The organism is Shewanella nanhaiensis, from assembly GCF_019457885.1.
GTDB classification, from domain to species: Bacteria; Pseudomonadota; Gammaproteobacteria; order Enterobacterales; family Shewanellaceae; genus Shewanella; species Shewanella nanhaiensis.
In genome coordinates this window covers 115,343-160,478 of record NZ_JAHZST010000012.1, presented here as the reverse complement: position 1 = coordinate 160,478, position 45,136 = coordinate 115,343, and the positions used below count along the sequence as shown (strand labels likewise).

36 protein-coding genes and 8 tRNA genes (1 of these 44 only partly in view) are annotated in these 45,136 nt (G+C 43.5%); 28 read left to right on the top strand and 16 right to left on the bottom strand.

The annotated features are described in order from the left end of the window. Positions 1 to 10: 10 nt before the first annotated feature. The 3 genes from K0625_RS16575 to gltX all read right to left on the bottom strand — a co-directional run bounded on the left by K0625_RS16575 (position 11) and on the right by gltX (position 1,756). Positions 11 to 86: transfer RNA gene (locus K0625_RS16575), tRNA-Glu, on the bottom strand. An 80-nt stretch (positions 87 to 166) separates the two neighbouring features. Beyond that, positions 167 to 242 (bottom strand) — tRNA-Ala (locus K0625_RS16570). Positions 243 to 346: 104 nt separating this feature from the next. Then, a complete protein-coding gene (gene gltX / locus K0625_RS16565) occupies positions 347 to 1,756 on the bottom strand; it encodes a glutamate--tRNA ligase (RefSeq protein ID WP_220110701.1) in 1,410 nt (469 codons plus the stop codon). 328 nt (positions 1,757 to 2,084) lie between these two features. Between gltX and K0625_RS16560 the strand changes: the two genes are divergently transcribed. The 12 genes from K0625_RS16560 (at position 2,085) to K0625_RS16505 (ending at position 9,945) form a co-directional block, all read left to right on the top strand. Continuing rightward, positions 2,085 to 2,160 (top strand) — tRNA-Val (locus K0625_RS16560). 40 nt (positions 2,161 to 2,200) lie between these two features. After that, positions 2,201 to 2,276, top strand: a tRNA-Val gene (locus tag K0625_RS16555). Between the two features lie 38 nt (positions 2,277 to 2,314). Then, a tRNA-Val gene (locus K0625_RS16550) sits at positions 2,315 to 2,390 on the top strand. Positions 2,391 to 2,427: 37 nt separating this feature from the next. Next, positions 2,428 to 2,503, top strand: a tRNA-Val gene (locus K0625_RS16545). A gap of 39 nt (positions 2,504 to 2,542) precedes the next feature. Beyond that, a tRNA-Val gene (locus tag K0625_RS16540) sits at positions 2,543 to 2,618 on the top strand. 37 nt (positions 2,619 to 2,655) lie between these two features. Beyond that, positions 2,656 to 2,731, top strand: a tRNA-Val gene (locus tag K0625_RS16535). 156 nt (positions 2,732 to 2,887) lie between these two features. Continuing rightward, complete coding sequence (locus K0625_RS16530) at positions 2,888 to 3,115, top strand: hypothetical protein (protein WP_220110700.1); 228 nt, start codon at positions 2,888 to 2,890, stop codon at positions 3,113 to 3,115. Positions 3,116 to 3,556: 441 nt separating this feature from the next. Beyond that, positions 3,557 to 4,507 (top strand): TRAP transporter substrate-binding protein, encoded by a 951-nt coding sequence (locus K0625_RS16525; RefSeq protein ID WP_220110711.1) that lies wholly within the window; start codon positions 3,557 to 3,559, stop codon positions 4,505 to 4,507. A gap of 107 nt (positions 4,508 to 4,614) precedes the next feature. Continuing rightward, positions 4,615 to 5,247, top strand: a complete 633-nt coding sequence (locus K0625_RS16520; protein WP_220110699.1) for a TRAP transporter small permease — start codon at positions 4,615 to 4,617, stop codon at positions 5,245 to 5,247. Further along, entirely contained in the window at positions 5,244 to 6,641 is a 1,398-nt protein-coding gene (locus K0625_RS16515; protein ID WP_220110698.1) for a TRAP transporter large permease, read from the top strand. Before K0625_RS16520 ends, K0625_RS16515 begins: the two co-directional genes overlap by 4 nt. Positions 6,642 to 6,754: 113 nt before the next feature. Beyond that, the gene (locus K0625_RS16510) at positions 6,755 to 8,581 is read left to right on the top strand and encodes a sensor histidine kinase (protein WP_220110697.1); all 1,827 of its coding nucleotides are present in this window, start codon (positions 6,755 to 6,757) and stop codon (positions 8,579 to 8,581) included. Beyond that, positions 8,578 to 9,945, top strand: a complete 1,368-nt coding sequence (locus K0625_RS16505; protein WP_220110696.1) for a sigma-54-dependent transcriptional regulator — start codon at positions 8,578 to 8,580, stop codon at positions 9,943 to 9,945. Before K0625_RS16510 ends, K0625_RS16505 begins: the two co-directional genes overlap by 4 nt. On the opposite strand, the gene K0625_RS16500 is transcribed toward K0625_RS16505, so the two are convergent. Then, positions 9,938 to 11,215: an MFS transporter gene (locus tag K0625_RS16500; protein WP_220110710.1), complete on the bottom strand. Its 1,278-nt coding sequence runs from the start codon at positions 11,213 to 11,215 to the stop codon at positions 9,938 to 9,940. The genes K0625_RS16505 and K0625_RS16500 overlap by 8 nt on opposite strands. Positions 11,216 to 11,340: 125 nt before the next feature. Between K0625_RS16500 and K0625_RS16495 the strand changes: the two genes are divergently transcribed. Beyond that, a complete protein-coding gene (locus K0625_RS16495) occupies positions 11,341 to 12,210 on the top strand; it encodes a LysR family transcriptional regulator (RefSeq protein WP_220110695.1) in 870 nt (289 codons plus the stop codon). Positions 12,211 to 12,308: 98 nt separating this feature from the next. Here K0625_RS16495 and maiA read toward each other — a convergent pair whose 3' ends face one another. The 5 genes from maiA to phhA form a co-directional block, all read right to left on the bottom strand. Further along, entirely contained in the window at positions 12,309 to 12,968 is a 660-nt protein-coding gene (gene maiA, locus K0625_RS16490) for a maleylacetoacetate isomerase (RefSeq protein ID WP_220110709.1), read from the bottom strand. Positions 12,969 to 13,035: 67 nt separating this feature from the next. After that, positions 13,036 to 14,022, bottom strand: a complete 987-nt coding sequence (locus K0625_RS16485; protein ID WP_220110694.1) for a fumarylacetoacetate hydrolase family protein — start codon at positions 14,020 to 14,022, stop codon at positions 13,036 to 13,038. Positions 14,023 to 14,276: 254 nt separating this feature from the next. Beyond that, a complete protein-coding gene (tyrR, locus tag K0625_RS16480; RefSeq protein ID WP_012324348.1) occupies positions 14,277 to 15,815 on the bottom strand; it encodes a transcriptional regulator TyrR in 1,539 nt (512 codons plus the stop codon). Between the two features lie 233 nt (positions 15,816 to 16,048). Next, positions 16,049 to 16,387 carry a 4a-hydroxytetrahydrobiopterin dehydratase gene (locus tag K0625_RS16475; RefSeq protein ID WP_012324347.1) on the bottom strand — a complete coding sequence of 113 codons (339 nt, stop codon included), beginning with the start codon at positions 16,385 to 16,387 and terminating at the stop codon, positions 16,049 to 16,051. 37 nt (positions 16,388 to 16,424) lie between these two features. After that, the gene (gene phhA, locus K0625_RS16470) at positions 16,425 to 17,222 is read right to left on the bottom strand and encodes a phenylalanine 4-monooxygenase (protein ID WP_220110693.1); all 798 of its coding nucleotides are present in this window, start codon (positions 17,220 to 17,222) and stop codon (positions 16,425 to 16,427) included. A gap of 293 nt (positions 17,223 to 17,515) precedes the next feature. On the opposite strand from phhA, the gene galU reads away from it, so the two are divergent. The 4 genes from galU (at position 17,516) to K0625_RS16450 (ending at position 20,520) form a co-directional block, all read left to right on the top strand. Continuing rightward, positions 17,516 to 18,433 (top strand): UTP--glucose-1-phosphate uridylyltransferase GalU, encoded by a 918-nt coding sequence (gene galU / locus K0625_RS16465; RefSeq protein WP_220110692.1) that lies wholly within the window; start codon positions 17,516 to 17,518, stop codon positions 18,431 to 18,433. Between the two features lie 2 nt (positions 18,434 to 18,435). After that, positions 18,436 to 19,452, top strand: coding sequence for a UDP-glucose 4-epimerase GalE (galE, locus tag K0625_RS16460; protein ID WP_220110691.1), 1,017 nt, complete (start codon positions 18,436 to 18,438; stop codon positions 19,450 to 19,452). A 70-nt stretch (positions 19,453 to 19,522) separates the two neighbouring features. Beyond that, entirely contained in the window at positions 19,523 to 20,014 is a 492-nt protein-coding gene (gene napF, locus K0625_RS16455) for a ferredoxin-type protein NapF (RefSeq protein WP_220110690.1), read from the top strand. Between the two features lie 98 nt (positions 20,015 to 20,112). Then, complete coding sequence (locus K0625_RS16450; RefSeq protein WP_220110689.1) at positions 20,113 to 20,520, top strand: bactofilin family protein; 408 nt, start codon at positions 20,113 to 20,115, stop codon at positions 20,518 to 20,520. A 55-nt stretch (positions 20,521 to 20,575) separates the two neighbouring features. On the opposite strand, the gene K0625_RS16445 is transcribed toward K0625_RS16450, so the two are convergent. From K0625_RS16445 to mak, 3 genes are all read right to left on the bottom strand, one after another. Continuing rightward, positions 20,576 to 21,250, bottom strand: a complete 675-nt coding sequence (locus tag K0625_RS16445) for a DUF2982 domain-containing protein (protein ID WP_220110688.1) — start codon at positions 21,248 to 21,250, stop codon at positions 20,576 to 20,578. Positions 21,251 to 21,270: 20 nt separating this feature from the next. Next, positions 21,271 to 22,053, bottom strand: a complete 783-nt coding sequence (locus tag K0625_RS16440) for a YdcF family protein (RefSeq protein ID WP_220110687.1) — start codon at positions 22,051 to 22,053, stop codon at positions 21,271 to 21,273. A 65-nt stretch (positions 22,054 to 22,118) separates the two neighbouring features. Next, positions 22,119 to 23,009 (bottom strand): fructokinase, encoded by an 891-nt coding sequence (mak, locus tag K0625_RS16435; RefSeq protein WP_220110686.1) that lies wholly within the window; start codon positions 23,007 to 23,009, stop codon positions 22,119 to 22,121. A 389-nt stretch (positions 23,010 to 23,398) separates the two neighbouring features. Between mak and K0625_RS16430 the strand changes: the two genes are divergently transcribed. After that, entirely contained in the window at positions 23,399 to 24,865 is a 1,467-nt protein-coding gene (locus K0625_RS16430) for a capsule assembly Wzi family protein (protein WP_220110685.1), read from the top strand. Positions 24,866 to 24,939: 74 nt separating this feature from the next. Here K0625_RS16430 and K0625_RS16425 read toward each other — a convergent pair whose 3' ends face one another. The 4 genes from K0625_RS16425 to K0625_RS16410 all read right to left on the bottom strand — a co-directional run bounded on the left by K0625_RS16425 (position 24,940) and on the right by K0625_RS16410 (position 31,765). Beyond that, positions 24,940 to 25,683, bottom strand: a complete 744-nt coding sequence (locus K0625_RS16425; RefSeq protein WP_220110684.1) for a phosphatase — start codon at positions 25,681 to 25,683, stop codon at positions 24,940 to 24,942. Positions 25,684 to 25,734: 51 nt separating this feature from the next. Next, a complete protein-coding gene (locus K0625_RS16420) occupies positions 25,735 to 27,243 on the bottom strand; it encodes a sigma-54-dependent transcriptional regulator (RefSeq protein ID WP_220110683.1) in 1,509 nt (502 codons plus the stop codon). A 92-nt stretch (positions 27,244 to 27,335) separates the two neighbouring features. Then, positions 27,336 to 30,842, bottom strand: a complete 3,507-nt coding sequence (locus K0625_RS16415) for a PAS domain S-box protein (protein ID WP_220110682.1) — start codon at positions 30,840 to 30,842, stop codon at positions 27,336 to 27,338. Then, the gene (locus K0625_RS16410) at positions 30,842 to 31,765 is read right to left on the bottom strand and encodes a phosphate/phosphite/phosphonate ABC transporter substrate-binding protein (RefSeq protein WP_220110681.1); all 924 of its coding nucleotides are present in this window, start codon (positions 31,763 to 31,765) and stop codon (positions 30,842 to 30,844) included. Before K0625_RS16410 ends, K0625_RS16415 begins: the two co-directional genes overlap by 1 nt. A 368-nt stretch (positions 31,766 to 32,133) precedes the next feature. On the opposite strand from K0625_RS16410, the gene K0625_RS16405 reads away from it, so the two are divergent. The 10 genes from K0625_RS16405 to K0625_RS16360 form a co-directional block, all read left to right on the top strand. Further along, on the top strand, positions 32,134 to 33,519 hold the full coding sequence (locus K0625_RS16405; protein ID WP_220110680.1) for a SpoIIE family protein phosphatase: 1,386 nt from the start codon (positions 32,134 to 32,136) through the stop codon (positions 33,517 to 33,519). After that, positions 33,512 to 33,904 (top strand): ATP-binding protein, encoded by a 393-nt coding sequence (locus K0625_RS16400; RefSeq protein WP_220110679.1) that lies wholly within the window; start codon positions 33,512 to 33,514, stop codon positions 33,902 to 33,904. Before K0625_RS16405 ends, K0625_RS16400 begins: the two co-directional genes overlap by 8 nt. A 352-nt stretch (positions 33,905 to 34,256) precedes the next feature. After that, positions 34,257 to 34,598 (top strand): STAS domain-containing protein, encoded by a 342-nt coding sequence (locus K0625_RS16395; RefSeq protein ID WP_220110678.1) that lies wholly within the window; start codon positions 34,257 to 34,259, stop codon positions 34,596 to 34,598. A gap of 61 nt (positions 34,599 to 34,659) precedes the next feature. Beyond that, the gene (locus K0625_RS16390; RefSeq protein WP_220110677.1) at positions 34,660 to 35,922 is read left to right on the top strand and encodes a polysaccharide biosynthesis/export family protein; all 1,263 of its coding nucleotides are present in this window, start codon (positions 34,660 to 34,662) and stop codon (positions 35,920 to 35,922) included. 19 nt (positions 35,923 to 35,941) lie between these two features. Then, positions 35,942 to 37,348: a GumC family protein gene (locus K0625_RS16385; RefSeq protein ID WP_220110676.1), complete on the top strand. Its 1,407-nt coding sequence runs from the start codon at positions 35,942 to 35,944 to the stop codon at positions 37,346 to 37,348. 19 nt (positions 37,349 to 37,367) lie between these two features. Further along, positions 37,368 to 38,624, top strand: a complete 1,257-nt coding sequence (locus tag K0625_RS16380) for an O-antigen ligase domain-containing protein (RefSeq protein WP_220110675.1) — start codon at positions 37,368 to 37,370, stop codon at positions 38,622 to 38,624. Between the two features lie 227 nt (positions 38,625 to 38,851). Further along, positions 38,852 to 40,216 carry an oligosaccharide flippase family protein gene (locus K0625_RS16375; protein ID WP_220110674.1) on the top strand — a complete coding sequence of 455 codons (1,365 nt, stop codon included), beginning with the start codon at positions 38,852 to 38,854 and terminating at the stop codon, positions 40,214 to 40,216. Continuing rightward, the gene (locus K0625_RS16370; protein ID WP_220110673.1) at positions 40,206 to 41,249 is read left to right on the top strand and encodes a glycosyltransferase family 2 protein; all 1,044 of its coding nucleotides are present in this window, start codon (positions 40,206 to 40,208) and stop codon (positions 41,247 to 41,249) included. The genes K0625_RS16375 and K0625_RS16370 overlap by 11 nt, the downstream gene beginning before the upstream one ends. A gap of 816 nt (positions 41,250 to 42,065) precedes the next feature. Then, the gene (locus K0625_RS16365) at positions 42,066 to 44,165 is read left to right on the top strand and encodes a WecB/TagA/CpsF family glycosyltransferase (RefSeq protein WP_220110672.1); all 2,100 of its coding nucleotides are present in this window, start codon (positions 42,066 to 42,068) and stop codon (positions 44,163 to 44,165) included. A 54-nt stretch (positions 44,166 to 44,219) separates the two neighbouring features. Then, positions 44,220 to 45,136: the 5' portion of a sugar phosphate nucleotidyltransferase gene (locus K0625_RS16360; protein WP_220110671.1), read on the top strand. Its footprint extends 529 nt past the window's final position; only the first 917 of its 1,446 coding nucleotides appear in the window; it begins with the start codon at positions 44,220 to 44,222; its stop codon lies off the right edge, out of view.

The window sequence follows — 45,136 nt, the reverse complement described above, 5'->3', positions numbered from 1 at the left end:
TTATAAATAGTGGTATCCCCAAGGGGATTCGAACCCCTGTTACCGCCGTGAAAGGGCGGTGTCCTAGGCCTCTAGACGATGGGGACCCGGACTGCATTAGACTCTGCAAAGAGTGAATACTCATTAAGTTTTGTAGGCTAAAACTTAACGCTTACATTCAGTTAGTTGGTGGAGCCTAGCGGGATCGAACCGCTGACCTCAACACTGCCAGTGTTGCGCTCTCCCAGCTGAGCTAAGGCCCCTCACTAACTAAAACACTTTTGAGTGCACCGCGAACTATTCGTTGCCTGTGTCTCAACTGCGTGGCGCATTCTATGCAGCGCACCCAAAAGAGTCAACCCGTTTTTTACGAATTTATTCTATTTGCTACAAATTCAATCGCTTTGGAGATTCTTTGCTCTGTACGGGCCTTTCCAACCAAGAATATGGTTAAATCAACAGCAGGAGACATACCAGCGCCCGTTACGGCTACACGCAGTGGCATACCCACTTTACCCATACCGACTTCTAATTCAGCTGCAGTATCTTCAATTGCTTGATGAATTGCTTCTAAAGTCCACTCATTTAATCCAGCTAATTTAGTCTGGAACAAAGTTAATGGCTCAAGTGCAACACCTCTTAGATGCTTTTTAGCTGCAGTCTCATCAAACTCTGCAAAGTCTTCAAAGAAGTAACGGCTAGATGCTGCAAGCTCTTTTAGTGTCTTTGCACGCTCAGACAGAGCAGAAACCACTTCAGACAGTTTTGGACCATTACTTGTATCAATATCTTGATCAGCCATGTGCCACTCAAGGTGAGAAGCAACATATTCAGGATCAAGTTCTTTAATATAGTGCTGGTTTAACCAAATTAGCTTTTCGGTATTAAAAGCAGAAGCCGCTTTGTTGATATCATCAAGGCTGAAGAGTTGCTTCATCTCATCAATAGAGAATACTTCTTGATCGCCATGGGACCAACCAAGGCGAACCAGGTAGTTAAGTAGTGCTTCAGGTAAATAACCATCATCACGATATTGCATCACCCCTACCGCACCATGACGCTTAGAAAGCTTAGCGCCATCATCACCTAAGATCATCGATACGTGAGCATACTCAGGTACTGGTGCTCCTAATGCTTTAAGGATGTTGATCTGACGAGGTGTATTGTTGATATGATCTTCACCACGAACAACGCAAGTAATTCCCATATCCCAATCGTCAACAACAACACAGAAGTTATAAGTCGGTGTACCTTCAGTACGTGCGATGATCAAATCATCTAATGTGCTGTTTGCAAATTCAATGCGGCCACGTACATGATCATCAAATACTACACTGCCTTCTGTTGGGTTTTTGAAACGCACAACAAATGGCTCATCAGTATCACGTGGAGCTTTATCGCGACAGCAACCATCATACTTTTGTTGCTCACCTTTCGCAGCTTGCTCTTCACGCATTGTTTCAATGCGCTCACGGCTACAGTAACACTTATATGCAGTCCCCTGCTCTAGCATCTGTGCAATGATTTCGTTGTAACGATCAAAACGCTTGGTTTGATAGTAAGGACCTTCGTCCCAATTCAGGTTAAGCCATTCCATGCCTTCTAAAATTGCAGCGCATGCTTCAGGAGTCGAACGCTCAAGATCGGTATCTTCGATACGTAAAACAAACTCACCTTGGTTTGCGCGTGCATATAACCATGAATAAAGTGCTGTACGAGCACCACCAACGTGCAAAAAGCCGGTAGGGCTTGGAGCAAAACGCGTCTTAACTGTCATAATGGACATTGACCTATGTAGAAAGCCTAAATAATAGACTGTACTAATGAATGTGGCGCATATTCTAACAGCCAAAAGGGCTAGGGAAAATAGATCTACTACTATATGGCCAATTTTATGAGGAAAATCTGTCTTTCTTCGATTTAAAGTTTTATCTATTGTATAAGCAGCGACTAAGTGCCCTACTTTTATAAACCTTTTTTCGGTAACAACCCAGCTCTGATTAACTATGCATCAACACGCGCAAAATTGAACCGTACTCACTATTTTATCTAAAAAAGCGTTGACAGTAGATCGTTCCTCCCTATAATACGGCCCCACACAGCGAGGTCGATTAGCTCAGCTGGGAGAGCACCTCCCTTACAAGGAGGGGGTCACTGGTTCGAGCCCAGTATCGACCACCATATTCTTTTCATAAAGAATTAAAACATTGTGTAAATCCCAGGTCGATTAGCTCAGCTGGGAGAGCACCTCCCTTACAAGGAGGGGGTCACTGGTTCGAGCCCAGTATCGACCACCATTCTTTTCATAAAGAATTAAAACACTATGAAAATCCCAGGTCGATTAGCTCAGCTGGGAGAGCACCTCCCTTACAAGGAGGGGGTCACTGGTTCGAGCCCAGTATCGACCACCATTCTTTTCATGAAGAATTAAAACATTATGAGATCCCAGGTCGATTAGCTCAGCTGGGAGAGCACCTCCCTTACAAGGAGGGGGTCACTGGTTCGAGCCCAGTATCGACCACCATTCTTTTCATGAAGAATTAAAACACTATGAAAAATCCCAGGTCGATTAGCTCAGCTGGGAGAGCACCTCCCTTACAAGGAGGGGGTCACTGGTTCGAGCCCAGTATCGACCACCATTCTTTTCATGAAGAATTAAAACACTATGAAATCCCAGGTCGATTAGCTCAGCTGGGAGAGCACCTCCCTTACAAGGAGGGGGTCACTGGTTCGAGCCCAGTATCGACCACCATTCTTCTAAAGCTTCCAACGCTGAAAACATTTTCAATCAAGTTTTATCGAATAACAGCGATGAACCATAGAATATTTTCCAATATACCCAATCAAACCCAACATATCTTCCTCGCTAAACTATTCTTCAATAAGAACCCAGATTGAGAGCAGGACAATGAGCAATGTCAGCCAGTCCGCATCTTTGAGCAGCATAGCGGACTATATAAAGCTTACAAATAACTGCGATCAACAGACAGCACTTATCGAAGCTAAAGAGGTGATGAATAATCTAGTCACCATGAGACAAAAAGGCTTCATTACTGGCTGGTATTTTGATGAATATGGTCATTTAGAGCTGTTACCAAGTGACTCCATCCTTAAACACATTACCCCAAATAAATAGTGCTACTGGCAACACTGAACAACATTCTAGCCATAACACTCCCCTCCCCGCTCATCGAGCCTCTATTTGAGGTAAGGCATAGAGATACCCTTTAACGAAGCCGTAATGGGTGTAAATCCACCCATCACTCCACTTTAAGACTGTGAGATCCCACCCAAAAACTCTCGTAATGGTGATCCACTCTCAAAAGAACATTCCCGCAACATACTGACAACCAAGCGATTACCTTTATTTATTCATAATTGGCTTGCTCTTTGCTCTATGAAAAGAAGCCATAGAGGACACTTAAATAAATGGTAAGGGGATAATTTATCCCCTGTCAGTGTTAATCAAACAAATAAAATAAAGGGAATGAAGATGACTAACCGATACCTACCAGCTCAACTGCAATCACTCGCACGCTCAATAAAAGCCTTCGTTAAGCTCTCAACGATCGCGACCATGTTGATCTCTAGCAGCCAAGTATTCGCAGCCCCCGTAGAGATAAAGTTCTCTCATGTCGTGGCAGAAAATACCCCTAAAGGGCAGATGGCTCTCAAATTTAAGGAGCTAGTAGAGCAGAGATTACCGAATGAATACCAAGTTAATGTCTTTCCAAACTCACAATTATTTGGTGACAACAATGAAGTAGCCGCCCTATTACTAAACGATGTACAATTTGTTGCCCCCTCTCTGTCTAAGTTTGAACGCTATACAAAAAAATTACAGATCTTCGACCTACCTTTTCTTTTCAGTGATATGGAAGCAGTTAATCGCTTTCAACAAGGTGAGTCGGGACAAAAGTTATTGGGTTCAATGAAGCGTAAAGGCATTGTCGGACTGGGTTACCTGCATAACGGTATGAAGCAGTTATCGGCAAGCAGTCCATTATTATTACCCACAGATGCTAGCGGTAAAAAATTCCGTATTATGGCCTCTGATGTACTTGCTGCACAATTTCAAGCAGTGGATGCCATTCCAGTAAAAAAACCTTTCTCTGAAGTTTTTACCTTACTGCAAACTCGCGCTATCGATGGCCAAGAAAATACTTGGTCAAATATCTACTCTAAAAAGTTTTATGAGGTTCAAAGCTACATTACTGAGAGTAATCATGGCGTGCTTGATTACATGGTCGTGACTTCAAATACCTTTTGGAAAAGTCTTCCGGCCGATAAGCGAGCCATCATTAAAACAGCCCTAGACGAGGCCGTAGCTTACGGTAATGAGATCGCTGCCGCCAAAGTCAATAAAGATAAAGAGACAATTGTTGCCTCAAAGCGTTCTGAAATTATTCAACTCTCTCCTGAGCAGCGCCAGCAATGGGTCACCGCCATGAAGCCCGTATGGTCACAGTTTGAGGCCAAAATAGGTAAAAACCTTATTCAAGCGGCAGAAGCATCTAACAAGCAATAATAAGCAGGAATGAAGTGTACGTACCCTATTCAAAACAAGATAAAGAACAGACTAGGGTACCTCTCTTCGCCGTTTATTTTAGGAGTAAATATTTTGGGGAGTAAGCCGTGATAAATCGATTATATACTCACTTCGAAGAGGGGTTACTTAATCTCTTAATCACCTCGATGACAGTTCTGGTTTTTGTTGAAGTGATCGCTCGCTTTTTCTTTAATACCGGCTTTTTATGGATACAGGAGCTAACGCTGACATTATCAGCTTGGTTCGTGCTGTTTGGCATGTCTTACGGCGTAAAAGTCGGAGCACATATTGGTGTCGATGCATTTGTGACAAAATTACCGAAACAGGGCAGAAAAATAGCCGCATTAATGGCCACTACAATCTGTATCGGCTACTGCTTAATGTTTCTCAAGGGAAGCTGGGATTATCTCAGCAAGATGCATGAAATTGGCATCCCCATGGAGGATATTGACTTTCCCCATCTACTCGTCAATCAATTAGATCCTGATTTTGCTTGGGAGGCCCTGCGCATTGATATTGAGGAGCCCGCAGTCCCGCTTTGGCTATCTCAAAGCATATTACTTTTCGGCTTCGGCTTACTGCTATTTCGATTTATTGAACTATTCATCGCCATAGCTCGCAATAAAACTCTCGGCTTTACCTTAGCCGATGAAGCCAAAGAGAGCATGCAATTAGCCCAGGAGATCACCTCAGACAATCATAAGGATGATAAATCATGACCATCGCCACTCTGTTTATCACCTTATTTATCTGCATGATGTTAGGCATGCCGATCGCTATCGCCCTTGGTTTCTCTAGCATGTTAACCATCTTGCTATTTTCAGATGATTCGTTAGCATCAGTTGCGCTCAAGCTCTATGAAGCCACATCTGAGCATTACACACTGCTCGCAATCCCCTTCTTCATTCTGTCATCGGCCTTTCTGTCCACTGGCGGCGTCGCTAGGCGTATTATCGACTTTGCTATGGATAGCGTAGGCCATATTCGTGGAGGCCTTGCTATGGCCTCTGTGATGGCTTGTATGCTATTTGCCGCAGTTTCAGGCTCCTCTCCAGCAACCGTTGCCGCCATCGGCTCAATCGTTATTGTCGGCATGGTAAGAGCTGGATACCCAGAGAAGTTTGCTGCGGGAGTTATCACCACCTCAGGCACATTAGGCATTCTCATCCCCCCTTCAATAGTTATGCTGGTCTACTCAGCAGCAACAGAGGTCTCTGCCGCGCGTATGTTTATGGCAGGTTTAGTTCCCGGGCTAATGATGGGTCTGCTGCTGATGCTAGCTATCTATATCGTTGCCAGAGTGAAAAACCTACCATCACGCCCCTTTCCAGGTTTTAAAGCATTAAGTGTTTCCAGTGCCAAAGCAATGGGCGGGTTAGCGCTTATTCTCATCGTACTCGGTTCTATCTATGGCGGAGTGGCAAGCCCAACAGAGGCCGCTGCCGTGGCGTGTGTGTACGCTTACTTTATTGCTGTTTTTGGCTACCGGGATATAGGCCCCCTGAAAAATGTTCCATGGCAAAAACAGCAGGAGTCATTCGTTACTGCAGGTGTGAGAAACATCGGCTATATGATACTTGCGGTATTGAAAACCCCAACAGATAAAGAGGTCCGTCACGTTGTACGAGATGGAGCTAAAGTCAGCATCATGTTGCTGTTTATCATTGCAAATGCGATGTTATTTGCTCATGTTCTGACCACTGAACGTATACCCCATATCATAGCAGAAGCCATTATAGGATTAGGTCTACCAGCATGGGGGTTTCTGATCATAGTCAATATCCTACTGCTAGCGGCTGGCAACTTTATGGAGCCATCGGCTATCTTGCTCATTATGGCCCCCATTCTATTTCCGATCGCAACTCAGCTAGGTATTGATCCAATACATCTGGGCATCATTATGGTGGTAAATATGGAGATAGGCATGTTGACGCCTCCGGTAGGATTAAATCTCTTCGTCACAGCGGGGATCACAGGGAAAAGCATGGGCTGGGTGATTAAATCCTGTATTCCATGGTTAGGGCTACTATTGATTTTCCTCATCCTAATCACTTATGTACCGCAGATATCTCTATTCTTTCCCGAATATATTGATAAATTAAACGGTTACTAATGGCAACCATAAGTATCCATAAATAATACAAGGGTTTCACAGATGTCTAACCAATAGTATAGTAATGCTACTGGTTAGACTCGCTATGTTTTCACTGGGATGTGTATAGCTCTATGTCAATAAACACTAAAAAATATCTACTTACAACGTCTCTAATCATCTCAGGGCTGATTATCACTCTATTTTCGACCCACAGCTACTACCTCGATGAAGGGTACCAAGAGACAGATCACAGCTCCCAGCAACAGATGAAAGAGTTGATCAACTTCCTCGGCGCATCACTATCGAGATATGAGAGCATTCCCCATGTGCTTTCCACCAACCCCCTACTCAAAAATGTTCTGCTAAACCAGCAAGATGAAAAAAGCCTACAAGCACTCAATATCTATTTAGAGCAGATACAGAACATCACAGAGTCGTTGGATATCTACCTAGTCGATGCTCTCGGAGTCGCAATATCTGCGAGTAACTGGAGAGAAAACCACTCTTTCATTGGTAAAGACTTCTCCTTCAGACCCTATTTTCAAGAGGCGATTGCGGGAAATTTAGGGCGCTATTTTGCTGTTGGCACCACTTCAAATAAACGAGGGTATTACTTCTCATACCCCATCTATAGCCAAGCCAGTATATTGGGCGCGATTGTGGTAAAGGTCGATATCACAGATATCGAAAAACAAAGCACAGGCATTGCTCGAGCTGGCGGTTATGAGTTTGCCGTTGCCGATCCAGATAACATTATCTTTTTATCCAGTATCAACGAGTGGCAGTTAACCTCACTCACTCCCATCGATCAATCTCGTCAATATGCCATTAATGCCTCTAAGCGATATGCTAACCGTGTGATTAGTGAATTAACCCTATACCCACCCTACGAAAATGCACCTAACAAAGAACATAAAATCTATAAAATTAATGCCAACACCAACCAAGATGACTACTTGGAAACCCATAAAGCGATGAACAGAGCTGGCTGGACGGTGCATATCATGACCCCGCTAGCTCCCATATATCAGTCTTTGCCAGCTATTATGCTGCTTTACGCGACCCTTTACCTTCTGCTAGCTCTAGCCGCTCTTTTGGGGTACGAGAAGCGTAAAAACTTGCTAAGAATACAACAAGTTAATGACATGTTAGAGCAGAGAGTTAAAGACAGAACTCAAGATTTAGAGGCAAGCAATCGCATGCTAAGCGAAACCCAAGATGAGCTTATTCAAGCGGCAAAACTGACCGTTATCGGTAGCCTGTCTGCCAGTATTAATCATGAGATAAATCAGCCATTGGCTGCTATAAAAAGCTATGCACAAAATACCTTAACCCTGTTGTCCAGAAATAAGACTGAGCATGTAAAGGACAATATTCATACCATCATCTCACTCACGAACAGGCTTGCGACCATAGTCAGCCAATTTAAGAGCTTCACCCGTAAGAGCCAAGGTGACGACAGCGCGACTGATATTGAGCTATGCATTCAAGATGCCATGACCATAATTCAGCCAGAGATTGATAAACAAGGCGTGGAGCTAAAGCTGATAACAAGCACTGAGCACTATCAGGTGTGGGGAGATGACATTCGTCTTCAACAAGTATTCGTCAATTTAATGAGTAACGCCATCCTCGCTATGGAACGTAGTGAAGCAAAACGGATCACCATACGCATTGAAAAAAGTGAGATGCTTTGCATCAAGATTCAGGACAGCGGCCCCGGTGTGCAAGATAGCCAGATGGAGAAGATATTTGAGCCATATTACACCACTAGCGATCGACAAGGGTTAGGCCTAGGCTTATCCATTTCCCGCAGGATTATCGAGTCTATGCAGGGCAGTATTGAGGTCTCTAACGCTGTTGATGGGGGAGCAATATTTGAAATTTGTTTACCCATCTACCTCAGTGAAATGAAAAATGAACCACCTAAACATCGACACCAAGGAGAGCATTTATGAGCCCAGAGAATCTGGAGCAATATAGAGTCATCATTGTCGATGATGAACCGCTTATCGGTTCGGCACTGGTGCAGCTATTTGAACTTGAAGGGATCCCAGCCTTCGCCACCTCTGAGCCCAAATCAATTATTGAACGAATTGATATCAATTGGCCAGGGGTATTAATCTCAGATGTAAATATGCCTGAGCTAAATGGTATCTCTTTGATGCAGAACCTTATCAAGCAAGATAACGATCTGCCCGTCATACTCCTCACCGGATTTGGTGATATAGCCATGGCGGTTAACGCCCTTAAACAGGGTGCCTATGATTTCCTAGAGAAACCCTTTAACAACGAATATATGCTCGATGTGGTTAAACGAGCCTTAGAAAAACGAGCCTTAACCCTTGAAAATCGGACCTTAAAGCAAGAACTTGAGTCAATTAGTCTTCCCGGCCCCAGAATATTGGGGCACAGTCCGGGGATCAAGCGGATGAAACATATTCTCCACCAGGTATTGGATATGCCCGCCGATGTACTCATAGAGGGAGAAACCGGAACAGGAAAAGAGCTGGTTGCCCGTTACCTGCATGATCATAGTGTGCGCAATCAAGCCAATTTTGTTGCTATAAACTGTGGGGCTATCCCCGAAACGATTATTGAGAGTGAGCTCTTCGGCGCCGAGGCAGGGGCTTTTACCGGTGCTGATAAAACACGAATTGGAAAATTTGAATACGCAAACGGTGGCACGTTGTTTCTCGACGAAATAGAGAGTACTCCCCTCTCCCTTCAAGTAAAGTTACTTAGGGTATTAGAGGACAGATGTGTCGAACGACTGGGGTCAAACAAAACGGTTCCACTCGATATTCGAATCATAGCGGCTACCAAAGTCGACCTAGATAGCCTGTGTAAAACGGGTGAGTTCAGACAAGATCTGCTCTACCGATTAAACTTAGTCACAGTACCTATTCCCGCCCTTAGGGAGCGACGAGAAGATATTGGACTACTGTTTCTACATTTCGCGCGAATAGCCTCCTCCCGTTATCACAAGGCGCTTATCCCATTAACCTCTGAACAAGGTGCCCAACTCACCTCACATGATTGGCCAGGCAATGTCAGAGAGCTGAGAAACCTTGCTGAGCGCTATGTTTTACTCGGTGCAGAAGCAGCCTTTGCTACCTCAATAAATAACCCTGTCAATCTTAATGGCGCCATGTCGTTACAACAAAGGGTCGAGTTTTTCGAACGTCTCTTAATAGAGGAAGCCCTCAGTCACAACAAGGGCAGTATCAAGCTCACCATGGAGCAGCTAGAGCTGCCCCGTAAAACCCTCTATGACAAGATGCAAAAATATGATTTAGACAGGAAACTGTTTATTAAGTAACAAAATCAACCTGAGCGACCTTATCAGAGCGAGCTCGGGTTAACCTATGCAATACCCAAGCAAGCACAAGTAACACAATACTTGAAGCCGCGACGACCCCACTCCAGCCCCAATGTTGCCAAAACGGTAATAGGTAAGGGCCACCAAGTGATGCCCCTAAATAGTAACAACACAGATACAGCGCCGTTGCTTTAGCCCTATGGACTCGAGCGCGCTGAGCAACCCATGCATTACAGCCACTATGAAGCAGAAAGAAACCAAACGAGCTCATCAAAAAGCCGATGCAGATAGCCAAAGTCGTATTCAACAAGGTAACAAGGCCTCCTAAAAACATCGCTAAAATGGCTAAGCTAAATAACCTATCTCGCCCAAAACGACCTATCCAGCGGCTTGAATAAAGAGAAGCTAAGGTGCCACTTAAGTAACAAAGGAATATGAGCGTTACTTGAAAACGTCCCCAATGAAATGGTGACGACATCAGATGAAGTTGAATATAGCTAAATTGGTTTACCATCACCAAAAACGCAAGCCCGCCAACCAGATAGATGCTCCTCAACTTACCATCCTCTAGATGATGCCAAAAGCCCGTTAGATCGCGATAGAGAGACGAATACCAAGTCGTTGACTTTGTACCAGCTAAAAAATGACTTGGTAAGTGACGGTTCTTACCTTTTGCTGGCAATAGGCAGTGTACCGTCACCACACCAATCAGTGAGATCAACAAGATGACGCAGATAACCTCCTGCCAATGAAAATGTAATGACAAGGCGCCGCCTATTAGGCGACCAGCGATACCGCCTAAACTATTGGCAGCAATGTAGATGGCGCCAGCCTTTAACATAGCAGTTTTACTCAGCTCATCTTTAAAATAAGCCATGGCAATTGCCGGCACCGCAGCCAATAGAACACCTTGCAACAGTCTAAGTGCTATTAATTGAGAAAAGTCAGCCACAAACACCATCAACAGATCAGAGAGAAGCAGTAGATATAAACTGATCAACAGAGGCGTTCTACGTCCAACTCTGTCAGATAAAACGGCATAGAAAAGCAGTGAAAATGCCATTGAGAAACTGGTCACAGAGAGAAGTAGAGCCCCATGGGAAACGGCGACATCAAACCTATCAGCGATCAGGGGCAGTATCCCCTGCACTAGATAGAGGTTGATATAAACTACAATAGAGGCGATGGAGAGACTCCAAATAAGCCTTACTTCGCCTCTATATACCAATGAAGTGTGAGCCTCAGGCTCAATTGGAATGCTTGAATCCATCACTTGGTGAGTATTAACCGTCATCAGTCCCAGTAACTTAATAAACAAACTCGATGGACATAGGTTAGCACCAGTAATAACATAACAATAATAGATTAAAACAATAGAAGCTATTGATTAATGTTATGGACATAAGACAGCTTAAACATCTCGATTCACTGGTAAAACATGGCAGCTTCACTAAAGCTGCCGAAAGCCTCAACATGGCACAACCTGCGTTAAGCCAGAGTATTAAACGACTCGAACTTTCACTTGGCGTTACCTTAGTCACCCGCAGCATAAAAAAAATATCACTAACAGCAGAGGGAAAGGCTCTACATAGCCACGCCTTGCTTATCATTAAGCAGCTTAAGCAAGCTGAATCTCATATTAAATCAATGGCTAACCTCACCAAAGGTGAAGTTAACATAGCCGTGCCTGGCATGCTTGGCTCCTTCTACCTGCCAAGCAGGCTAATGGCCTTTAGACATCAATATCCGGATCTAAAACTGTCACTTTTTGAAGGCGGAACACGGGATTCCTTGAGGATGTTGATACAGGAGGAGGTCGATGTTGCCATCATCACAGCACAGGATCTTAAGCCCGAATTTGAAAGCCAACTGTTGTTAACTGAGCAGATGGTGGTGGCACTTGGCACGGAGCACCCTTTAGCCGAGCAGGAAAATATCAATATTGAGCAGTTTTTTGAGCATGAACTTGTGATGTTTAAACCGGGTTACTTCCACCGGGAGTGGATGTTATCTCAGGCAAATGCGTTAGGCTTGCATGCCAACATCGGCTTTGAAACCAATCTAATCAACTTGATCAAACAGATAGTGTCACAGGGTTTTGCTATCACCAGTGTACTCGAGATGGTGATCAGTGAAAAAGATGAGATCTTAGCTAAGCCATTCACTCCACCGGTTTTTCTCGATCTTCATATCGCTTGGAAAAGACATAAGCCTATCAGTGTTGCCGATAGAGCCTTTGTCGATTTTTTAATGAAAAACAGATGACAAAATTAAATAGATAGCCAAATCAAAATAAGCTTCTCAACGAATCAAGCTAAGTGAGAAGCTATTCAGACTTGATTCACTATTGTTATTTAAACGGATTAGCTGGCATCAGCTTGATTTTCTGGAGATGCATCAATAAAGGCATCGAGCTGATTACAATTTTGGGTGATCCGCACAATGTTTGGATAAGCGCCTAGGTCAACCTTAAAACGGTTAGCATTATAAACCTGAGGAACAAGACATAAGTCAGCAAGGGTTACAGAATCACCAAAGCAGTAACGGCCTGAATATTTAACAAGTTGCTTCTCGAGTGCTGCAAAGCCTTCATGGATCCAGTGATGGTACCAAGCAGACTTGGCATCATCGTCCAAGTTTAACCCTTTAGCCAGATATTGAAGTACCTTAAGGTTATTCAGCGGGTGCACTTCACAGGCGATCGACATCGCCAGCGAACGAACAAGGGCTCTGTCATACATGCTATCTGGAACGAGTTTGACTTCAGGGTATTTCTCATCGAGATACTCAACAATAGCCAGCGATTGAGAGAGAATAAACTTGTCCTCATTACCCTCAGCGTCAGTATCAATAAAAGCAGGCACTAATTCTTGAGGGTTTAACTTGGCATAATCGGCTTTATGTTGCTCGCCTCCATCTTTAACCAGATGAACAGACAACTGCTCAGCTTTCAATCCTTTGTAGTTCAGGGCGATCCTAACGCGATAAGCGGCACTTGAGCGCCAATATCCATAAAGTTTCATCATATAATCCTTTTGATACAAAAAAGGCCAACTCATTGAATTGGCCTTTTAAAGAAAACATAAGGTGTTAGCCTTTGTACTCAACAACTTGCTGATCTATTGAGCCAAAGATAGTCTCGTTATTGTCATCGAGCATCTCGATACGAACTCTATCACCAAACTTCATAAATGATGTCGCTGGCTTACCATCGGCTATCGTCTCAAGCATACGTGTCTCAGCTAAACAGCTTGAGCCCGCACTACGATCATAGTTAGAGATAGTGCCAGATCCGATAATGGCACCAGCGCCTAATGGACGAGTCTTAGCCACATGAGATACAAGTTGACTGAAGTTGAACGTCATATCAACACCAGCGTTTGGCTGACCAAACAACTCACGGTTCAAGTGAGTTATCAATGGCAGGTGCACTTTAGAGTCTTCCCAGCGCTTGCCTAGCTCATCGGGTGTTACTGCGACAGGCGAGAAACTGCTCGACGGCTTAGCTTGATAGAAACCAAAGCCCTTAGCAAGTTCACCAGGGATCAAATTACGCAGTGACACATCGTTGACTAACATAAGCAGTTTGATATGTTTCTCAGCATTTTCAGTCGATACCCCCATAGGTACATCATCAGTGATAACGGCAATTTCTGACTCGAAATCGATGCCCCACTCTTCACTTGCCAACGGGATATCGGCTTTAGGCGCAATAAAGCAATCAGAACCACCTTGGTACACTAAAGGATCGGTCCAGAAAGTTTCTGGCATCTCGGCACCACGAGCCTTACGTACCAACTCAACATGGTTCACATATGCACTGCCATCGGCCCATTGATAAGCTCTTGGGAGAGGAGACAAACACTTAGCCTCTTCAAATTCGATGGCGTTATCGATTAAGCCATCATTTAATGCATCATATAACTCGCTCAATTGCGGCTGAAGTAACTGCCAAGCATCAAGCAGTTCCTGCATAGTATGGGCTATCGCGGGTACCGCTACAGCTTTGGTAAGATCTTTACTGACTAACATCAACTGGCCATCACGACGACCATTGTTATAACTGGCTAACTTCATACCTGCTCCTGTCCTAAACCCCTCACTACAAACAAAACTGGCTCTGTCTGCAGAGATGATATTTGACGCAATAATTATTATAGAATGACACTAAGCTAAGGCCGATAAAATAGCGTGACGCAAATCACAATATCTCGACCGACATCCAATTTTGTAAACAAATAATTACAGTTGAAAACTCACCTACTCTCTTGGGCATTTCACACAAACAGTGATGAAAAACCCAACACTTAGGTGGCAATCTCTTGTTACATCTACTTCTGTTTACTGATCTTATACTCTCGTAACTTATTCGCTATCGCAGTGTGCGAGACGCCTAACTTCTTCGCTAGCTGTCTGGTACTAGGGTATGCAGGATAGAGCCTTCTCAGTAGACTGGCTTCAAATTGCTTCATCGCCTGATCTAAACTGCCCTCAAACTGATGATCAAAATAACCGAACCCCTCGGCATATGAAGGCAGTTTCAACTGCTCAACCGTAAGTTCAGCAGAGCCGTCCCACATAGATACAGCCCTAAAAATAGCATTTTTAAGCTGTCTAACATTACCTGGCCAAGCGTAGTTGAGTAAGTGCTCACGGCACTGAGCAGAGATCCGGCGAATAGGGATTGAGAGTTGCTGGCTATAGTGCTCAAGGAACATCTCAGTCAGCGGGATAACATCAATCTTACGTTCACGAAGTGATGGAAGGTGGAAACTCAGTACATGGATACGGTAATAAAGATCTTCTCTAAAATCACCGGTCTGACACAGCTCAGCCAAGTTCTTCTGGGTTGAACAGATTATTCTAACATCCGCCCTCACCTCCTGATCTTCGCCCAAACGTCTAAACGTTCCATCTTGTAACAGACGCAATAGCTTAACCTGTGCAGATTTAGACATTTCAGCTATCTCATCGAGAAAAACCGTGCCGCCTTTCCCCTCTTCAAAGAAGCCTCGCTTAATCACCTCACCGTTTCTCACATAACCAAATAGTTCCTCCTCAGCGGCGCTATCTGGCAGGGCTGCACAATTGATCGCGATAAACGGATACTCTCTGCGCATACTTGCATCATGGCACGCTCGTGCCATTAACTCTTTCCCCGTTCCTGTTTCTCCTGTGATTAACAGCGGTGCATCAAGTTGGGCCATACGGCGTGCCTGTACAAGCACCTCTTTCATCTTATCACTGGTCGCCAATACATTCTCAAAACCGACGGTTTGATTCTGTAGCGCATTAAATTGCTTGCCCACTCTAGCTGGTGACTTAAGTGACACAACGGCGCCCGCAAGAATCGATTTATCATTCTCATCAGGCAGGTAAATTGGGAGCATCTCTGCCAGATATTCATTCTGACCAATATTGACTCGTGTCGCCTGAGCCAATACTAAGCTTTCACTTAACCAACGGCTAAAATTAAACCCTTGTACCCAATGGTTAAGAGACTCATCTAAGATCTCATGCTCTTGCATACCTATGGTCATAATGGCCGATTCATTCACGATCCGAACTCTTCCCTTCACATCGATAGAGAAAACAGAATCGGGTAAGGTTTTCAGCAAGGTTTTTAACGCATAGTGCTCCTGCTCTGATGGCATAAAAGAGACAGTACGGACATCATGCACCCCCTCAACTTTTCGGATCAGAGGCAGTAGTTCACTGAGGGTATCGAAGTTTACTTCAGCAAACTGTAGATAGAGAAACCCTTGGTTACTGGCATCAATGGCGAGTAGGTTAATGCCATAACCTTCTAAAATCATTAAAATATCTTTAGCTAGACCCACTCGGTCCAAACAACATACTTCCAGCCGCATTCTGGTATACTTCCCTTTATTAAAAACATCAATTAGTGGGATTAATACTGAGTATCTGGTTAACTTTTGAAGGCAATAGAACTATTGCAAAGGGTAATCACAGTATCTCAGACGCCTATACGTTAGAAGGTTATGATTATTGTGGCAAGTCTTGTTTACAGAACAAAGTGTAACAAAGAGAAAGGACAGCAGGAAAGCCTAGGCTAACCTGCTGATATTTAAATTATTTTATATTATCCAAGCAACTGGTCAGTCTTGGATGCCATAATGAAATCATTACGGTGTAGCCCTTTAACCGAGTGTGACCACCAAGTGACTGTAACCTTACCCCATTCGGTTAAGATCCCAGGGTGATGAAACTCCTCTTCCGCCAGTTCAGCCAGCTTATTGGTGAACTCCATGGCCAGTTTAAAGTTTTTAAATTTATATACACGCTCAAGCTGCATGATGCCATCACGAACCTCAACGCCCCAATCAGGGATCAATCGTATCAACTCTGCTAACTCACTATCGGTCACCTTAGGCGCATCGGCTTGGCAGGCTTCACACTTCATATCTGCTAATTTAGTCATCTTACATCCTTCAAATTATTTGTTTTAGTTATGGTGATTAACTGGCTTTAGATTTCGGCTCAAACAGAGGCTCAAATAGACCTAACTTCTTAGCCTCGGCCACAGCTCCCATAATATCCATCTTTACGATCTCATCAAGATACTCAATGCTATCAATTGCATAGTACACAGGTTGCATAATATCTATACGGTATGGTGTTCTTAATACGTCGAGTAGATTAAACGGTCTTATCTCAGGCGTACTTCCCATGGCATAAAGTGTTTCACCTGGCGAGCTTAAAATGCCTCCTCCATAGATCTCCAAAGAGTTATCACTCTTCTGGATAAGGCCAAACTCAACGGTAAACCAATATAACCTCGCCAAGAAGACACGATCTTCCTTACTTGCAGCTAAGCCCAATTTGCCATAAATATGTGAAAAATGGGCAAATGAAGGGTTAGTCAGCAGTGGACAGTGGCCAAATACTTCATGGAAGATATCGGGTTCACGCAGATAATCAAACTCATCTTTGGAGCGAATAAAGGTTGCAACAGGAAACTCTTTGTTAGCCAAAAGAGCAAAAAACTTCTCAAATGAGATAAGTGCAGGCACTGCTGCAGTTCTCCAGCCCGTGCAATCTAACAAGACTTTATCTATCTCGGTAAGCTGAGGGATCCTATCATCACAAAGCGCTAGCTTCTTTAAGCCTTCTTGGTACTCAGTACAAGCAAACTTAGGTAAGTTATCGAGTTGCCTTTCATAGAGGGCTTGCCAAATATCATGTTCATCTTGTGGAAAATGTAGCTGACCCTTTGCATCAGGCAAACGGGCTACATACTCAGTTTGTTTACTCATCTTCATCTATACACGTTATGGAATCTATCTTCATAGTTGACCAAAGCGCGTTTTTTGTTAACCACTTCACACTTTTTATCTGGTCAACAGAGCCCCCACAATTGTAACCCCAAAGTTACACCTAAAACCATTATCACTACAAGACACTGAAATTAATACTTTTAATTCGTATTAAATTATTGCCAAAATTATCATTCAAATGCAGAGTCTTGTAAGTTCACTATTAATATGGCTTTTCCCCCACAGTTTATTAAAATAGAGATATCAAGCTATAAGTGCATGAAAGGGAAAGAATGAAACAACATAAAATTTGTAAAGCTGTTATTCCTGTCGCGGGACTTGGAACAAGGATGCTTCCGGCAACGAAAGCGATACCTAAAGAGATGTTACCCGTCGTTGATAAACCGCTTATTCAATATGTTGTCAATGAAGCAATTAACGCTGGGATCAATGAAATCGTCCTTGTTACCCATGCCAGTAAAAACCCCATCGAAAACCATTTTGATACCAGTTTTGAACTTGAAGCCCAGCTCGAAAGACGTGTGAAACGTCAACTGTTATCAGAGATCCAATCTATCTGCCCTAGGGGGGTTACCGTCATCAGTGTGCGTCAGTCACAAGCCAAAGGATTAGGCCACGCCATTTTATGTGCAAAATCTGTGGTTGGTGATGCGCCTTTTGCTGTTCTTCTTCCCGATGTACTCGTGGATGAAGCCAGCTGCGATCTACGTAACGACAACCTTGCAGAGATGGTTAAGCTCTATGATCAAACTGAAACAGGTCAGATCATGGTTGAGGGAGTACCAGAAGATCAGGTCGATCAATACGGCATAGCCGATGTTAAAGGACACGATCTACAACCGGGTGAATCAGTCCCTTTAGCCCAGTTAGTTGAGAAACCCAATATTAATGAAGCTCCTTCTAATCTAGCAGTCGTGGGCCGCTATATTTTACCTGCAGATATTTGGCCACTGCTTGCAAAAACTCCGGCAGGAGCCGGTGATGAGATACAGTTAACCGATGCCATTGCCATGCTAATGGAAAAACAAACAGTTAACGCCTACTACATGAAAGGCAAGAGCCATGACTGTGGTAATAAACAAGGTTATATGCAAGCAAGTGTAGAACATGCACTTCGCCATAAAGAGATCGGTCATGATTTCAAGCAATATCTTAAGCAGTTAGTCAACGAATTCGACGAGGAAAAGTAATCATGACGATTTTAGTCACAGGGGGTGCTGGTTATATTGGCAGCCATACCGTAGTAGAACTCTTAAATACCGACCAAGAGGTCGTGATTATAGATAACCTAGTTAACTCAAGTATTGAAGCTTTGCATCGAGTTGAGAGCATTACAGGAAAATCGGTCACTTTTTATCAAGGTGATGTACTCAATAAAGCATTTTTACAAAAGGTTTTTACCGATCACAAGATCCAAGCTGTTATCCATTTTGCAGGTTTAAAAGCCGTAGGAGAGTCTGTAGCACAACCACTACGCTATTATGAAACCAATGTTTCAGGCACCTTAGTGTTATGTGAAGTGATGGCTGAAAATGATGTTAAAAACTTAGTGTTTAGCTCGTCAGCTACTGTGTATGGCGATCCTGCAAGCTTACCTATTACTGAAGAGTTCCCAACGGGTGCAACTAACCCCTATGGGCAATCTAAGTTGATGGTAGAGAACATTCTAGAGGATCTTTATCGGTCAGACTCAAGCTGGAATATTGCACGTCTGCGCTACTTTAATCCAGTCGGTGCACATGCCAGCGGTTTAATAGGTGAAGACCCTAATGATATACCGAATAACTTAATGCCCTTCATTGCTCAAGTGGCTGTAGGTAAGAGAGAAAAACTCAGCGTCTTTGGGGATGATTACAGTACCCATGACGGCACAGGGGTTCGCGATTATATTCACGTTGTGGATCTCGCCATCGGGCACCTCAAAGCGTTAGAGAAACTTAACACTCAATCTGGGCTTGTAACCTATAACCTTGGCACTGGAGTTGGCTACAGTGTGATTGATATGGTAAATGCATTTGAAAAAGCCTGTGGAAAGAGCATCAGTTACCAAATCGTGGCTCGCCGTCCGGGTGATATTGCAGCCTGTTATGCCGATCCCTTAAAAGCCAAAACAGAGCTAGGTTGGCAAGCGACCCATAGCCTAGAAGATATGGCTAACAGCAGCTGGAAATGGCAATCTAGCAATCCAAATGGATACGCGAGCAGTTAATATCATTCACTTATTTAGCAGTTAAGTCAGCAAGCACCTAGTTTGCTGGCTTAGAGGATACCTATCTTCAATGAGCAATATCAATCAAAGCCGCCGCCGTCTTTTTAGTCGCCGTAAATCTAATGCTATCCGCCCACCATGGAGTCGTACAGACATAGAGTTTACCGATATCTGCAGTCGGTGTGACAAATGTATCCAAAGCTGCGAAACAGATATTATCACCAAGGGAGACGGTGGCTTTCCTGAGATAGACTTTAAAATAGATGAGTGTACCTTCTGTAAAAAATGCGCTGAGGTGTGCCCAGAAGCTATTTTTACCGATACCAGCGAGCAAGCTTGGCAACTTACCGCAAAGGTCAATGATACCTGCCTTGCTCACCATGGGATCTGGTGCCAAAGCTGTAAAGATGCGTGTGATCCCAGAGCCATTACATTCAAACCAGAAATAGGCCAAGCTCCTCGGCCTAATGTAGATCTTAACGCCTGCACAGGCTGTGGTGCCTGTGTTGCTCCCTGCCCCAATGACTCAATCGTATTAGCACCATCAGACAACAGAGCATAAAGCCAAAAAAATGACGATAGCGCGCCAAATATTAATGGTTTTGTTAGCGTTAAATTAAGGTTAATATCTTGGTATCCAGAAGCCACTTTAAGAAGCTTATGTTTACTAAAAAAAAATCGAATACCGGACTAACCTTTGTTGCACAAGGTACTAAATTATCAGGAGAAAGCCACTTTGCCGGAGAGGCACTAATTGGTGGTGAAGTGTATGGTAAAGTCAGCTCTACAGGAAAAATAACCATAGAAGTTGATGGGTATATTGATGGAGAGCTAAGCTGTAACGAGCTAAAAGTCTCCGGAAGTTTCAAAGGCAAGCTCAAGTGTGACAAGCTCAATATCACCAGCACAGGCACTGTCGAAGGCGAAATAGCTTGTGAGTCGATGGAGATATTTGAAGGCGGACAGTTTATTGGTATGCGAGTCAGGGAAGAGGTAGCACTACTCAATACGATAGAGCAGCAAGAACTGCTCGATTCTAACGTTGAAGGTGAACTGCAAGCCAATTAACCTAAGCTTAATTCAACGTTGATCAACAAGGATGTTTTACTCTCCCTATATATACTCACCCCCTCTCTCTAACTCCTTGAAGGTAATCCCTTAATAGAGTTAAAAACTCTCTGGGTTCTCTGTCTAAACAATCAAAAGGGATATATTGGTGATAGCCTAAATTTCTGTTCAGCATCTCACTCCTATGCCCATACATAGCCAGTACCCCTCTATACCTTTCACCATTAACCAGCAGAGGTGTAAATTCAGAGTTAAGGTAGTCCTCTAGCAGTTCTAAATTTTCATCTAATGTCACAGCAGACATTAGCAAGGGACGCTGCTCAGTCAGTAAACCGGTAGCAAGACGGCCAGGGATCACATCAAGTACTGGGTTGATTTTTTTCAAACGGATCCCGATAAATGGCAGTTCAACCGTCTCAAGACCATCTAAGCTTTTAGGGATATCAAAGCGTTGAACATTTTCCCACTCAATAAACAAGCTGCCTCGTCTATGATGATAACTGAGCCCATCAGGTGACAAAGTGATACTCACCTCAGGCTCCATCTGTTTGGAAACCCCAAGCACTGTTGCGATAATCCCCAAAGCAAAAGCACATAAAGCGGGAGCAAAAAGCACTGAAGAACTGAGAAATAGAACTAAACCTAAAACAATCCCAGCTAATCCCACAAAAGTGAGTGTGATGGCATTTCGCTTAACACTCGAACGCACTTCCACCAGTTGACTATGCAAAATTCTTCCTAATTATCACGCTAATAACTCTCTCTTGCCGGTGTTGAGGCACTATTTGTCGTGCCATCATTTTCATATTTTATTTTAAACCACAGACGACCAAGGTACTCATGAATAGCTCTTTGAGATGACCATAGGTTTCTCGCATCGAGTCGCCACCAACGTCCTTGGCGTGTCATAAAATCCGTGGGAGCCGCTTGAGGAGTTAAACCAATATTTTTAAAAATAGCCATGGAGCGAGGCATGTGACTCGCCGATGTGACCAATCTAAATGGGTAATTACCTATCTCCCATTTAAGGAATTCAGCTTCCTCTATGGTATCTCTTGCTAGCGGAAACCTTATGATGCGCTCGTTATCTATCCCTAACTCTATCGCCGCTTCTGCCATCACTTCAGCATGTGAAATTGCCCCCTCCCTCTCATTCCAGCCACTGACAACCAGTTTACAGTCACTACCCAGATGATATTGACGAATACCTTCTGATAGCCTCGCCAGTGCGGTTGAAGAGAGTTTTTGAACAGCTGTACCAGAGACAGATTCATCATGGCCACTGCCCAACACCATCACTAAACACCCTTTAGGGATAGCGTTACTATTAACACTATACTGGTTTTCAAGTGGTGAGCTGAGCAGGTTACTACCTGGCGTACTGCTAAGAAAAACCAGCAATACAATAGCAAGGGAAAGTAAGCTACGAACTAACTTCCTATTTCGAAGTAGTACCATCGCAACAAGTAGAATCAACACTGTCAGGGGCACAGGCATAAACAGTTGAGAAATTATCTTCTTTAACCAAAACATCGTATCCAACATCCATATAAGAGAGCGGCGCTTATTCTAACAAGTTCCCCGTTCAGCTCAAAGCTTTACCATAGCCAAGCAGCACCTCTCACTCCTGAAGATCCGCCATACATATTTTGTACAACTGGTGTTCGGCATTCGCCACCGAGTACATATTTAGGTAATACTTCTGGTAACAGAGGGTAGATAGCTGCGATGTTAGATACACCTCCACCTAACACAATCACATCAGGGTCAAGCACGTTGATCACGTGGGCTAATGAACGAGCCAGCCTATCGATATAACGCTCAAAGGCCGCTTTAGCCAACTCATCTCCGTTTTCCACTAAACTCGCGATCTCTATTCCGCTATTTGCCTGCCCACCAGCCGCTTTAAAATCTCTGACAAAACCAGTACCGGAGATAAATGTCTCAATACAATCTCTGTTTCCACAAAAACAGGAGGTGGTATTAAATTCATCACTTGTCATCCAAGGAAGCGGATTGTGGCCCCATTCTCCACCAATGCCATTACCACCTGCATGTACCTTGCCATTGATCGCAAAGCCAGCACCACAGCCAGTACCAATAATCACGCCAAATACAACCCCCTTTCCTGCAGCTGCGCCATCGACAGCTTCAGAAACAGCAAAGCAGTTAGCATCATTGGCAACTCTCACTTCACGCTTCAAGCGCTCACCTAAATCTACATCTAAGGGGTGACCATTTATCCAAGTCGAGTTGGCGTTTTTTACCAACCCAGAGTAGGGAGAGACAACACCCGGGATCCCCACGCCAACACTTCCCGTTTCTCCCAATGTAGACTCAACCTCATTGACCAGTGCTACTATGGCATCCAGTGTTGCAGGGTACTCTCTTGGAGTCGGTATACGTTTACGAAAAAGCTCTTTTCCTCCATCATTTAACGCAACAATTTCAATTTTAGTTCCACCAAGGTCGACGCCCATTCGCACCATCTTCTCTACTCCGCAGCTATATTCTGTTTTAAGGCTAACAATATAAGAGTTTTCTATTTATGTAGCGAGAACAAACCTAAATTCGCTTATATTCATTTGCAATACTAAATATTTTCGATTAAAAATCTAAAAAGCATAAACTCAAAAGAGTTTAAACCTAGGCACTATCCATGCAAAGCTTTTCAATAATGCTGCATTCGTATTCAAACCCGCAGCAAAACAATAAGACAACATTTACAGTCACAAAATCAAAACACAAGCACAACGAGATACCAACAATTTAATTACGTTAAGTTGACGATTAGCAATATTTTTACTAAGGGCTTGTTCAACGCTTTTCCAATAAAAATGATTCCTCTAGAATGCCCGCATTACCAAAAGGGATCACAATGAAAATCAAATTATTATCAGGACTTTTACTGCTAGGGTGCAGTTCAGTGCAAGCAGCATGGTGGGTCGAACCTAATGACTTGTCACTGCGCGCCGATATTCAACTGCTTTCAGATACAGGCGTTATTCTCCAACCTATTACCACTTACCCGCTGATGTGGGACGGGTTAAAACACGATATGGACAAGGCTGAGCAATCTCAGCTAAATGCGAGTCAACTCTCTGCATTTGAACGTGTCATGGCAGCTTACAACGAAGACCATCAAAGTTTTAATACTAAGATTGAACTGGCTGGGGCATCAGATCCCACACGTTTTATTGGTTTTGGTCAGGACTATCGTGATAAAGCAGAGACTTCTATCAGTGCAGAAGTGACCCAAGACTGGTTTAGCGGCCGCCTTTCGGCAAGCTACCACTACGATCCCATAGATGGCAACAGTACACGCCTTGATAACAGTTTTGCCGCTGTCATGCTCGGCAACTGGATAGTCAGTGCAGGCGCACAACAAAAATACTGGGGACCGGGTTGGGATACAGGCCTTATTCAGACCACCAATGCGCGCCCTATGCCGGGGATCACATTCAGCCGAAATAACTCACAAGCCTTTGAAACGCCTTGGTTGAATTGGGTGGGGCCTTGGACTTTCACCACCAGCTTTAGTCAGATGGAAAGTGACCGATATGTGCCAGAGACAAAGCATTGGGGCGCTCGCGGCACCCTAAGACCAATTTCAAAGTTAGAAGTGGGCTTCTCATGGACGATGCAGTGGGGCGGCGAAGGTTACGGTAATAGTCTAAGTGACTGGTGGGACGGCCTGTTCAACGGTGGCATGAGTGAAAGTGAAATAGAAAATGGCCAGGAAAATATGCTGGCAGGCTATGATTTTCGCTGGTCAGATACCGCATTTGGGATCCCATACGGTATTTATTATGAGCGCATTCATGAAGATTATCATAATGGTAAGAATAAACTGATCAATGCTTCTAATATGGGCGGCATTGATTTTGTACTTGCCAATATTAATACCCGTATATTTATCGAATATGCTGACACTAAAGCTTCATGTGGCGCCAGCGATAAGGTCTATAACTGCATGTATGAACATGGCTTTTATAAAAGTGGCTACCGCTACTATGGTAAAAGTCTAGGTAGCACCTACGACAATGATTCAGAAACCTTAGTCATAGGTGGGATCACTCAGCTCGGTGGCGGCCAACATGTCACCAACAAGTTACGCTGGTTAAGACTAAATACCGACGGTAAAGATACATCAAACCCTCAAGGTGGCAACCCTGTTTCTCCAGGAGAGTATGAGCGGGTATACCAGTTCGACACCAGTTATCATCGCCCTTTTTATGAAGGAACCTTAAAAGTGGGTGGTACACTTGGTTATAGCCAATATGTTCACAATGGCGGCAATGACTGGGACACCACTATCTACGCGGGATGGGAAAGACGCTTTTAACTCTTGCAAGCTAACTCATAAAAAAGAGGCCTGACTATGTCAGGCCTCTTTTTTAATTAACAATCTATCGATATCTATTTCAGTTCAGAGAAATCATCAACGCTAAGGTGACCTCTTTCGGTTAAAAATGAGAGTAAAGCCTGTGGGCTTCGATTGAGGAGCCTCTCCTCAGGAAACTCCGCCTGACGGATAACTGAAATGGCCTGCTCAAATCCTCCTAAAGAGAAAGAGATATGGGAATCAGAGCCCATCACCAGCAAGCCTCCAGCATCTCGGACCGCCCGCGCAATCGCAATACAGTTACCTTCACTGCCTTTACGCGATGCTAAAAAAGAGGAGTTATTGATCTCCAGAGCCACATTATGTTTTGCTGCGGCTTCTGCGACCTTATCAATATCGATAGGATAAGCTGGATTCCCCGGGTGAGTAATAATATCCACATTGCCACTCTCAATCGTCGCAATCATCGCCTGAGTATGTGTTTGACTATCAGAGGGAGGAAATACGGGCTCGTGGAATCCAGCAAGAACGATATCCAACTCTTTAAGATAATCACCGAAAAAATCTATCTCTCCATCTCGATTTTTTATGTTGGCTTCTATGCCTCTTAAAATCCCAATACCATCTACCAATCTGGGTAAGACTCTCATATTAACAAAATGCCAAAAATGAGGGGCATCCGCCATATCCGGACCGTGATCGGTTATCGCAAAGAGCTTAAGGCCTTTCTCTTTTGCCACAGAGATATAATCATGGATGGTGCTATAGGCGTGAGTTGACGCTATGGTATGGGCATGAACATCGACGAGATACTGCATTTGGACTCTCTTATTGGTTCACGCCAAAGCGACAAGCGATTATGGGCTAACCTAAGAGGTTACTTTTTGTTGCTCTTCCCAGCTTTGACGTTTTCGATAGATAGTTGAAGCGCTGATATCTAATAATGCCGCAGCCTTGGGCACATTACCATCACATTGTTTAATCGCAGCTTCTATTGTGTGTTTTTCAGATAACCACAGAGGTATGATCTTATCATCTTCACTCGAACAGCTTAGCGAGGCCTCTGTTTGATATAAACTGGCATCTTCTTTGCCATCCTCAGAAGATAAGCAAGACACGACATCCGTTAACCCTCTATTATCCTCAGCCGTTGACTGCACTCCAATTAAAGGCTGAACTAGGCTAGTGCGACTCAATGTCGAGGTCAGTTGCGCTGGCAACATAGAAGCCTCGACAATATCAGATGAATTTAAAACAACCACCTGTCTTATGATATTTTGTAACTGTCTGACATTACCAGGCCAATCATAAGACTGCAGTATTTTCTTGGTATCACTACTTAAGCTTTTAAACTGTTTCCCCTCCTCATTATTATATTCTTTCAATAATTTATTAGCTAACAAGGTAATATCTTTTCCTCTCACTCGAAGAGGTGGTAGCTCAATGGGGATCACATGTAGGCGATAAAAAAGATCTTCTCGAAAACGTCCATGCTTCACCTCTTCCCAAGGGATCCGGTTCGTTGCGCTGACAAAACGCACATCAACCTTCTCCTCCTTGGTTCCTCCCACTTTTTGAAAAATACCAGTCTGAATAAATCGTAATAACTTACTCTGAAGCTCTAGGTCCATTTCACAAATTTCATCGAGAAAAAGTGTTCCGCCATCTGCACGGCTCGCCGCACCATCACGATTAGCCACTGCCCCGGTAAATGCGCCTTTGGTGTGACCAAAGATCTCACTCTCGATAAGATCCTTAGGAATTGAAGCACAATTAAGCGCCACAAATGCATTGTCTCGTCTATTTCCCGCATGATGGATGGCATGGGCACACACCTCCTTGCCTGTACCGCTTTCTCCAACAATAAACACTGAAGCTTTACTGTTTGCCACACAGTCTATGGTTTTATATACGGTTTGCATCGACAGTGATTCACCAATAAACCCTTTGTAGTTTGCTTTTGGCAAGCTCTGTTCATACTTGGCGACTAAATTGACCAGCTGGCGCTGTTTAAGGGCGTTACGGACGGTAATTGAGAGACGTTTAGCATCGAAAGGTTTGACTAAAAAGTCAAAGGCACCAGACTTCATCGACTCAACAGCCAGATCAATCGTGCCGTGAGCAGTGATCATAATGACAGTAATATCTGCATAATGAGACTGAACTTTCTGCAAAATATCCATCCCCGACATATCGGGAAGCTTAATATCTAATACTAAAAGATCGGGTTGCCATCGCTCCAGCTCCGCTAACGCATCCTCACCATGATTAACGTGAGTAACCTTGGCTCCTTCAGCACGCAGATACTCAGTATAAAGCGCGCCTAAAGACATGCTGTCTTCCACGAGTAAAACGGTAAATGAGTGCTCTATTTCCATATATATCCCTTACCCCACCTTTCATGTTATTTGCACAAAATTTAAAGATAAGCTTTTCATCGAAAATGAAAGGACTGCAATAAAAGTGCTCTTTAAGCTATAAACCTGTCTTTAAATGCCTTTACCGTTTCGCCACCCACTTGCTGAACGGCTAAAAAACAGAACTCTATATTGTTCTCATCTTGCTCTCTGGCACTTTTTTCTAGATTTTTTGCAACCTTGTAGAGAGCTTGAGCACCAAAACTACCTGAGCTACTTTTTAACGTATGAGCTTGATTATCTATCTCATGGTAATTTCGATTTTTCATTAAGGTTTTTAACACCTCTAGACGTTCAACAGTTTCAGAAAGATAAACCGAATACATCCCCTCAACAGATTCTTGACCAAGTACATCAAACAGTTCAGAGATAACCCCTTCATCAAACAAGTTATCTTTCAATGTTTCCGTTTCACTTTCTATCTCAGCCATAGGGGGGATAATCTCAACTCCTTCATCATTAAAGCTTATGTCCTCATCTAGATGTTCACAACTTTTTGACTCATTAATTCTCACTTCATTTTCTGTAGAATCAATCACTCGCTCTTCATCAGCGATAGTGGGCAACCACTGCTCAATACTTCTAATTAAGTCATTCTTATTCACAGGTTTAGGAACAAAGTCCTTCATACCTACCCTTAAGCAGCTATCCATGTCCTCCTGTTGAACATTGGCGGTCATGGCAAGAATAATGGTATCAGGTTGACTCAATAAAATAAGTTGCGCAGCCTCAACACCATCCATTTCCGGCATTCGCATATCCATCAAGATCAAACCGTAGCTTTTTTCCGCAGCCATGCTAACCGCCTCAACACCATTATTTGCAAACTCAACGTCATATCCGGCCTTAGTCAGCATGGCGCCCGCAACAAGCTGATTTGACAGACTATCTTCAGCTAACAGCAACAACTTATTTTTAGGCGTCATATCGGGTAATAGGATATCTGTACTGCTCTCTTTTTTGTTTAGGTAACTCTTACTTAATAAACCGAGTAAAATATCTCTATTTAGCGGTTTATATATCACCTGCTCCAGACCAAGTACTGACAGCTCCTCAGATATATTTGGACCCAAACTCGACACCAGCAAAGCGAGTATCCCCTCTTCAAATAGAAAGTCTCGCTTTAGTAAATAGACCAGATTTTGATCGACCTCAGGCAAACTGGTTTCATCAATCAAGATTAAATTAAAGCGTCCCTTCACCTTTTCACTTCCAACTAAAGTTGAGATATTTTCCAAGCTGTCACAATGCACACCATATTGGCAGTACTGCTTACGAGCTAGCTCAACCACGGTTTTATCTGGATGGATCAACAGTACTCTTGAGTGTTGGGGAAGATGATAGAAATGATTTAACTCACTGGAGTCTTGCTGTAAACGAACATCAAACCGAAAGCAGCTACCGTGACCTAACCGACTGCTTAGCTCAATCTTTCCCCCCATCATAGTGATCAATTCAGAGCAAATAGCTAAGCCTAATCCCGTTCCTTTATAACTCGTATTATGTTGGTCATGAACTTGACTAAACTCTTGAAATAACTTCTCTTGTGCTGAAAGGCTTACCCCAATCCCCTCATCAGTCACCGTACAAAAGAGCTGCACCTCCTGACGGTGGCTATCAGGGATCCACATCTCAACAGAGACACACCCTGAATCAGAAAACTTTATCGCATTATCCACCAAATTATGCAGTACTTGCCTTAACCTTTGAGCATCACCTTTAACGATCTCTGGTACATTTCGATTGATAAAAGTGGCAAGGTGTACCCCTTTATCAGTCGCTTTAGGCGCTAAAATCTGCATCACTTGAGACACCAACTTAGCAGGAGAGAAACTCTCACTTTCCAAAGCCATCTGACCCGCTTCGATTTTAGAGAAATCCAAGATATCATTGATAGTACTGAGTAGTGCCGTGCCAGCTTCTCTGGCCGTTTGCGCATAGAGCCTCTGCTCCTTATTCAACTTAGAATCTAAAAGTAGCTCTACACTGCCTAATACTGCATTTAATGGAGAGCGGATCTCATGGCTCATGGTGGCAAGAAAACGAGATTTTGCCTTACTCCCTGACTCGGCCTCCTCCTTCGCATTCTTTAATTGCAACTCATATTCCATGCGACTAGAGATATCATGGATAAAAGCGGTAAGAAATATATCATCACCCAGTTGAACAGGTATCATCTTCAGCTCAATCGGCAGCATACTTCCATCAATTTTCACCGACATTAACTCAATACTCTTTTTAATTGCCGGCCCATCCCCTGTACGTCTAAACTCCTCTAAACCTTGCTTAAAACAAGCTTTCTCAATATCAGTAAAGATAACTTCAGCAAGTAGTTCACCAGTTACTCTCTCTTTCTCATGTCCAAAAAGTTGGCAGGCAGCCTCATTAAACTCCTGAATTTTACCAGTAATATCAATTGTTATTAGCGCATCTTGGCTCGCTTCGAGGGTGGCTAATAAAATAGATTCTGTTCGTTGAGCATCGATCTCTTTTCGTTTGATATCGCTGAGATCTTTGACTAAACCTAGTAACATGATCTCCTTTTCTATGGTCATCTTAGAAACAGAGAGCTCAATAGGGAAAAGTGTGCCATCTTTATGTAGCGCCATTAACTCTCTTCCATTTCGCTCAATAGCCTCCCGCCTCCCTTCAATAAAACGTTTCAAAAACGCATCATGTGTATGTCGCTCATAACTCGGCATAAAAATAGACACATTTTTACCGACAATCTCATCCTCCATATAGCCAAAGAGTCGGCATATTGCAGGGTTGACTTGAGTAATAACGCCATCAACATCGATAATGATAAAGCCATCGACGGCAGCAGAAAGGATGGTATTTAAACGGGTATTCGCCCCCTCTAACTCCTTTGCTTTTGCCTCCACCTTCTCAATCATTCGGTTAAAAGCTCGCGTCGTTTGTCCAATCTCATCCCTGCTCGTCACTGGAATTTGTATTCCAGTTTCACCCTGCAAAATTCGATTCGAAGCCGTTTTCAACTCGCTTAAGTTACTTGTCAGATAGTGGCCTAAAAGCCAAGAAAACAGAGCAACCAATACCATCTCCAATCCTGCAATGGAGAAAAAACGTGTTGTAGCGCCGATTAGAAACTGATCGAACTCATGTACACTAATGCCCAGTTCAACATAACCGAAGTGATAGCCTGACTCTAAAATTTCTGCCTGAACAGCTAACACTCCGTTGCTCAGTTCTGGCATCATCCCAGAGGGGTTATCACCCTTTTTCGCCTCTAAGCCAACTTTGCCAGATGAGATCTCCCCAACCTGCACTAAAAGCGAGTTTCTATCATAGATATTGACGTATAAAACTTGATTACTCTCCAATAGTTCATTGGCAAGCACTTGCAATGTGGACAGATCGGTACTTATCACAGCATCTTTAGTCGCAGCAGCAAAAAGCGTCACTATGGCATCGGCTCGTTTAACTATCTCAGCTTCATTAGAGCTCTTTAGGTAATCAACACTGGTGTACACCAATAGCAGGAGCAGTGCTCCTTCAATAAAGGCGATTCCAAGTACCGTCTTTAACCTAAAGGACATTATCTATCCTCCATGTTATTTGACTTTCCTTCCCTCTCTTTGGCTTGTTGCTCTAATGGCTTAGAAAAACTGCCTAAGCCCAACGCTCTGACATCATCCCAGTCACTGTTGCTTGCCTGCTCAAAACGACTAAAGCCTAAGCGCTCTAGTGCTTCTCTCCCTTCAACACTTGAGGTTAACTCAAGCATTTTAAGCTGCACCTCCTCAATTAAACTCTTCGGAACTCGAGGATGAACGGCAATAGCATGCGGGGTATAACCAGGGGTGACCCAAAGAACTCGTAACTGCTCAGTTACCTGTTTATCCATGGTCTTAAAGGTACGCTTAACCCCTCCCCCAGCAGCCACAATACCTTGGGCTACCGCTAAATACACAGAGTCATGGGAGCCAACGTACTTCACTTTCGCCTCTATATTTTTTAGTTTTAAATTTGCTCTGGGTAACACACTGGCAGCAAAAGCAGCTGGTGCGGGATAAGCAAGCTGGTGATTTTTCAATTCGTCTAGTGTTTGAATCGGTGAATCTTTTCTTACCACTATGATCCCTTTAATCTGTTTTCCTTTCTGCTTAACCAAAGCTTGATAACCAACAGAGTCATGAAAAACCGTATAGTGATAGGGGTTCATATACGCGATGTCATACTCACCTTGAGCCAATCGCTTTTCGAAAGTGGGGATATCTCTTGCAGTAGCAAAACGCAATTGAAAATTAGCATTTTGCGACATGACCTCAAGAACCGGAGACCATAGCCTTGCTAACGTACTAGCCGCTTGTTGAGGCACGACACCAAAAGTTAAGATCACAGGCTCATCTGAATGCAAACTATCATTTTTACTCTCAATAGGTTGAGCGTTAACAGTTAAGTTAACACTACAGATAAACGTTAATAATATAAGCCGTTTAAACAGGATTGATATACTCACTTCACACCTCCTTACTAGCGCCATCTTTCAGTAGCTGAGCAAAGCGTATGCCATTAAGAGTGTTTACGCCGACCCAAGCCCATTGCCAGTATTAAATAAGTCGAAATGATATTTTAAATTAACGTCAAACCTATGATACTTAATATGAAAATTGACAAGCTTCTTCAAGCTTAGTAATAGATACTGGAATTTTCAACATCAAACACCTAAGTGCAATTTGCAACAAGGCTAAATCCAGCTTCACAATAATAATTCAGTAAAAATAGATCCCCCCTTCATTAACATTCAAATAGTTACCAAGACTGCGGCTATTCCATGGCATAAGTATTGCTTTAACCTAGTATCGGCAAGCTCGATGGAGCAAGACTATGCTAGATAGCTTATTTAAATTTCAAACCGAAAATCTTAATATTTTGATCGTTGAAGATACTCAGAGTGAGCGTTGCTTTATCGCTAAACTATTGCAAAGCATGGGACTTCACGTAAGCAGTTGTAGCTCTGCTGAACAAGCAATACTTGAGTATGAAAGGCAAGAGGTAGATATAGTGATCAGCGACTGGAGAATGCCAGGGATCACTGGTCCTGAACTTTGTGAGCATTTAAAATCGTTGCCCTTTCCCCCCTATATCATATTGTTAACTTCCAATAACTTAGCGGAGCATATGATCCAAGGCATAGAATCTGGTGCAGATGATTTTATCTCTAAACCATTTGTACCTAGCGTACTAAAGGTCCGCATCTTAGCCGCAGCACGAATTGTTAAACTTCAACGTAAGTTAACTCATAAAAATAGTGAGCTTAATACCGCTCTGGCAAACGAGCATGAGTATCTTGAGCAGATACAGAGTGACATGAAAAGTGCAGTGAAACTGCAAAGCTCTCACCTGCCATCATCAAGTCACTTGATCAATCAGTGGCACTTAGCCACTCGGTTTAACCCCGCACAGGAGCTCGCTGGTGATATTTTCCAATGCATAGAGATAGACAAGACCCATATTGGGTTTTACCTACTTGATGTGACTGGCCATGGCATTGCCGCCTCAATGCAAAGTTTTACCTTAGCTCAGCAACTTAGTTGCAGTAGCTGTGATTGGGAAAGTTTAAACCCAGCGTTAATTATCAATAAACTTAACCAAGACTTTGAAGATCCTGAAAATAATGGACGATTTGCAACGTTAATACTTGGTATTGTAAATAGCTTAACTGGAGAGGTTAAGCTAACCGTTGCTGGGCATCCCCAGCCCATATTATTAGACGATACGGGTGCGAGGTTAATGGAGTTAGATTCAGGACTTCCCTTGGGAATCGATAAACAATTCAGCTACCGATATAGCAAATTCACCTTAAAAAGCCACCAACATTTAATGCTTTACTCGGATGGATTATATGAATCACAGCACCCAAAGTTCGGTGAGTTTGGCATCACTCGATTAGTTAAAAGGTGTGATCAAGCTCATTCACTCTCTCCCGAATCCCTATTGCACCATCTCAGTCACTCAATAGACCTCTGGCAGCAAAAAAAACCACAAGATGATATTTCGATGATGCTGCTATCTGCGCCAAGTCTCTTCAAACAGAGCCGTACACTGGATAGTGCCCCCGTTAAAGAGCTCTACTTTTCTCATGTAGCAACCGAAGATCAGACTTTTAAGAATGAGGCAGATATCAATGAGGTATTGCCTATACAGCAACCCCTTTCAAAAGCACCAATAACTTCAGCTTCAGACTGTATCTCTCGGAGGATATATGAATAGTCTCAAATTAAATTTATCACATTGCGTTTGGAACAGTAACTTACTGTGTAAAGAGCTGGAGCAGTTTCTGGAGCAAAACAGTGTTCAATCACAGCAAAAGTTTAAGGTGATCACTTGTGTAATGGAAGCACTCTCTAATGTCCTTGAGCATACTAATAGTCAAATCGAGGAAATTATTGTTATTTTGCACTGCAATAATGATCGCATTACCGTAGACCTTTTAGACAACTCACCCTACACACCATTAGACGAGCAAATCTCCTGCCCTTCACCACTATCCTTGTCTGGGCGAGGACTTTGGATCATGCAAAATTGGATGGATCAAGTCAGATATCAGAGCTCAGTCGCAGGTACACACCTAAGGCTGAGTCTGTTAAGAAGTTAATATGAATGATGCATTTTACCGGAGTTTAAAAACGCTAGAGTCCTGCCGTCTCCGCGTTTAACTCCTCACTTGAATCATCATTCCCCTTTCATCCCCAGTCACTAGACTGAACACAAATTAATTCAACAAAATCAACTCTTCACTCTAAATTTATCGCCAATTCTCATGTTGCATTCTGCATCGCAGCAATTTGCATTCTGATAGATATCAGTAAAAAGGCGTTATGGAAATAACTTTTTATCTTTATATTCAACAGGATAAGAAATGGCCTAAGTTGTGCAATAACAAAAGTAACCAGACAATAAATACCCTAACGCCTTAATACTCAATGTGATTCTCTAAGGAGCTTAATATGAAATTCTCTCCATTAGCACTCAATAATGCATGCCTAGTTACCCTGCCTAAAGAGATGGTGATAACCCAAACTCCGACACTTAGAGCCGCCATCACGCATCAGATAGAAACCGGTTCAAATAAACTCGTGTTAGATCTTCATCAAGTTGAATTCATCGACTCAAGTGGGTTATCCGTTTTAGTTTCCGCTCTCAAGTTAACTCAGAAAAAGGCAGGAGAGATTATATTGCTCTCTCCAAGCTCTGGGGTAAGGGCTTTGATTGAGCTAACTCGCTTACACCATGTATTTGCTATCTATGAAGATAGAACTGCCGCGATTGAACATATTTGTGAGCAGTAAAACGAGTTTGCAACAACACTATCAAGTTACCAAAGGCATAACTAACAACGGAGTCTCAGTCATGAAAACTACTCGCCTTCTATTTCTGAAAGCACTCCTTGTTGTCGGGGTGATAAACCTATCCGCTTGCATCACCCCCACCATATCCCATAGGGATAATGTTTGCCAAAGTGACAAAAAGAAACAAACTCCCAACCAAATGAGCAGCGAGAAAAAGTCTCAAACTTGTCACTACTACGGTAATAAAATCCCCTACATGAGAGGGTATGCCACAGAGGCAACAAGTAAAAATGCCCCCACGGCTAACACCATTACATCAGCTTCAGACTATGCCTCATTTACTAGACTGTTTAACACACCACTCCTATCTGTGGGCGATAGAGTGAGTATCAAAATATTAAATGGTGACGAGTTTAGTGCAAAAGTCGAAGTTAATGCAGACGGTTTTATCTACCTTCCCTACCTGCCGGCCTTAACAGCCCACGGGGTATCTATCCCCTCACTTAAAAAGAACATTAAACAGCTGTTAATCGATGAAAATTTGATGCTTGAGGGTGCGATCAGATTAAGTATTACCCCCCTAAGATGGGCGCCCATTCAGGTCAGTGTATCTGGTGCAGTATTTGAACCTGGGCTACACAGTATCAACCGTAAATCAGATACAGAGATCAAAGATGATGATGGCGGGCATTCAGGTGATCAAGCCGCAGGCAGAAGCATCTATATGGCCTTAAAGGCATCTGGCGGTATCAGCCCAAATGCCGACATTAGTCGGGTAGTGATCACCCGAGGTCGGCATATTATTGAAGTAGATCTCACTGGGGTAATTAATGGAGACCCTGTGCCTCGCCTAACATTAATGGCCGAAGACCATATTCATGTACCGCAAAATAATCACTTTGACGACTCACTCGCTAGACCATCACAGATCACCGCGCCAGGTATTCGTGTTTTCATCTCTAACCTGACTCAACCTGCAAGCAGTAATGCTCAATCTGCCGTTGATACAGAAGCAACTCGATTCCCCTACGGAACACGGTTATTAACTGGTGTCATTGGTGGTAACTGTGTTGGGGGGGCTCAAAGTACCAATGCAAGTAGGCACGTTATACTTGTAACAAAAAATCCTATAACTCAAGAAGTTGATGTCGTTGAACGCTCTGTTGAACTCCTGATGTCACAATCTTGGAAATCACACATAAACCCCGTACTACTTCCTGGTGACGGAATAGCTTGCTATGACTCAGGTGTTACCAATATACGTGAAATAGCACGAACAATAACTGAGATCATTGTTCCTGCCACCTTACTCGGCATACTTTAACTAAGGACAGGGAAGAAAGATGAAAAAACACCATCCCAGTCAGCTGCTCTGGTTAAGACGAGCAGCAGTCAAAGGAAGCAGCCTTCCTGTTAATGCTCGTCGATGGGTTTATATCAAGACAGCAATTGGAGCACTAACGCTCATCTGGAGCTTAGTCACCTTAGTGCTAGTCATGAGTCCAACTCGTTTTGAAAGTAAATGGACCTTAATTTTACCCGGTGCTGGTGCTGGTGCGCTCGTTAATCTCGACAGCATAGGCCAAGCCACCAGCACGAATAGCTCTCCCTACGCAAGCTCCGCCATTGATCCTCGTGAAAACTATAAAGCGCTCTCTATGAGCAGTGTGTTGATTAATGCTGCCGCTAAAACAATCAAAATTCCTAATTATAAAATGGGGAAACCTAAGCTTAAACTGCCAAATCAAACGGGACTGATGCAATTTACCATAAGTGGACCCAGTGCAGAGGGCGCCCAAGAAAAAGCCTGGGCTCACTACCACAGCTTACAAGCTCTACTGTCCAGATTAAGAGATGATGAAACACAACAGAGAGAAAATGGCGTTAAAGTAGGACTCGATGGCTTTGCAAATAAAGTCAGCCAGAGTCAGGATAAAATCCTTAGTTTTCAGTCTCAAATAGGGCTGGTCTCGCTGGACCAATTTAAGGAGCTTGCGCTTACTATAGAGAGACTCAGACACAATAGAGTCAATATGGTATCAAAACTTCAAGGGGTAATAGCCAGCCAGAAGATGCTTGAGATGCATCTTTCACTCAACGCCAAGCAAGCTGCAGATCTACTGAAACTGAAAAATGACCAACTCTATCAACAACTCTTGGTGATCTATACTCAAGCAACGACAACCTTGGCTGAGTTCTCAGGTCGATATGGAAAGAAACATCCACAAGTGATGACTCAAAAACATCAACAAGATGCACTATTTCAGGCGTTAAAAAAGCGCTGCAAGATACTTTTGGGCTACCAAGATGATGTCTTGATGCTTAAGCTCTCTGCAGATGATATCGACGGCCGGGCTCAGTTAATGAGACAGCTCATCTCTTTAAACACTGAAGCTGAAGGATTAAATCAAGAGATAAAAAGTTTAACAACCCAGATTGCCGCATGGGATACCCGACTGGAAGACAGTAACGATGATGCCGCTAAACTCGAAGATCTTCATAGAGAACATCAACTCGCCACCGCTGTATTTACTTCAGCCTTAGCAAAACTTGATATAGGAAAAGCTGATATCTATTCCGCTTACCCACTCATTCAACTGCTCGCCCCACCATCACTGCCAGAAAAGCCAAACAAACTCTCCACCATTCTAGCGCTCCTTGGTGGGATCATATCCTCCATCTTCTGCTTAGCTGGATTAAGTATTCTCTGGGTTAGAAAGCCTATTTTGCAAAAAATATTGATGACTTAATCTATCCAAAGGAGTCTCTATGGGGAGCAAACGATTTAACCCAGATCCCGTGTCGATGAATACAGATGAGAAAATTATCTGGTACAGCATCACCTATACCTACCTGTTCTGGGTGCTGGGCGCCATGTATATCGTCGCCCCAGTCATAGGCTGGATACTCCTGTTGAGAATGGCAAAACGCTATATATTTGAACGAGAAGACTTCGTCATTACCCCAGCTCAACTTTGCTGGATATTTGGCATGTGCATCATGCTGATCGCTCTCGTCATCGCACACTTCGACTTTGAACTCGGGATCCCAAAATTAATCAAGTCCAGCATAGGTTGGGCAAAAGGCTGGGCACTTCTCGCCGTTTTTCCACTTTTAGGCTCATTAAAAATAAGACCAGAACTTATCTATCGCGCCTGCTGTGTTGTCAGTAAACACACCCTTATTATCCTTCCTTTCTGTATTCTCGCTTGGCTTGCAGGCCTACCGAGTACCCTATATGTGTCTCCCCTGAGTATCATTGGTGGCCCTGGCCCTGAGTTTTTCAGCGTTAGCCTTTACGAGATTGACCCCGGTAGTGGTACTCCTAGATGGCGACTCTTCACCCCGTGGGCACCGGCTTTAGGCATGATGGGAAACCTTTTTCTGAATTTTGCCATTCAGGAGAAAGAGCGTCGCTATAAGGTATATGGGATCTTAGGTAGCTTGGTTATGGTCTTAGTCTCTCAGTCACGCTTAGCCATCGTATGTTACTTGCTGCTACTTGGTTACTTTGCCTTTATTCGCTGGCACAAGTCCCCTTGGCTCTACTTTGTCGCTTCCCCCTCCGCCTTAATATTAGGACTCTTAGGGGTTCATGTGCTCGAAAAAATAGAGCTGAGTATCTCAGCGATAAAATCTGCAAGAGCGGGGTCAACTCGAGTTAGGGAACATCTAGGACAGATTGCACTACAGCGATGGGCTAACGAGGCTCTCGTATGGGGCCATGGTATCGTGGAGCGAGGCCCGCATCTTGTGGAGTATATGCCTATTGGCTCTCATCATACTTGGTTTGGCCTACTCTTCGTTAAAGGCTTAGTAGGCGCTATTGCACTAGCGCTTCCTTTAATCTGCAGTCTACTCAGTTTAATTAGCGAAATATCAAAGTCCCCAGTCGCGGCTTCTGCAATTGCAGTGCTATTACAGTTGTTTCTCTATACCTTTGGGGAAAATTTAGAGATCTTAGCCTACCTGTTCTGGCCAGGGTTGGTTATTGTCGGTATTGCACATAAACGAAAAGGTCAATAAATAAACTCTCAACTAAAAAGGTAATTGCAAATACTGATAATAGGATTGCAATTTGCAACACGGCTAATGGATATCAATAGCAAGCTGCAACCAACTCATCAGAAAATCACAGTCGGCTAACGAAACTTTAGGGTTACCGCCTTACTTTCAACAACTTAGCAAAACACCAACCCTTGGCATGAAATCTGTATTACTTTACCTAGACCCGGTATCAGCAAGGTTTATGTATGAGCCAAGTACTAAAACAACAAACAGATCCCACAATACAGCAAGCTAAGAGTCGCTTCTCAAAAAGCCTCTTCTGGTTGGGATCGGCTCAAGTCATGGGACGTGTTGTACGCCTAGTTTCCAGCATTATTTTAGCCCGGCTATTTACCCCTGAAGTGTTCGGACAAGTCGCCATTATACTGACCTGTTTTGAACTCATCTGTACACCCACTAGACGGATCACCTCTGCATCACTCATCAAGACGAACGACGATGAGCTAGCTGCATCACTCCCAAATGCAAATAAAATAAATTGGTTTGCATCAATCACCGCATTTGTTGCCATGAGCTTACTCAGTTGGCCTCTCGCATTTTATCACCAAGACACGATCATAATCGCGCCTATGATACTCATGGCAACAAGCTATCTCCTGCTTCCTATCGGTATGTTGCATGCAGCAATTAACCTTAGAGCAAATAAAATGCGTGTTGTTGGCCGCGCAATTTTGTGGCAAACCGTAGGCGATGGACTCCTAACCGCCACATTTGCACTATTGGGATGGGGGATTTGGGCCATTATATTGCCAAAGGTGCTGGTTATACTGATCTGGATAGCTATACACAGGTACCATAATCCACTTCCCAAATCTAATAACCACAGTGTGAGTGGCTTGCCTATTCCTAAAATGTTTAATTTTGGATCTATGGTTGGTTTGAGCGATCTGAGTATCTCGTTAAGACAAAACATCGACTACCTCTTAATCGGCTACTTTCTTGGTTTAGAAGCTTTGGGGATCTACTTCTTCGCGTTTAACACTAGCTTAGGAATAAGCCTTGGCATTATTCAAAGTTATGGAACAGCGCTCTATTCCCACCTTTGTGGCGCCAAAAAAAAGCAACAAAAAGTCATCGCCTCACATGAGCTTAAAGCGCGCTACAGTCACTCATTGATATTGATCTTAAAAATAGCCATTCCAGTGATTGCACTACAAACCCTTCTCTCTCCAATTTACTTACCATTAATCTATGGCAGTAAATGGATAGAAGCTGGTGCTCTGCCTGTATTTATTCTTCTCTGCCTAAGTGGTCTGGTAAGGCCCGTAGGCGAAGCAGCAAGCCAGCTACTCATTAGTCTGAACAAAAGTCGATTAAATCTCAGCTTTAACCTCGGCTTTACACTACTGCTAGCCATAACAATCGCGGTCTGCAGTCAGTGGGGCTTAGTGACTGTGGCCCTTGGGATCTTAATTATTCACCTTCTCTGCATGCCAGCCCTTAGTTTTTACATTCAACAGTTCATTCTTAGTAAGCAGGCAATCTGCACTGAAGAGGGACTCAAAAGCCATTCGAAACGTTTTAATCAGGAGGTTCACCATGACGCCTAGAGTATCTGTAGTAATGCCTATCTATAATGTGCAGCACTTTGTTAAAAGCGCGATAGATTCAGTACTAAGCCAGTCATTTACTAATTTCGAGCTTATTCTGGTTAACGATTGCTCCACAGACCAAAGCCTCGCGATATGTAAAACCATACTCGATCACCGGATCCGTATCGTCAACCATGAACAGAATAAAGGCTTAGCCGCAGCTCGCAATAGCGGGATCCGCCATGCTATCGGAAGGTATGTCGCCTTTATCGACTCAGACGATATGTGGCATAAAGACAAGCTAAAAATGCATGTTGATCACCTAAACGACTCCCCAAGAGTTGGGATCAGCTTCTCACGTTCAAGTTTTATGGATCATAAGGGCAAGAGAACGGAATTTTATCAGATGCCTCAACTTAAAGGGATCACAGCCGCCGATCTACTGTGTCGTAACCCCGTTGGTAATGGCTCCGCTCCCGTTATTCGCCGTGAAACCCTGAATGATATTCGCTTTCAAGCGCTAAACCACCCTGAGCATTACACCTGCTATTTCGATGAAAGATTTCGCCAATCAGAAGATATTGAGTGCTGGTTAAGAATTGTCGCTACCACTCACTGGAAGATGGAGGGGATCCCTGAGCCATTAACCTATTACCGCCTGAATCAGCAGGGGCTCTCTTCTAATATCATTAAGCAGTTAGCATCTTGGGAGTCGATGATAGACAAGGCTAAACTTTACGCTCCAAAACTCCTTGCAAAGCATGAACATAATGCAAGAGCCTATCAACTCAGGTACCTTGCGCGACAATCTATTAGAAATGGCAGTGGTAAAGCAGCCATCAGCCTGATGAACCGTGCACTTACTGAGTCTCCCTCAATAATGATCAATGAAACAGCCAGAACACTCGTCACCTTTACTGCCGCCTATCTACTCTGGCTACTGCCTTCATCCGTTTACAAGGTTTGCGAGAGCATAGGCCAGACTCTATTAGGTTTTGTGCAGAGAAATCGCATCAGTAAAGATGGCGTTAAGTCATCAATGTTGTCTTAAAAGAAAAAAGACGGGCTTCGCCCTCCTAGGACGGCACAAGTGCCTACTAGGTTCTAGGGCGCTTCGCTGCTATAAAGACGAATGCTGCGCTTACGGTAAGATCAAAATCAAAAGCTGAATCTTTTTTGCTTTATCCGTGAGTGAGGTACAAACGTTCCGTCATCTGTAAACGCAGCGTTCGTTCTAGCTTTTGATTTCCTAGCAGGCCGGAGGCCGTCCTCGAAGCGAAGCGTCCTAGGTCCTAGAACCTTATTTTTAAAGTAGGTCTGTATTTATGCCGTCAGGCATGTACGATATCAGTTATTGATGGGCTAAAGCCCAACCTACAGGGTAAAAACAAAGACTAGCTACGCCCTTCTTAGCCTTTATAGCAGGCCGAAGGCCGCCCTAGTAGTGAGCTTGAGAACGTCCTCGCAAGGAGTTTACGACTGTTCTAGAAGATAACGCAGTCATCGTCCTTCTTAGCCTTTACCCAAGCCCCAAGCAAGGAGCTTGCGGCTGACCTCGAAGCTGACGAGGTCGGCACCTTTCTTTTTTCCGTAAGTCAGGCACGAAGGTTCCATTATCTATCGGTACTTGGTTCACCTTTACTTTAACTTTTACCTTAATATGTAACTCTAGACGCTTCCCCAGACTCATCCATATTCCCTCTTTATCTGCATTGCAAACTGCAACATCCTCGATGACAAGTAATCGAAAACAGACTCAAAACATAGTAATCATCTGAAAATAAACAGTAAAAATAGTTGGCCTAACCTATGCAATAACTAAGAACATGAACACAACACCAATAGCAGCACGCTTAAGGCAGGCAGAATGACCACTCAGACACAAGTTAAGCAAGCAGCGACAATGCCTAATTTCATTCGAGGAATCGACTTTATCTCAGCTCTGCTCTTAATCTTGGCTGCAAGTCCAGTACTGCTACTCAAATACCTGTATAGAAAATTCAAATATGGTGCAGCTATTGAGCGTGTTTATATCTACGGAGTCGACAACAAGCAACTCAGCCTTTATCAATTTACTGGTGAAGGGATATGCTGTCAGTGGCCACAGTTAATCAACCTACTCAAAGGCGATATCTCGCTATTAGGAACAGAAAAGAGTTACATATTTTCCTCTTCACAGAGTAACAAGAGTGACACCGCAGACACTTATGCTAAGACACAAGACATCCAGAATCGCTCTCGAACCACCAGCATTAAACCTGGGCTAATATCATTCAAATTAATGCATCAACAGATGGGGCTCAGCTTTGAAAACCAAGAGCTTGCCATTACTCAAGCCCATAAAGGTGCCTTCTCTTATCTCCTCGCTCTGGCTCGTACCTCTCTTATCTGGTTACTATCCAGTAAGCAAGCTAACCAAAATATCAGTGATATTCATCTGTTCGATATTAAGCTTTCTAATTTAAGCATGACCGAGATGTTAACGCTGATTATCGAAAATGCTCAAAATTATCAGAAAAAACAGCTATCTAATACTGGCTCACCTACAGCAAAGATAAATCAGCATTTCAGTCAGTACGCATTTGTTAACGCTGACTGCATGAACATCAGCACCAAAAACTCCCAATACCGTGACTGCTTACAGACCTCATGTGACAGGGTTTTTGCTGACGGCTCAGGCATACGAATAGCCAGCATCTGTAAGGGAGTCGCACCTAAAGATAATCTAAACGGCACAGATATGTTTCCAAGGCTGTGTGAACAAGCAGCCGATGCCGGTCTATCCATTTTTCTACTGGGCGCCGATAAAGGAGTTGCTGCAATTGCCGCTCAGAATATGCAACTCAAGTACCCAAAACTAAAAATTGCAGGAACTCATCATGGCTTCATCAGCGATCCTTTAGTCGAGCAACAAGTGATAGATAAAATCAATCACTCCAAAGCCTCCATACTGCTCGTCGCCATGGGTGCACCAAAACAGGAGTTATGGTTAGCAAAACATAAGCATCAACTCGATGTTGGCGTTGGGGTTGGAGTCGGCGGGCTGTTTGATTTCTATGCAGAAAAGGTTAAACGCGCGCCATTATGGGTCAGACAGATGGGAATGGAGTGGATATGTCGCCTAAGTGAAGAGCCTAAAAGAATGTGGAAACGATACATCATAGGTAATCCACTTTTTCTCTATCGCGTTTTTAAAGAGATACAATCTCAGAAACATTTAGCTAGCCAACAAAAACATCAAGCTGCTCTCTCTGGATTATCCGCTCCACACTGCCTCATGGTGGAAACATCTAGGCTAACCAATATGCAAGCAAATAACCTCAGCGCCACTCATCGCTGTACACGTCAAAGACTACAGGGAAAAGTCACTGCGCTAGTTAAGCGAAGTTTTGACCTGATAGCAGGCTCAATCATCTTATTAAGCTTACTCCCTTTTCTGCTTCTTGTTGCCTTAGTGATCCGCTTGGAGTCACCTGGCGCCGTGCTCTTTAGCCAGCAAAGGGCTGGGAAAAACAATCTCTCTTTTACCATGTGGAAGTTTAGATCTATGTACCTAGATGCAGAGCAAAGGTTAGCAAAGCTACAAGCAGACAATGAGATGAAGGGCGGCGTGCTATTTAAGATGAAGCGAGACCCCAGAATCACCCATATCGGCAAACTCATCCGTAAAGCTTCAATTGATGAACTTCCACAGCTATGGAACGTCATTTTAGGCGACATGTCTTTAGTTGGACCACGCCCTGCACTGTTAACAGAGGTAGAGCAATATTCAATGCAAGATAGAAAAAGACTGGCTGTCAAACCGGGAATAACCTGTATCTGGCAGGTCAGTGGCCGTTCAGACATTCCTTTCGATCAACAAGTTAAATTGGATGTGGATTATATCTATCAACAATCATTACTCACCGATATTTGGATTTTAGTTAAGACCATTCCCGCTGTACTGCTCGCTAAGGGCGCTTATTAAAATATGTTCCAAAAAGTGCAGGTAGATGGATTCGCAGATAATAGGAGAAGGCAGATGCAAGCAATTATCTTCGCAAATAGAATAGGTGATGAACTCGCCCCCCTTGAACAACACTATTGCCCTGCATTGCTGCCTGTAGGCAACAAGCCTGTCATTGAATATACCTTAGAGGATATCGCCACCTCAGGAGTCTCTGAGGTAAAGTTAATCATCTCATCACAAGCTCAAGAGGTTGAACGACAACTTGGTGATGGAGAGCGGTGGGGGATTAAAATTGAATACTTCTTAAGCAAACCACAAGAAAAAACGAAATCGGTACTCAATCGGTTATCACTACCCACTAATGAATCAATACTGATCATCAGAGGTGATATTTTCCGCTCCCCCTGTATCGCTAGCTTTATCAACTTCTCTAGACAATTTCCTAACGAATTTGTACAAGCCAAAATGGCCAATGAGAACGCTGGAATGTCACTGCTTCCAGCCGCACAGCCCTATCTTGATAGTATTGACTGGCCCCTTATCAATAATGGTGAAAACAACAGTGTCGTCACTCTCGTACTACATGGCCTTTGCAATATGCTCGATAGTTTTCAGGCATATTTGCAGGTAAATTTAAGTTTAGCCAGAAATGATATTCCAGCCTTAACTCCAATGGAGCGCAGTTTCACATCCGCCAATCCAGAGCAAGACTTTTATGTAGGAGCAAAAGCCGACACTCAAGGGCTAGATAAACAGCATGCTTGGGGGATCATTGGTGAAAACAGCAAGGTAGATCCCAGCGTTGAGATGAAGAACACTGTCATCATAGGTAACGATACGCTGATCGATAAAGGCTCGATACTAGAGAGCTGTTTAATTCTGCCGCACACTTATGTTGGCGAAGGGCTAGAGGTTAATAACAGCATATTATGCAAAAACTTACTGATTAATTTAAATACTGACGGCCACATACAAGTTGATGATCAGGC

Bases quoted from the DNA above. Each gene is read 5' to 3' on its own strand.
- K0625_RS16525 (WP_220110711.1), top strand. From the start codon at position 3,557: ATGTTGATCTCTAGCAGCCAAGTATTCGCAGCCCCCGTAGAGATAAAG.
- K0625_RS16425 (WP_220110684.1), bottom strand. From the start codon at position 25,683: ATGCAGTATCTCGTCGATGTTCATGCCCATACCATAGCGTCAACTCAC.
- galE (WP_220110691.1), top strand. From the start codon at position 18,436: ATGACGATTTTAGTCACAGGGGGTGCTGGTTATATTGGCAGCCATACC.
- K0625_RS16430 (WP_220110685.1), top strand. From the start codon at position 23,399: ATGAAAATCAAATTATTATCAGGACTTTTACTGCTAGGGTGCAGTTCA.
- maiA (WP_220110709.1), bottom strand. From the start codon at position 12,968: ATGAAACTTTATGGATATTGGCGCTCAAGTGCCGCTTATCGCGTTAGG.
- K0625_RS16530 (WP_220110700.1), top strand. From the start codon at position 2,888: ATGAGCAATGTCAGCCAGTCCGCATCTTTGAGCAGCATAGCGGACTAT.
- K0625_RS16395 (WP_220110678.1), top strand. From the start codon at position 34,257: ATGAAATTCTCTCCATTAGCACTCAATAATGCATGCCTAGTTACCCTG.
- K0625_RS16385 (WP_220110676.1), top strand. From the start codon at position 35,942: ATGAAAAAACACCATCCCAGTCAGCTGCTCTGGTTAAGACGAGCAGCA.
- K0625_RS16375 (WP_220110674.1), top strand. From the start codon at position 38,852: ATGAGCCAAGTACTAAAACAACAAACAGATCCCACAATACAGCAAGCT.
- K0625_RS16415 (WP_220110682.1), bottom strand. From the start codon at position 30,842: ATGTCCTTTAGGTTAAAGACGGTACTTGGAATCGCCTTTATTGAAGGA.
- K0625_RS16485 (WP_220110694.1), bottom strand. From the start codon at position 14,022: ATGAAGTTAGCCAGTTATAACAATGGTCGTCGTGATGGCCAGTTGATG.
- K0625_RS16420 (WP_220110683.1), bottom strand. From the start codon at position 27,243: ATGGAAATAGAGCACTCATTTACCGTTTTACTCGTGGAAGACAGCATG.
- K0625_RS16440 (WP_220110687.1), bottom strand. From the start codon at position 22,053: ATGTTTTGGTTAAAGAAGATAATTTCTCAACTGTTTATGCCTGTGCCC.
- napF (WP_220110690.1), top strand. From the start codon at position 19,523: ATGAGCAATATCAATCAAAGCCGCCGCCGTCTTTTTAGTCGCCGTAAA.
- K0625_RS16390 (WP_220110677.1), top strand. From the start codon at position 34,660: ATGAAAACTACTCGCCTTCTATTTCTGAAAGCACTCCTTGTTGTCGGG.
- K0625_RS16365 (WP_220110672.1), top strand. From the start codon at position 42,066: ATGACCACTCAGACACAAGTTAAGCAAGCAGCGACAATGCCTAATTTC.
- K0625_RS16380 (WP_220110675.1), top strand. From the start codon at position 37,368: ATGGGGAGCAAACGATTTAACCCAGATCCCGTGTCGATGAATACAGAT.
- tyrR (WP_012324348.1), bottom strand. From the start codon at position 15,815: ATGCGGCTGGAAGTATGTTGTTTGGACCGAGTGGGTCTAGCTAAAGAT.
- mak (WP_220110686.1), bottom strand. From the start codon at position 23,009: ATGGTGCGAATGGGCGTCGACCTTGGTGGAACTAAAATTGAAATTGTT.
- galU (WP_220110692.1), top strand. From the start codon at position 17,516: ATGAAACAACATAAAATTTGTAAAGCTGTTATTCCTGTCGCGGGACTT.
- K0625_RS16405 (WP_220110680.1), top strand. From the start codon at position 32,134: ATGCTAGATAGCTTATTTAAATTTCAAACCGAAAATCTTAATATTTTG.
- K0625_RS16515 (WP_220110698.1), top strand. From the start codon at position 5,244: ATGACCATCGCCACTCTGTTTATCACCTTATTTATCTGCATGATGTTA.
- K0625_RS16370 (WP_220110673.1), top strand. From the start codon at position 40,206: ATGACGCCTAGAGTATCTGTAGTAATGCCTATCTATAATGTGCAGCAC.
- K0625_RS16450 (WP_220110689.1), top strand. From the start codon at position 20,113: ATGTTTACTAAAAAAAAATCGAATACCGGACTAACCTTTGTTGCACAA.
- K0625_RS16495 (WP_220110695.1), top strand. From the start codon at position 11,341: ATGGACATAAGACAGCTTAAACATCTCGATTCACTGGTAAAACATGGC.
- phhA (WP_220110693.1), bottom strand. From the start codon at position 17,222: ATGAGTAAACAAACTGAGTATGTAGCCCGTTTGCCTGATGCAAAGGGT.
- K0625_RS16505 (WP_220110696.1), top strand. From the start codon at position 8,578: ATGAGCCCAGAGAATCTGGAGCAATATAGAGTCATCATTGTCGATGAT.
- K0625_RS16500 (WP_220110710.1), bottom strand. From the start codon at position 11,215: ATGGATTCAAGCATTCCAATTGAGCCTGAGGCTCACACTTCATTGGTA.
- K0625_RS16510 (WP_220110697.1), top strand. From the start codon at position 6,755: ATGTCAATAAACACTAAAAAATATCTACTTACAACGTCTCTAATCATC.
- gltX (WP_220110701.1), bottom strand. From the start codon at position 1,756: ATGACAGTTAAGACGCGTTTTGCTCCAAGCCCTACCGGCTTTTTGCAC.
- K0625_RS16400 (WP_220110679.1), top strand. From the start codon at position 33,512: ATGAATAGTCTCAAATTAAATTTATCACATTGCGTTTGGAACAGTAAC.
- K0625_RS16475 (WP_012324347.1), bottom strand. From the start codon at position 16,387: ATGACTAAATTAGCAGATATGAAGTGTGAAGCCTGCCAAGCCGATGCG.